Source organism: Catenulispora pinistramenti, from assembly GCF_018274385.1.
Classification (GTDB): Bacteria; Actinomycetota; Actinomycetes; order Streptomycetales; family Catenulisporaceae; genus Catenulispora; species Catenulispora pinistramenti.
The window spans coordinates 1-57671 of sequence record NZ_JAAFYZ010000019.1 but is presented as its reverse complement, the minus strand read 5'-3'; the positions used below and the strand labels follow the sequence as shown (position 1 = coordinate 57671).

Genomic DNA, 57671 nt, shown 5'->3' with positions numbered 1-57671 from the left:
GCGAACTGGTTGGCCAGGCCGATGTTGACGTCGCGGTAGGTGGTCTCGGCGAGCTTGGCCAGCTCGGCGGCCTCCGCGGAGCCCAGGTCCCACACGCCGTTGCCGCGCTTGAGGTCCGGGCGCTCGTCGAAGTCCAGGACCGCCTCGTAAAAGGCGACCGCGGCCTCGGCCGAGGCGGCGTCGATGCCGCCGACCAGCTTCGGGTACTTGCGCAGGTCGGAGAAGACCCGGCCGGTGTAGACCCGCTCGGGGCTGTGGCAGAGCAGGAAGTCACGGCCGGCGTTCAGGCCCGATGCGGACTCCAGGGCGGGCACGAAGCGCTCGCGGGTGGTGTGCACCGGCAGCGTGGTCTCGTAGCTCAGCAGGATGCCGGTGCGGCCGTTCGCGGCGGCCTGCTTCAGGCCGGCGGCGATGGTCTGGGTGGCGGCGTCCATGGCCCGGAAGTCCGGCACCGCGTCCTCGTCCACGACCACCGGGACGACGACCACGACCGCGTCGCTGTCGGCGACCGCGGCGACCCCGTCCAGGGTGGCGGTCAGGGTGCCCGCCTCGACCACTCGCGGCAGCCGCACGTCGAGCTCGGCCTCACCGGGGAACGGCTCCACGCCGGCGTTGATCTGGTCGACCACCCGCGGCACGACGTCGATACCGTGGACCTGGTGCCCCTTCGAGGCGAACTGGACGGCCAGCGGCAGGCCGATCTTGCCCATTCCAATGACGCTGATCTTCACAGTGCTCCGGACTCCAGGTTCGGGAACGTTTGTATTTTCAACTTGGACAGCCAAGCTTGAAGACGCCAGCGTACCCGGCCCGGTTCCTAATACCCTTATGCCGTCTACTTGCTGAGGAGCGCCGTGACCGACCCTGAACTCACTGTCATCGTCCCCACGCGGGAGCGGCCGGGGCTGTTGCGGGAGACGGTGCAGTCCATCGTCGCCTCGGCCCGCGCGGCCTCGGACAAACTCGGGGCCACGGTGCGGGTACTGGTGGTGGACGACGCGTCCCCGACCGACTCGACCCGGGAGGCGGTCGCCGAGATGACCGCCGCTGCCGCCGCGGCCGGCCCGGCGGTGAGCGTCGACTACGCGCGGGTGGAGGTGCACGACGGCCGCAAGGACCCGGGCGCCGCGATCGCCCTGGGAGTCTCGCTGGCCGCCTCGCGCTACCTGACCATCTTCGGCGACGACGACATCATGCTGCCGGAGCACATCACACTGCACCTGCGGAACATGCGGCATGGCGCGGACGTGTCGGCGGCGTCGTACTTCATCACCGACGGTGAGCTGAACCGGCAGTACGCGAAGCGGCGGCGGGCCGCGCACCTGGGCGACCTGCTGATCGGCCGGATCGACGTGAACGACGGGGCGTTCGTCCGGACCGAGCTGATCCAGGCGGTGGAGCTGGACCCGGCGCTGCTGGCGCAGATGCTGTACCCGGTGTGGGCGACGCTGCTGATCGACGGGCGCGAGTTCGTCTACTCGCGGACGCCGTCGTTCCTGTACCGGCGGCACGACGCGAACATCAGCAACGTCAACAAGGACGCCGAGGACTCCGCATTGCGGACGTCGCTCCAGGAGAAGTACCAGGCGCTGGCTTCGGAGAAGCTGGGCGCGGTGCCGGAGCCGCGGAAGGTGGACTGGGCCCGGCACAAGCGGGAGTGGCGGTACTCGAAGAAGGGCTACGTGCGCTGGCGGATGGCGGCGACGGAGCTGGCGGTGAAGCGGAATCCGGTGGTGCGCAAGGCTTTCCGGATGCCGCCGCTGCCGCCCAAGGAGTCGTGAGAGGGCGGTGCCGCTACACGGCGGCTTCGGCGGGCGCCTCGGACGAGGCTTCATCGGCTTTCTTCCCCCGGCTGCCCTCGCGGGCGGTGACCGCGGCGGCGACGAGGTCGGCGACGATGGTCACCAGCCGCGAGGCGAGCGCGACGACCGTCGCCTTGGCCGGGTCGAGCACCGGTTGCAGCGCGGCGACCAGGATCAGCTCGCGAACGCCGGCACCGGCCGGGGCGAAGACGATGAGAAAGCCGACGCTCCAGGCGAAGGCGTAGCCGCCGATGCCCAAGAGCAGCGCGCGCCACGGTGACGCGCCGAGCGCCATCGCCAGGATCCAGATGTGCGCACCGGCGAGGAGCCAGCCGACCACGCTGCGTCCGGCGGTCTCGGCGATGGTGCGCCCGGTCAGCGGCTCGATCGCGGGGCGCCGGGTGAGGCGGAAGAGCATCCGCAACGCGGGGTTCGCGATCCTGGGATGCAACCCGGCCAACAGCACCGGTACCACGATGAAGGCCCACCAGTAGCCCGCGGCCTTCGCCCCGCCGCCGAGCGGGAGCGCCACAGCGGCCAGCACCAGCGCGGACGCCAGCGAGACGAGCATCGCCAAGGCAGCGGCGGCAGCGCTGCGGGCCCGCGGGATGCGGTAGGCGCGGCCGAGCTGCATCTGGGCGACCACCGGCCAGACCGAGCCGGGCAGGTACTTGCCGAGCTGGCTGGTGAAGAAGATACGCGAGGCGGGGCGCAGGCGCAGCGGCGAACCGAGGGCGCCGAGCAGACCGCGCCAGGCCAGCATCATCGCGCCGACCGACGCCAGGGCCGGCAGGAGCGCGACGAGCAGGGGCACGGGGCCCAGGTCGGCGAAGCCGGTGCGGACGCGGGTCCACTGGTGGGCCACGGCGTAGGCGCCGGCGGCGAGGGTGAGCAGCAGGAAGGCCAGGCGGAACAGCTGGGAGCGGCGGTTGGGGGCGGGGCGCAGGGGTGCTTCGAGGTCGGCTTCGAGATCGGCTTCCGTGACGGTGACGGTGTCGGTGTCGGCTCCGGCGACGACGTTGGAGCCGCCGGCGGCGTTGGAACCGGCCGCGTTGGAACCGGCCGCGTTGGAGCCGGCCGCGTTGGAGCCGGCGGCGGCAGTGGCCTTGGCCGAAGCGCTGATCGCGACACCAGCCGGGGGTTCCGCCTTGGCCGGAGTACTGGTCATGACACCGGCCGAGCGCTCCGCGTTGGCCGGAGCACCGTCGGCGGAAGGCGTCGCTGGAGGCGCCTGTCTCTGAGCCGAGGCGCCTTCGGCGCCGCCCGGGTCGGCCGCGGGCGCACCGGTCGCGTCGGCCAGGCTTTCGGCGCCGGCTGACTCGCCGTCACCGGCCCTGCGGCCATAGGCGGAACCGCTACTGTGGCTGACCATGCGCGTCCTGATCTTCGGTACTTACGATGTGGCGGCGCACCCCCGGGTGGGAGTCATCGCCGAGGGGCTGCGTCGTGCGGGTCATGAGGTGCGCGAGTGTAACGCGCCCTTGGGGTTCGACACCGCCGCGCGGGTCAAGATGCTGGCACAACCGTGGCGCGTGCCCGCCCTGGGGACGCGGCTGGCGCGGTGCTGGGCGCGGCTGGCGTGGCGTTCGGTGCGCGGACCGCGGCCCGACGTCGTGGTGGTCGGGTACCTCGGGCACTTCGACGTGCTGCTGGCCAGGGTGCTGTTCGGCCGCCGGCGCGTGGTGCTGGACCATCTCATCGGTGCCGCCGACACCGGGCGGGACCGGCAGGTCGGCCACGGGGTGCGGCAGCCCCTGCTGCGGGCTGTCGATGCGGCCGCGCTCAGCTCCGCCCGCGTGGTCGTGGTCGACACCGAGGAACACCGGGAGACCCTGCCCGCCAAACACCGGGAGCATGCGGTGGTGGTGCCGGTCGGTGCTCCGGACGAGTGGTTCGCGCCCGAACCGGCGCCGGCCGAGAGCCCCCTGCGCGTGGTCTTCTACGGCCTGTTCACCCCGCTCCAGGGCGCCGCCACGATCGGCAGCGCCATCGCCCGCCTCACCGACCGGCCGATCCGGTTCACCATGATCGGCAGCGGCCAGGACAAACAGCAGGCCCTCGACTACGCGGGCAGCGCCGAGACGGTGACCTGGCACGACTGGATCGCCTCCGCGGACCTGCCCGCCCTGGTCGCCGCGCACGACGTGTGCCTCGGCATCTTCGGCACCGGCCCGAAGGCCCTGCGCGTGGTCCCGAACAAGGTCTACCAGGGCGCGGCGGCCGGCTGCGCGATCGTCACCTCGGACACTCCGCCGCAGCGCCGGGCCTTCGGCGACGCCGCCCGCTACGTCGCCCCCGGCGACCCGGCAGCGCTCGCCGCCGCCCTCGCCGCGCTGGCGGAGAACCCCGACGAACTGGCGAAGCTCAAGCACGCGTCGAGCACCGCCGCCCGCGAGAAGTTCACGCCCGCGCATGTGGTGGAGCCGCTGCTCGCGAAGCTGACGGAGCTTGGGTTCGGGCGCTGAGTCGGCGACCGGATGTAAGCCGGCGTAGCCGAACCGCGAGCCCGAATCGCGAATCGACGCCTCACGCACTCGCGTCCTCCGGCACGTCCGGCCCGGGCGCGTCGCCGTCTCCCGGCCCCGCACCCGGCGGTCCGCCGCCCACATCCGTCGCCGGCAGCGCGGCATCCACCGCGCCCGCACCGCCCGGCTGTACCACCGCGACGCGGCGGGCCCGGGCGCGCATCCACGCCAGCTCCCAGGGCGTCGAGCGGCCTCGGCGGGAGCACCAAGTCTCCGCCCCGACGCCGCCGGCCAGGGCGAAAGCGGTCGCGGCGCTGGCGTAGCCGCCGATGCCGTGGTCCGGGGACTTGTAGCGCAGCTTGACGGTGTGGCTGCCGGCCGGCACCGACACCGCTACCAGGCCCTGGTCGGCGGGGACCAGGCGGGCCGGTTTGCCGTCCACCGTCGCGGACCAGCCGACCTGGTCGGAGTCCGCCACCACGAGGTAGCCGGCGGTCGGGTTGTCCACCAGCGCGCCGACCGAGTCCATGCCGTCGGAGGTCACCGTGACCGCGCCGTCGACGGTTCCGGAGGCGGAACCGGCCACGGTGGCGGACGCCGCTGCCAAGTCCGCCGCCGCGGAGCCCGGAGCCGGCGTGCCGGATGAGGTCCCTGACGCCAGCAGCGTCGGCGCCGGCAGGGCCGTGCCGCTGTTCAGCACCACCGTGGAGGCGTCCAGCTGCCCGGAGGCCAGCAGGTTGACCCGGGACGCGGCGTTCGAGACCACCACCGAGGAGTCGGCCCAGCGGATCCGCGGCATCGCGTTCAGGCGCTGGTAGATCACCGAGGAGCCGGCGTAGACCAGTTTCAGGCCGTCGCCGGGGTCGGTGACGGTGGCCAGCGCCGGTGCCCCGGCGACGGCGGCGACCGCCAGCGGCGTCGTCTTGTTCGTGTGCAGCGTTATCGTCGCCGTGCGCGGGCCGTGCTGCGCCGGGGAGTCCAGCGCCAGCGGCACGTCGAACTCCACGCCGGTCTGGATGCCCTCGGTCAGCCGCTTCGACGTCGTCGTACCGGCCCCGTCCGAGACCGTGACCTCGATCCAGTCGTTGCTCGTGATCGGCGCGTAGGAGAACACGTCGGCGGCCGAGGTGGGGACCAGTCCCAGGGCCCGCACATCGTCCCCGACCGGCAGGGTCACCGTGATCGGCACGTTCGGCTGCAGATCCACCGAGGAACCGTCGCCAGCCGCCGGATGCACCGTCCCGAACACCGGCTCGCTGGGCGCGGCGGTGAAGTACGCCACCCCCAGCCGGTCCAGGATCGGGCTGGTGGCCTGCGCCTCGTCCGGGCTGAACGCCAACCGGGTCGGGGCCGGCACCGGATCCCCCGGCATCCCCTTCACCAGCGTCGCGAACGCGGAGTTCAGGAACGCGTGCCCGTTCAGCGCCCGCAGCCCGTACACCGAGTCGGTGCCGAGCACCGAGCCCTCGGAGGTGCTCGCGTAGCGGGAGTGGCCGAGGTTCGCGGCCAGGAACTCCTGGGTGTCCGTCACCGGATAGAAAGTCGACTTATCGGCGCTGGGGGTGAACCGGCCTATGAAGGACGTGCCCTCGGCGGCGACCATCGCCACCACCCCGCACGCCGCGAGCACCCGCACCAGGCCCAGCCGCCGCACCGAGCCGCCGAACCGGGACACCAGCCACAGCAGGCCGACCAGCAGCGCCGCGGCGCCGATCAGCAACAGGCCGCTGTGGATCTCCCGGTTGTAGGTGGCGACGGCGACCCGCGTGGCCGACGCGGCGTCAGAACCGTTGTACCCGTTGGCGCCCTCGGTGACCGCGAGCTTGCGCCCCTGCCCCACCAGGGCCCAGGCCTCCAGCCCGACCGCCAGCACCACCAGGGCCGCCCACGCCGGCGCGGCCGACCGGCCCGCCAGCGCCCACGCCCGGGGCCACCGCGCCGAGGCCGACTCGGCCCAGCGCGCGACCGGAGCGATCCGAAGCCGAACGGCGACCCACTGCCCGAACCGCCCACGTGAGGAAGCCACGGCCGCGGCCGAGGCCGGCGCCGCCACGAACTCCGACCGCTTCCGCAGCACCACCTCGAAACCGACCGCCGCCAGACAGGCCAGCAACAGCCCGGTCACACACCGCGCCCGCCCGATGAAGTTGGCCCCGAACAACGCTCTCAGTACCGGAACATGCTGCGTGGCCGCCAGCGCCCACCCACCGTGGTACACCAACAGCATCCACACCGCGGCGGAGGCGACGAAGAACACCCACACCCCGCGCGGCAACAGGATCCGGCCCCGCCGGACCGCCATCACCGCGACCACGACCAGCACCAGCACGGCCGCGCCGACATAGCCCAGCGCCTCGACCGCGTTCCGGTCCAGGTACCACAACTCCTGGCCGTTGGAGGCCACGCCGCCGAACGCCCACGGGGCGAACGACGTCAGGAACGTCACCGGATCCAGGTGGTCCGATCCGCTCTGCCCACGCCCCTCGATCAGCCACGACGAATAGAACTTCGCGAACGGCAGCAACTGGAACATCGCCAGCCCGGCCCCGGCCGCGACACCCACCCCGAGCCCGATCAACCGCCCGATCTTGCGGGTCCGCACCAGCGCGTAGACACCGGCGGTCAGCAGCGCATAGCCCTCCACCGCCGGGAATCCGCCGAGCATGAGGCACGCGACCGCCACGGCCAACACCGCGACGTCACGGAACCGCCGCTGTTGCAGGCACCGCTCGACCGCCCAGAACACCAGCGGCACAAAGGCCCCGACCCGGGTCTGCGGCCAGCCCTGCCAGGCCACCATGTAGGCGCCGGAGACGTACGCCATCCCGCCGACCAACGCGGCCGGCGGCGAAAGCTTCAGTCGGCGCAGGAACAGATACAGCCCGACCAAGCCCACCAGCACCTCGGCCAGCCGCTCATAAGCCGGCGCCAACCAAGACGGCAGCACGTAATAAGGCGCGGTCACCGGAGATGCCAGCGCGTTGTTGGGGTTGGTACCCAGCGGCGTCCCGCCGACGATGTAGGGGTCCCAAGCCGCGGCCTTCCCGGACTTGACCCCCTTGGCGAACAGGTCCTCGGCCGGGATCTCCGCGCTGTAGACGTCCGACTGCATCAGGTTCTTGCTCTGCGAGTCGGCGAAGCCCGCGTTGGCGTACGCCCCGTAGCGCACCATGTAGTCGGTGTCGGCGAGCACGCTGCGCCCCGCCAACTGCGAGGCGATGCCCCCGACCGCCAGATACAACGCGGCCAGCACGGCCACCGCGGTGACCAGATGTGTCCCCCGAAGACGTCGCCGGCTCACTCCGGCCGCGACCGCACGATGAGGTCGGCGAGCAGCGCCATGGAGGCGATGATCAGGCCGCTGAGAATGAGCAGCGCGGTGTTCTGGGCGAACCGGAACGGGTGCACCACCAGGTCGAACACCGCCTTCACCGCGCCGATCCCGACCAACCACAACGCCGGCGGCATCAGGACCTTCAGCGGATTGAAGTACATGACCATCCGAAGGACCTGCAGGATATAGCGGTAGGCGTCCTTCACGAACTTGAACTTGGACTTCCCGGCCCGCTTCGCGTAGTCGATCGGGACGTAGACCACGTTCTTCTGGTTGGACATGAACGCCAACGTGATCGTGGTGACGCACGAGAAACCGGGCGGCAGCAACCGCAGATACGGCTTCGCGACCTCACGCCGCATAGCGCGCAAACCCGAGTTCAAGTCCGGGATCTTCTGGTTGACCAGCTTCTCCGCGATCTTGCGGATGACCCACTTCGCCGGTATCCGCAGCAGCCGGTGCGAACCCATCTCCGCCTTGCGGGCACCCACGACCTGGTCTATGTCGGCGTCGAAATCAAGCATCTCCACCAGTTCGGGGATCCGCTCGTTCGGATACGACATGTCGGCGTCGGTCCACACCACGATGTCACCCCGGGCCATCGTCGACCCGATCCGGCGCACAGTCCCCGCCCCGCCGTTACGCGAGAACGCGACCACCTTCACGCTCGGGTACTCGATCTCGGCCTTGCGCAACACCTCCAAGGTCCCGTCCGTGGACGCGTCGTCGACGGCCAGCACCTCGTAGGGATAGTCAGTGGCGTCCAAAGCGGCGCAGATCCGTTGGATCTCCAGCAGAACGTGGGCTTCCTCGTTGTAACAAGGCAGAACCACACTGACATGGGGAGGAGGCGGCTCGTGCTCCAAGGATCCAGCCCCTTTCATCAGGCATGGTGCGGACTCGTCCCCAACGGGGAGATCAGTCTCCGTGAGGACCCTTAGAGTTTCGTGAAGGTCGTCAAACCCCGGTAAAGAGCCCGTCAAAGGGCCCCCGAAACCCGGATACCCGGTTTCGGGGGCCCTGATAACCCGACGTCCTCAGCTGGTCAGCGGCCTGTTCCGGCCATCGCCGAGAAGGTCACGGAACGCTGATCGGCGATCACGCTTCGAGCTCGACGGTGATGCCCTTGGCGGCCGAATCCAGCGCCGCCTCGGCGACCCGCACGACCTGCAGACCCTGCCGCATGCTCACCACACGGTCCCGGCCGCCGTCGACGTCCAGCACCGCGTCCCGGAACGCCTCGAGTTCGGTGCGCAGGGGTTCCGGCTTGGGGATGGCGAAGCGCACCATGTCGCCCTCCGATACTCCGCGGAAGGCTTGCATCGCCTCCCAGCTGGGAATCGTCGGCGCCGATGCGTTCGCGTAGAAGGTCAGATCGGCGGTCAGGGTGTCGGCGACGAAGCAGCCCTTCTCACCGGTCACGATGGTGACCCGCTCCTTCATCGGCGACAGCCAGTTCACCAGATGGTTGACCACGGTGCCGTCGGCCAGCCGGCCGGTCATCGCGATCAGGTCCTCATGCTCGCGACCCGACCGGTAGGCGGTGTGCGCCGAGACCGAGGTGTAGGGCTGGCGGGTCACCCAGGCCGTGGAATCGATGTCGTGCGTGGCCAGGTCCTTCACCACACCGACATCGGCGATCCGGTTCGGGAAGGGACCCTGACGCCGGGTGACAACCTGGAACACCTCGCCGAGCTCACCGTGCTCCAACCGCTTACGCAGATTCTGCAGCGAGGGGTTGAAACGCTCGATATGCCCGACCGCGCCGACCAGCCCGGCCCGCTCGAAGGTCTCGGCCAGCTGGGTCGCGGACTCCGCGTCAGGCGCTAAAGGCTTCTCGATCAGCGTGTGAACGCCAGCCTCGGCCAGCGCCAGACCGGTCTCGGTGTGGAACACCGTCGGCACCGCCACCACCGCGAAGTCGATCCCCGCGGCGATCAGCGACTGGACATCGGGCAGCACCGCGCGCCCGCCGGCCGCGCCGTGCGCGTCGCCACCGGGGTCGGCGACCGCGACCAGCTCCACACCCTCCATCGAACCCAGCACCCGCGCATGGTGCCGGCCCATCATGCCCAGACCGATCAGCCCGGCGCGCAGCTTCTTGCCGTCCGCCCCGCTCACAGCGCGTTCACCCCGGCCACGATCCGCTCCAAGCCGTCCTGGGACAGAGTCGGCATCACCGGCAGCGACAACGCCTCAGCCGCCGCCTTCTCCGTCTCGACCAGATCACCGACGACGCGCGAGACGACATCGGGACGCTGGAAGGACGGCAGCCGGTGGATCGGGATCGGGTAGTACATGCCGGTCCCGATACCGCGCTCCTTCAGACGCACAGCCAGACCGTCACGGCCGCCCTCGACCTCATCGGTGACCCGGATCGTGTACTGGTGATACACGTGCTCCGCCCCGGCAGCCACCGGCGGAACGCCGACACCCTGCAGGTGCGTGTCGAAGTACCGCGCATTCTCCTGGCGCTGCTTGGTCCACCCGGCCAGCTTCGCCAGCTGCACCCGGCCCACCGCGGCATGCACGCTGGAGATCCGGTTGTTCAGACCGATGACCTCGTTCTTGTACCGCTCCTCCATGCCCTGGTTGCGCAGCAGGCGGACCTGGCGCGAGACCTCAGCGTCCGGGGTGACCACGATGCCGCCCTCGATGGAGTGGATGTTCTTGGTCGGGTACAAGCTGATGCACGCGGCGTCGCCGAAGGTGCTGATCGCCTTGCCGTCCAGCGTGGCCCCGACAGCCTGCGCGGAGTCCTCGATGACCTTCAGACCGTGCTTGCGCGCGATCTCCATGATCGGACCCATCGCGGCCGGGTGCCCGTACAGGTGCACCGGCATGATCGCCACGGTCTTCGGGGTGATCGCGGCCTCGATCGCGGCCGGGTCGACGTTGAACGAACCCCGCTCGATGTCCACGAACACCGGCACCGCGCCGACGATCGCCACCGAGTTCGCGGTCGCGGCGAAGGAGAACGAGGGCATGATCACCTCGTCGCCCGGCTTGACGCCCAACGCCAGCACCGACAGGTGCAGCGCGGAAGTCCCGGAGTTCACGGCCACACAGTGCAGCCCGTCGACCAACTGCGAGAACTCGTTCTCGAACGCCTCGACCTCCGGGCCGGCGGCGACCTGACCGGTCCGCATGACGCGCACCACGGCCTCGATCTCATCCTCGCCGGTCACCGGACGGGCCGGGGGAATGAATGGCTGGGTCATGCCTTCTCCTTCAGAACACCGTCGATCTCTTGGTACTCGGATCCGTCCTTGGGACAGACGAACAGGCCCGCGCCGCGGTCCTCCAACGGCTCGCCGGCCTTGCCGACCCAGCGGATGCGCTTGGCGGGGACACCGGCGACCAGCGCGAAGTCCGGGACGTCCTTGGTCACCACGGAGCCCGCGGCGATCAGGGCCCAGCGGCCGACGGTCACCGGAGCGACGCACACCGAGCGGGCGCCGACCGAGGCACCCTGGCGCAGCGTGACGCCGACCGGGGTCCAGTCGTGCGCGGACTTGGGGGTGCCGTCGGCGTTGACCGCGCGCGGGAAGTGGTCGTTGGTCAGGACCACCGCCGGGCCGATGAACACGCCGGCCTCCAGCACCGCGGGCTCGTAGACCAGCGCGTGGTTCTGGATCTTGCAGTTGTCGCCGACCGGGACGTCCGGACCGATGTAGGCGCCGCGGCCGATGACCACGTCGCGCCCGATCCGCGCGCCCTCCCGCACCTGGGCCAGGTGCCAGACGCTGGTCCCGGCGCCGATCTCGGCACGGTCGTCGACGTCCGCGCTGGGCAGGATTCGCACGCCTTCCCGGCTACCCTGCTTCTGTTCAGTCACTCTCGGTCTCTCCGGGATCGTTCGCGCGGCGCCGGATCGCGGCCCGCTGGCGGCGTGGACCCTCCTCGCCCGCCCTCAGTGCTTGACCAGCCCGCGGATCTCCTCCGCCAGCTTGTCGTACGGCGAGGCACCGGTCAGGTGCTCCGCCGCCCACTTGCGGGCGTTGCGGCGCGCCCGCTCGAGCTCGCCGTAGTCCTCCGACCACCGCCGCAGCGTAGCCGACGCGGCGGCGGGGTCCGCCACCACCTCGCCCGCACCGGAGGCCTGGACCAGTTCGGCCATCCGCGGCAGCGGCGTCGCCACCACGGCCAGCCCGACGGCCAGGTACTCGTACAGCTTGCTCGGCACCGCCTCGCGGAAGGCCGGGGTGTCGTCCAGGAGCACGAGTCCGGCCCACGCCCCGTCGGCCAGCGCCCAGGCCTTCTGAGGATCCAGACGCCCGTGGAACCTGATCCGGTTCCTGACCTGTTCGCTCGAGGTGGCGTGCCACTGGTCCAGCCAGGCCTGGTCGCCGGGCTGCACCGGGCCGACCACGTCGAGCTCCCAGGTGTAGGTGCCCTCCACGGCCGCCAGCATCGCCTGCAGCCCGCGCGAGCGCCGCACGTCGCCGATGTAGATGGCCCGCGGGGCGACGCGGTCCGGCTCGCCGGGGGCCGGCAGGAAGGAGAAGTCCGGGAGGTTCTTCACCACCAGGCGCTTGCGGCCCTTCATCGGCGGCACGTGGTCGTCGGCCACCACGGTGATGTTCGCCCGCTTGGTCCAGAACGTGCAGAACCGCACCGCGAACGTGGCCGCGCTCTTCTTCCACGGGGCACGGGCCCAGGCGCGGTCCTTGAGCAGCTTCAGGTAGTCCTCGTGGACGTCGGCGATGAGCCGCTTGCCCTTGAACCAGCGGGCCAGCGTCGCCCCCGGCACCATGTCCGGGTCCACGGTCAGCAGGACCTTGCCGCGGGCCTTGAAGGGCAGCGTCAGGTCCGCCTTGAGCCGCTTCTTCGCCGAGCGGGACCCCAGGGTGCGCACCGCGCAGTCGGCCGGGCCGGCCTCGGGCACCCCGAGACCGACCACCTCGACGCCCAGACCTGCGCGGCGCAAAGCGGCGGCGAGCCGGTGCAGCCGCGCGTCCGCGACGTCGTGCCCGCCGGTGATGATCGACACGTCAATACTGCTGCGGTCAGGGGACATGCCTTGCTCAGACGTCCTCTCCGATGGCCTTCTGCAGCGCTTCCTTGGTCTTCTCGGCCTTGGCCGCGAGCGCCTCGTCCTCCTGGGCCTCCTTGGCCTCGGCGGCGGCCTTCTTGCGGTCGGCCTCTTCGCGGTCCTTGTGCTGCTTCTCGATGTAGTTGTCGATGACCTCGTCCGGGTCGCCGCTCTGCACCAGGTTGCCGTGGTCCATCCAGATGCAGTGGTTGGACATGTGCCGCACGGTCTCCAGACCGTGCGAGACCAGCACGATGGTGCGGGCGTTCTCACACAGCTCGAGCATCTTCTCGGTGGCCCGCTCCTTGAACCGCGCGTCACCGGCGGACAGGGCCTCGTCCACGAGCAGGATGTCCGGGTCCATGTGCACGCCGACCGCGAAGGCCACCCGCGCGTACATGCCCGAGGAGTACGTCTTCATCGGCCGGTCGATCGCGCCCTCCGAGAGCGTGTCGAGGTCGGCGAAGTCGATGATCGAGTTCTCCTTCTCCCGGATCTGGTCCTTCGACCAACCCTGCGCCAGACCGCCCAGGACGATGTTCTCCCGGCCGGTGAGGTTCTGGTTGAAGCCGACGCCCAGCGCCAGCAGCGTGGAGACCCGGCCGCGCACCTCGACCCGACCCTGCGTGGGGGGCAGGATCCCGGACAGCGCGCGCAGCAGCGTGGACTTCCCGGCCCCGTTGTGGCCGATGACGCCCAGCACGGTCCCGTGCGGCACCTCGAAGGAGACGCCCTGCACCGCCTTGATGACCTTCTGCTCGACCTTCTGCCGCTTCACCTTGCGGATCAGCGCGGCCTTCAGCGTCGGGTTGGCCTCGGCCTTGGTGCGGTAGTACAGGTGCAGGTCCTCGACCTTGATGGCCGGCCGGGGATCCAGCGGCTTCTCGGCGATCGCGGCCGTGGCCGGCGCCGGGGTCTGGACGGACTCCGCGGTCTCGACAGTCTCGACGGTTTCAGAGGCGGACAGCGAACTCACGCTCCCTCGACATGAAGTACCAGGCGCCGATGACCAGGGCGAGGACCGCGCATACAGCGCCGACCAGTATCTCCGACAACTGTGGAGCGTAGGACGCGTGTGGCCAGAACGGCCGCGGGCCGTTGCCGACCAGCACCGTGTTCCAGGAGTTGATGATCGGCGAGAACGGGTCCCAGTTGTAGACAGCCAGGATCGCGTGCGGCAGCTTGTTGCCCGCGACCTCGGACTTCACATAGCTCAAGGAGAACAGCACCGGGGTGATGTACATCCAGATGCGCAGCACATAGGGCAGCAGCGTCGACATGTCGCGGAAGTACAGCGTCACCGCCGCGAACAACAGCCCGAGACCGAAGCTGAAGACCGTCTGGATCAGGAAGATCGGGATGATCCAGAAGATGTTCCACGTCACGCTGTGGTGCACGCTTACGTAGAACACCGCGTAGACCAGCAGCGTCGGGAAGTACATCAGCATCGCCGTGAATGTCGTCGACAGCGGCAGCAGCACCTTCGGGAACGACATGTTAATGATCATCTTGCCGCCGCCGGTGATCGAGCTGGCAGCGAACTGGATGACGTTCCGCGTGTAGAAGAAGGCGAACAAACCGGTCAAAAGTCCGACGAAGTGGTTCATCGCGCTCGTGCCGGCGCCACTCTGCCCGCCCAGCACACTGGTCAGCAAGAAGTACACCAGCGCCAGCAGCATCGGGTTCAGCACCAGCCAGAACTGCCCGAAGAAGCTGTCGAAATGCTGGCCCTTCAGGGTCGAGGACGCCATGTGGGTGGCGAACTGGCGCCGCGACCACACGTCCCGGAAGTACGGCCCCAACTTGGGCAGCGCGTACCGGTAGGGCTCGAAGACGTGAACCTGCTCGGCCGGGCGCGGGGGTTCGGGGGTCTTCAGCCGGGCCTCCTCCACGGAGGCCGTCTCACTGGTGGCGGTCGCCACGCTCACACTCCACTACTTGCTAGGTTGCGCCTGAATGGGGGGTCAGGGTCGTGCTGTAGATCGGTCACACTATCGGGCAACGTTTCGCGGGCTGCCGAATGTCCCCGTGGTTACACCCTAAGCGGTCGGTTCACTCGTCTCGCCGAACGCTCGGACCCCCGTCCGCGGTTCCGGCTCCTGCCCGAGCAGCCGCGCGTACACCCCGCCCAGCACCTCGGCCTGACCTTCCCAGGAGTTGGCCGCCAGCAGGTCGTCAGTGTAGCGGGACGCGTAGGCCGCCCGGTCGGCGAGCACCTTGGCGACCGCCTGAGCGTACTCGTGGGCGTCCTCGGCGGTGAAGACCTCGCCGTTGCCCAGCTCCCGGGTGAAGTCGGCCATCGCCTGGACGTCGGAGACCACGATCGGCAGCTTGGCGTGCATGTACTCGTAGTACTTCGTGATCAGCGCCACCTCGTGGTTCGGGGTGTGCAGGATCGGAATCACGCCGATGTCCGCGGAGGCCAGGTACTGCGGGACCAGGTGCGGCGCTACGTAACCGACCATGTGCAGCCGGTCGGCCACTCCCAGTTCCTCGGCCTGCTTCTCCAGCGCCCGGGTGAACTCGGTGTCGGCGCCGCGGACCACGGCCATGTGCACGTCCGGCAGCTCCGGCAGGCCGGCGACCATGGTCGCGATGCCGCGCATCGGCGAGACCGCGCCGGAGTAGACCAGCAGCGGGACGTCGTCGGCCAGACCGCAGGCCTTGCGCAGGCTCGGCGCCTCGGACTGGTCGGCGTGGGCGCCCCGGTCGGCATCGGCCTCCGAGTCGGTACCGGCGTCCGGACCGCCGGGCTCGTGCTCCTCGCCGGGCAGGTGCAGCATCGGCGCGTTGGCCACGACGCCGGGCGTCTCGGTCAGGTGGTAGCGCTCCTGGAGCCACTGCGCGAGCAGCGGCGAGACCGTGATCACCGCGTCGGCCTTGCGGACGTACTCGCCCTCCAGCCCGACGTAGGCCAGCCGCCGCTGTTCCGGCATGGAGACCCCGGCCACGAACTCGTGCGCGTCGTAGAGCACCTTCGGCCGCTTGCCCTTGTGGGCCAGCCGGTCGGCCACCCGCACCGCGATGCCGGGCGTGTGCATGTCGTGAGCGTGGATGAGGTCCGGCTCGAACTCCTCGATCAGCGCCGACCAGCTGGACTCCAGCCACAGCAGGTGCCGGGCCGTGCGCCGCCAGTCACCGTCCCGGAAGTAGACCTTCCACAGCGCCTCCTTGGCGCGGTGCTTCACGCTGCCGTCGCCGGTCCCGGGCTCCTTGATCCGCTGCACGATCCGCCGCCGCGCCTTGTAGTCCAGCGAGGACGCGAACGACAGCGCCCGGAACGGCATCAGCCGCAGCCCGGGGGCCCCGCCGTCCTTCAGCGGCCACTGCGCGATCTGCCACTTGTTGTGCAGTCCGGTACGCACGACCTGCGCCGCGCCGATGTAGGCCGGATCCGATGGTCGCCCCTTGCGGTTCGGCTCGTAGCCGAGCAGGAGGACGTCGTATCCGGCCTCCGCGGCGCTGTAGGCGGCTTTCTGCACCCGCGAGTCCAGACGGACGTCGTTGGCGACGAGCATCGCCACGCGTGGGCGCCGAGCACTGAGACGGCGGTCGTTTGTCACATGGGAATGCTAGTGGGGCCGCGGCCCGGGGCGGGAAAGCCGCCGCCACGGCGGACGGGTGAGCAGGTCAGCGGCCCGCCGCGCGGCTCCCCGCCGGCGGCTCCCGCGGCACGAAGACCTCGATCCACGACCCGGCTGTGAATCTCGCTGCAAGTCTGTAACGACCCATGATCGCGCGGTAGACGGCGGCCTCGCGGGCGTGGTGCGCGGGATCGGCGAGGAAGCGGCCCGCGGCGTGCTCGGTGAGGATCAGCGCCCGGGCCTGGACGGCCGGCTTGTCGGCGGCGAAGGTGAACGAGACGAGGCGGTAGCGGTCGGGGTCGAGCCAGGGGCCGTAGCTCTCCACCGCGACCGGCTCGTGCCCGGGGACGTGCTTCGCGACCCACGCGGCGGCCTGGACCCGGGAGTGCTCGTCCAGGCGCGGATAGAGGCCGGCGGCCGAGACGACCGGGACGAACGCGGCTACGACGGTGAGGGCCGCGAGCGCGCGGCGTGACGTGTGGCGGCGGCCCGTGTCGGGCAACAGCGCGGGGACGGCCACCCCGGCGAGGACCGCGAGCGCCGGCGTCAACGGCACGAGATTGCGGTCGAAGCGCACCGTCATCACGGCCAGGAGGAGGAACTGTGGAATCACATAAGCGAAGACCACAATCAATGTTCTGCGAATGAGGCCGTCGGTACGGAACAGCGCGACGGCCGCCACTGCGGCCGCGCCCAATAGCAATGGCTGGTCGCGGAGGAGCGCGTTCAGGTAGTAGCCGGGCGCGCCGCCCTGTGCGCCGACGTGGCCGTCTTGATAATGGACGGCTTCCGCCCGCAGGCCGCTGATAACAGCGATGGGATGCGTGACGATCCCTGGTGTGGTCAGCACGAACACCGCCGCGGCGAGGGCGGCGACCTTAGCGAGTCTGATGATCCCCTTGCGATCTCTGGAACTCACCGCATAGGCGACGAGAACCGGAAGCGCTGCGGCGACCAAGTACTTGACCCCTAATGCGATCCCTACTCCGAGACCACACAGGAGATCCCCATAGCGCGCATCGCGGAGAACCCTAGTAGCGCCATACAAGCTGAGCGCTACGGCCAGTCCCCCGAATACGTCCGGCGTTGCGTAAGCACTATTGGCGGTCGCTAAAGGGGAGACCGCTAGAGTCGCCGCTGCGACGGCCGCCGCGACCCGTCCCCATCGCTCCGGCAGTCCCGCCGCCTTGTGTACTTCCCGGACTGCGGCCCACACCAATAGACAGGTGGCGACCGCGGCCAGAACCCCCACGCACCGGATCGCCACCACGAACGCGCGGGAGTCGGTGTGCGCCACACCCAGGTTCTCGATGCGCATCGCGCCGTGCGCCGGGACGCGGATCCCGACTCCGCGGAACGCGGCGGTCATCCCGGCGATCACCTCATAGAGCAGCCCCGGGTAGCGATAGGTGTGCGCGTCCAGCGTCCCGTCCGTCGCCATCCGCACGCCGACGGAGATGTTCAGCGGCTCGTCCGAGTTCCCGACTCCCGGCAACGCCGCGACCACCAACGGGGCTCGCAGCGCCAGGGCGAGCACGGCCACCGCCGCCGCCAACGGGTCGATCCTGCGCAACGCCTTTCGCATGTCGGGTCAACGACCGACCGATATGGTCGGAAACGCACTACTAGCCCGGCATCTACATGAAAACGCTATAGAGGTGTGGCTACCGGGGACCTCCGGCAGGACACACCTCTATAGCCGACTGCGACGCGCGGTTGCGGGTCGGGCGCCGCAGTCAGTTCCGGAGCGGGCTGTCCTCGAGCGTGTCGAGGCCGCCCAGCAACTCGTATCCATAGGGTCCTTCGACCCAATCGACACTCCAGTCCTCCAGCAGGGGCGAGGTGGTCAGGGCACGACGCACCAGCGCTGTGGCGGTGTCACGGATCGAATAGGGGACATCCGGGTCGGAGGCGAGGTAGAGGCCGGCCACGAGGCGGGCCGGGAAGACGCCGGCTTCGTCGACGACGACGTGAGCGTGCTCCAGGGCGCGGGGAGAGTCGCCAGAGACCGCCTGCAGAGCGTAACGGAGGGTCGCTGCCGCCAGGCCACGGTCACCGGCGAAGCCGGCCCGCTGCACTGCCACCATGATCAGATCCATGATTGTCCTATCTTCTCTAGGAGGGCCAGCACGTGGCGCACCACTGACCACCGCTGTCTGGTTGGACCATCACGGCCCCGACCTGGCTATGAGTGGTCTGGGTGGCCGGGACAAGCGGCACCGCGACAAGGGCGGCCGCCAGCGCGGAGCCAACGAGGACACGCTTGAAAAAAGACACGACGAATCCATTCATTGCGGCGGATTTTGTGGGCCTGGGAACACCGGGCCGGGCCCTGAACGCCCCGTACCGGGCGTCGGTCCGAGTCTGTCCCGCGACGGGTGGCGCACGGAATGGCGCAGGCCCGTCCGCCTTAGGCCAGGCCGGTCCCGGCCACGACCCCTATCCGGAATCGTGCGGTTTCCCCCTTGATCGCCAAGGCCCTGGCTGCGAGCATGGGTCCGGCACGGGAGGCCGGATACTGCAAAAGGGGGTGTGCCGTGCTTGGTTCGCTAGGTCTGGATCCGCTAGCGCAAGCGGTCTATAGCGCGATGCTCGCCGACCCCTCAGTGGGCGTCCACGAGCTGACAGAGCGCCTTGGCCAGGACGAGGACGACATCCGGGGCACCCTGAACAGCCTCGTGGAGCTGGCCTTGCTGCGGCCTTCGCGGGAACGCACCGGCGGGCTGTATCCGGTCCCCTTGGTAGCCGGGATGCAGTTGCTGGTGCGGCGGCAGGAAGAGGAATTGGCCGCCAGCCGGGACGCCGTGGCGGCGGGCCGGGCGGCCGAAGCCGACCGGGAGCCGGCCGAGCGGCTGATCGGCCTGGACGCGGTCCAGGTCGGGCTGGAGCAGTTGGCCTCCGGCGCCATGGTCGAGGTCCTGTCAATGGTGCCGGGCAGCACCATCCACCCGGCGGCGCTCAAGGCCTCGGAGTCCGCGGACGACGACCTGGCCAGCCGGGTCCGGGTCCGGGTGCTCTACCACTCCACGGTCCGCCAGGACGCCACCACCATCGCCTACGGCCGCTGGATGGCCGAGCGCGGCAGCGAGGTCCGGCTCTCCCCCTCCGTCACCCGCCGGCTGCTCATCGTGGACGGCAAGACGGCCGTGGTACCGATCAAGCCGAACGAGACCAGCGTCGGCGCCCTGTGCGTCCGCGAGCCCGGGCTGATCGACCAACTGACGGCCCTGTTCGAACTGATCTGGACGGACGCCGTCCCGCTCGGGATGCCCTCCGCCTCCGAATCCGGCGCCGGCCTGTCCCCCACCGACCGGCACCTGCTGCGGCTGCTCGCCGACGGCCTCACCGACGACGTGGCCGCCAAGCGCCTGGGCATCTCGGCCCGCACCGTGCGCCGCATCATGGCCGACCTGATGGACCGGCTGGGTGCCGAGAGCCGGTTCGAGGCCGGGGTCGAGGCGGCGCGGCGCGGCTGGCTTTAGGGCCGGCGTGGATTGATGGCCGGGCGGCCTCCACCCGCGGCGGTCACGAGGACAGCCGTGAGCTCAGTCCGCCGACGTCTCCACCGGCTCCGGCGTCAGCCCACTGACCTGTGCGTACAGCGCGAGCAGCGCCGGCACCTGGCCCTCCCAGCTATGCGCGGCCAGCATCTCGTCGGTGTACACCGCCGCGTACCGCTCGCGGTCCGAGGCCACCGCGCGCACCGCGCGCACCAGGGCGTCGACGTCGTCGACCTCGAACACCTCGCCGTTGCCGAGCTCGCGGGTCAGCGCCCCGGCCGCCTTGACGTCGCTGACCACGACCGGGAGCCGGGCGCCGATGTACGACCAGTACTTCGTCGTGATCGTCAGTTCCTGGGTGGGGATGCGGCGCAGGGTGTCGATGCCGATCGTGGCCGAGGCGATGAAGTCGGTGAGCTCCTCGACCGGTACGTAGTCCAGGACGTGGAAGCGGTCTGCGACGCCCAGCTCGCCCGCCAGGGTCACCAGTTCGGCGACGTAGCCGCCGCGCGAGGCCACCATGAGCACCAGGTGGGTGTCGGCCAGCTTCGGCAGCGCCCGGACCGCCGTGTCCAGGCCGCGGATCGGGGTGACGGCGCCCGGATACACCAGGATCGTCGCCTCGGGGCCCAGGCCCAGGTGGCCGCGGACGCCGGGTTCCTTGCCGCCGGCGACGGTGAACGTCGAGGCCTCCGGCATGTTGCGGACCACGGTCGGGCGCACGGTGAGCTTGTGGTGCTCGACCAGCTTGTCGGCGAAGTTGTCCACGGCGGCCACCACGCCGTCGGCGGCGGCGATGTACTTGCGTTCCTGGGCGAACATCACCGGGGCCCAGGTGACGTCCTCGGGACGGACGTCACCGGCGGTGTACTCGTGGGAGTCGTAGACCACCGCGACCTTGCGGCCCTTGGCCCGGGCCCGGGCCGCCGCGCGCACCGCCACGCCGAGCATCTCGGCGTCGTTGGCGTGGATCACGTCCGGCTCCAGCTGGTCGGCGACCCGGCCGAAGGAGTCCTCGAAGTCGATCAGGCGGGGCTGGACGTCCCAGGAGGACGTGTCGCCGCCGCGCTTGGCCAGCATCCGCTCGAACGCCGAGCTCGGGGCCTGCTGGGCGCTCTGGTAGTTGGTGTCGAAGGCGCGCTTGCGGGCCGCGACCCAGTAGCCGCGGGCCCGGACCAGGGTGCCGCTGGTCGTCAGCCCGGCCTTGCCGAACAGCGCGGCGAACGGGCCCGCGCCGGCGCTGATCCGGCGGGCCAGCAGCTCGCGCTCGGCGGCCAGGTCCATCTGCCGCAGCCGCTGCCGCTGGTGCTTGACCCGGCTCACGTCCTGCGAGGAGTAGGCGATCAGGCCTTTGACACCGCGCCGGTGCGGGTGCGAGGAGCGGTAGCGGGTGGCGGCCATGGTCTCGGCCGCGCGGACCACGGTCACCGCGCCGAGCTCGGACTCCTCGCGCTTGCCGGTGTAGGAGCGTCCGACCAGGTAGGTGTCCCAGCCGGCCGCGGCCGCCGAGCGCGCTTCCTTCTGCACCCGGGAGTCGCCGTCGATGAAGTTCCCGACCAGCATGACTACTCGAGGACGGCGCTGGTCGGACGTGGTCACTGTTCCTCCGGGGGCAGGTGTGGACTGGCTCGGATTCTAGCAACGGCGAATCCGAGCCCGAGCTTGGGTTAGGCTCCCCTGAGCCAGGGTCCGATGGCCTCGGCGGACTTGCGGCCGTCGTGGAACTCGCGGACGAACGCGCGGCCGGTGGCCGCCACCGCGCGCGCCTTGTCCCGGTCGGCGAGCACACCCTCGATCACCTCGCCGAGCGAGTCCGGGTCGGCCTGGATGGTCGGGATCTCGGCCGGCACCCGGTCCCGGACCCGCTGGTCGATGTTGGCGATGCTGACCCGGCCGGCGGCCATCGCCTGGCAGGTCATCACGCCGTAATTGCCGATCACGAAGTGATCCAGCACGATGTCCGCGTCCTGCACCACGCCGACCAGGTCGGCCTGCGGGATGTGCTCCAGCCGCCGGTACTCGATCAGGCCGCGGGACTCCAGGTCGCGCAGCGTCGGCTCGATCAGGTCCGAGCCCTTCATGAACGGGCGGGACGGCGCGTGCACGACCACCGGCACCTCGCGCTCCAGCGGCGCCCGGGTCCCCTCGGTCCACTGCTCCAGGTCCACGACCACCGGCAGCCAGGTGGCGTGCGGGACGTCGTCGATCAGGTCCGGGGTGGAGACGAAGACCGGGCCGTCGAACTCCGCGACCCACTTGGCCATCTCGTCGGTCTTGCCGCGCAGCACCTCGGTGAGCTTCTGGTCCTCCTCGCTCACCGGCGCGCGGAAGGGCGAGAACTTGTAGAGCTCGATGTGCCGGTCGGGCGACCGGATGTCGGAGCCGTGGAACAGCAGCCCGCTGCGGATCCCGGCCCGGCGCAGCTCGGGCAGGTCGTCGGCGAGCAGCCCGCCGTTGAGCCGGCCGAAGACCGCCAGCCCGCTCTCGGACAGCACGTGGGTGACGGTGTCCAGGGTGTCGGCGACGCGCGCCAGGCCCCACAGCGGGTCGACCCAGTCCTTGTCCTCGGCCTTGATGTCGGAGCCGTAGGCGAAGGCGTAGCTCTTCTTCTGGATGTTGCGGGCCGTGATCCCGGCGTGCTCCCGCACCGCGCGGGCCCACGCGTACCCCATACCGGCGTTGTTGTTGGACCCGATGAGCAGCGAAGGCTGTGCCGGGCTCTCCGCCTTCGACTGCGCCTTGCCGGGGGCGACCGCGGCCCGGCCGATCTTGGCCACCGCCTTCTCGGCGGTCTTGTCGCACGCCACGACCACATCCGGGGCGAAGGCGTCCAGGTAGGGACCGATCTCGGCGGCGATGTCGGCGGCGGACCAGGTGGCCGCGGGATTCCCCAGCGCCTTGCCGCGCGCGTTACGCGTGGTGAGCACGGCCTTACGCCCGATCTTGCCCAACGCCCCGGGCGCGGAGTCGAAGGACGTCCCGACCCGCACCTCGACGACGTGCACGCCGCCCCGCGACGGATCCGGCTTCCGCTTGCCGAAAGCGGGAGTCAGCAGCAGGACGCTGTACCCGTCGGCGAGCAGCCGCTCCGCCTCCGCCCGCGCGGCCTCGGCGGCGGCCGCGGGCGCCGCGGAGACGACGGCGGCCCGGCTGCGGGCGGCGGCGGGCTGATCCTGCTCAGGCATGGCTCGGCGGCTTTCTGGTGGCGCGTACCCGGTCGGTCGGCCGGTGCCGCCACGTTAGCCGATTCGGGTGAGGCGGGTGGGGTGTGGGCGACCGGTCCGAGGGCGGGGTAAGGGATGATGTGAGTACTCGTTCGAGCGGACCGGATGGGCTGAACGGGTGAATGAGAGGAAAAGAGAGGGGCTGATTCCCGATGAGTCCGGCGGATGATGGCAGGCGAATCGAAGGAGGTTTCGACTTGAACTCCATCATGCACGCCTCCGAACCGCTTACCACCAAAGAGTTCTTCGACCTCGACGTGGACGAGAAGCTCAAGGTGGAACTCATCGGAGGTGCACTGGCCGTGAGTCCGTCATCAGCGTTCTGGCACAACCGAGCAGCGAACCGCCTGTTTCGAATCCTCGAAGACAGCATGGGGAGCGCGTTTCCAGTTTTTACCGACATCGATGTCACCCTCGAAGAGACTACTGTCGTCCGCCCTGATGTCTTCGTCATCAATACGGCCGACTTCGCCCCTAACCGCACCGCGATGGCGAGCGACCTGGTGTTGGCCATCGAGATCATGTCGCCCGGTTCCAAAGTGAACGACCGCCGGGTAAAACCGGCGCTCTACCGCGATGCCGGCATTCCCTCGTGGCGCATCGAGTGCAGCGGCCGACGCCTCGCACTCTTCGAGATCCCGCTGCGCGGCGACGAAGTGACCCATCTCGGCCAGGTGACCCTCAAAGTCGCCGACATCGACGTCCCCCTCGACCTCGACGCCATCGCCCGCTACGCCCTCGGCGAGTAGCCCTACTTCAGCTTCTTCCGCAGCCCGCGATAAGCCCGATCGGCCTTGCGCACCGCCAGATGCAGCCCGGGCCGCTCCTCCAAGCGGTCCCGACGCGTCAGGCCGGGCAGCGGCTCGCCGTTCGGGCCCAGCTGGGCCCGCAGCCGCTCGATCTCGGCCTCCAGCTCCCGCACCCGCTTCTTGCCGGTCGACTCCGGCCACTCCGGGTAGGCGCTGACCACCCGGCCGCGCGGGCGGTTGTACGCCGCCAGCAGCTGCGCCGCCACCACCTTGCTGTCGTGGCGCTGCGTCACCCAGGTCAGGCCCTCGGCGCGCAGCCGCGTGCGTTCCGCCGGGTCGGCCGCCAGCTTGCGGACCACTTCGGCCAGCGATGCGCCGGTGGCCTCGACGATCGGGACCTGCGACACCGGGGCACCGGGCATCGCCTCGCGGGCGCGGACGCGCTCGTGGATGTGCGCGATCGCGATCGCGCCGGAGGCCATCGCCTCGCAGGAGACCACTCCGTGGTCGCCGATGGTCAGCGAGTCGACCACCAGGTCCGCCGTGGCGAACTCGGCCTTGACCTGGTCGCGGGTCAGGCCGGACAGCGGGCGGTAGCCGATCACGCCCTCGTCGTGGAGCGGCCGCAGGGCGGCGTCGACCAGGTCCGAGCCCTTGGTGGCGCGCCGGGACGGCATGTGCACCACGACCGGGACGGCCGGTTCGGCGCCGCGCGTGGTGCGCCAGGCCGCGACGTCCAGGGCCAGCGGGATCAGCTCGGCGTCCGGGACGTAGTCCGGCAGGCCCGCGGTGGAGACGAACATGGCGTCGCAGAAGCGGCGGGCCACCGAGACCCGCGCGCGGATGGCGTCCTCATCGACCGTCGCGCCGGCCAGGTACGAGTCCGGCTCGCGTTCGGCGTGGACCGAGGGCAGGCGGACGTCGGAGCCGTGCCAGTGCATGTAGACCCGCTTGCCGAGCGAGCGCAGCAGCGGCAGGTCCCACAGCTCGGGCAGCACCGGCTCCCTGGCGTCCAGCAGCCCGCGGCCGTACTGCAGGTGGAACACGTCGAACGAGCGCACCGCCTCGTCCAGCGCCTGCCAGCGATACATCGGGTCGGCCAGCAGCCGGTCCTGGTCCCACTCGCGGTCCGGGCGCAGCCCGAAGGCCGGTTCACCGAACGACCACACCTGCGCGTCCACGCCTTGCGCGCGCAGCGCCTTGGCCCACTCGGACGGCTGGCCGGCGATGTCCCGGGGGGCGTAGAGGACGCGGAGCTTCGACACGGACCGACCCTACTGCCCCGGCCCGGGCGCGAACCACTCGTCCTGAACCCGGCGGATCAATCGCCTCGCGGGGCGAGGCGCTCATAGATCCCGCGCAGGACCTCGGAATCGGCCTCCCAGCTCAGTGCCGGGGCGGCCGCGCGCACGTTGACCGCGTAGGTCGCGTAGTTGTCCGCGACCTCGCGCAGGGCCTCGGCCAGCGACTCGGCGTCGCCCGGCCGGTAGAGGGCCCCCAGCTTGTGCTCCTCGACCACGCGTCGCAGTTCCTGCACGTCGGTGCCGACCACCGGGACGCCGGCGCGGACCGCGTGGAAGAGCTTGTTCGGCATCGCCAGGCGGTGGTTCTGCCACTTGTCGGAGTGGGTGACCAGGGAGATGCCCAGCTCGCGCAGGAGCGCGTCCACCTCGTCCACCGGGCGGGCGCCGAGCACCTCGGCCGCCTTGGAGTCGTAGGAGCCCAGATACGTGTCGTCGGCCGGGCCGGCGATGACGATGCGCAGCGGCTTCACCAGTTCCGAGGCCCCGGCGATCGCCTCCAGCTCGCGGAACGGCGCGATGCGGCCCGCGTATACGGCCCCTGACACACCCTTGGGCGGATCGACCGGGCCGCCCTCGGGCAGCGGGAAGGTGTTGCGGACGACCTCGACGTGGCGCCAGCCGTAAGCCGTGCGCAGCGCCTCGGCCACGCCCTCGCCGACGGTGATGACGGCGGCTGCGCGGGCGCCCCAGGCCTGTTCCTGCTTGGCTTCCCGGCGCTTCTGGAACGGCGTCGGGCGGCCGACCCGCGGCCGGCCCTGCCAGAGCTCGTGGGTGTCGTAGACGAGCGGGACACGCTTGTCCTGCGCCAGTTCCACGCCCAGTGGCAGGGTGTTGAAATCGTGCGCGTGCACGATGTCGAACTCCTGCTTCCCGGCCAGCTGTTTGGCCTTGGCCCGCCACGAGGCGAACGCCGAGTTGCGGTGCTGTGGCAGCAGCAGCCAGCGCGCGGTGCGCAGGTGCGGCGGGAGTTTGCGCCGCGCGCCCAGCGATTCGGCGCCCTGCTTGCGGAACGCCGAGCCGGCGCCGACGCTGGACACCGTGACCCCGGCCGGCGGTTCGTAGCCGGTCGAGACGTCCTTGCCGACGACGTGGACCGCGTGGCCGGCGTCGGCCAGCGCCGCGGCCTCGCGCATCACCCGGGTGTCGGTGGCGACGTTGGAGATGACGAGCATCAGGATGCGCATGCGCGGCTACTTCTTCGGGGTCTTGCCGGTGGCCTTGGCCAGGCGCGCCGGGGAGGTGAGGAAACCGTAGGCCCAGGAACCGTGCATGGTGGCCAGCACCAGCGGGAGCCGGGCGCGGACGCCCGAGGGCAGGCCGCGCGACTCGTACAGCGCGCCGGCGGTCAGTGCGCCGAAGTAGCCGACGGGGATGATGAAACCGAGCACCGCTATGCCGGGGCCGCCGGTGAGGCCGGCCAGGCCGACGACGGTGCCGGTGGCGACGGCCAGCAGCGCTCCGGGCGGCGCGAGGTAGCGCGGGTTCGCGGTGCCGGCGTGGGTGCGCATCACGACTCGGCGCCAGCGGCCGTACTCCTTGTACTGCTTGGCCAGCGCCCGGAAGGTCGGGCGCGGCCGGTAGGTCACCGACAGGCCCGGGTCGAACCAGATCAGCCCGCCGGACTCGCGGATCCGGTAGTTCAGCTCCCAGTCCTGGGCCCGGGTGAAGTGCTCGTCGTAGCCGCCGAGTTCGTCGAGCACGTCGCGGCGGAACACCCCGAGGTAGACGGTGTCCGCCGGGCCGCCCTCGCCGCCGGTGTGGTTGGGCGCGTTGCCGACGCCCAGCTTGCTGGTCATGGCCCGGGCCACGGCCTGCTCGAAGCCGGTGACGCCCTCGGCCCGCATGACGCCGCCGACGTTGGCCGCGCCGGTCTGCTCCAGCAGCCGGACGGCGGTGGCGATGTAGCCGGGGACCAGTTCGCCGTGGCCGTCGACCCGGACCACGATGCCGTGTTTCACCTCGCCCAGCGCCGCGTTCAGGGCGGCCGGGGTGCGGCCGGTGGGGTTCGGCACACTGCGCACCCGCGGGTCGGCGGCCGACAGCTCGTCGGCGATCGCCTGGGTGCGGTCGGTGCTCGGGCCGATCGCCAGGATCAGCTCCAGCTCGCCGGGGTAGCCCTGGGCCAGGACGCCGTTGACCGCGAAGGCGAGGTGGCGCTCCTCGTTGAGGACCGGCATGATCACCGAGACCGGGGGCCAGGTGGTCTTGTGCTCCTCAAGCGATGCCGCGGAGGGTTCTGAGACGTTCATCGTCGGTCAGGTTACCGGCAGGATCTGTTGCCTTCCGGCGGATGCGCGGACCGCGATCAAACAGTGACCCGGCGGGGTCACCGATCGACGGTGTGCCCGGCCGCCCGCAGCGCCTCGACCGCGCGCTCGGCGGCGGGTTCGGGGACCAGGACCAGGTCGGCGTGATAGGTGGAGGCGACGAACACCGGGACCGCGGCGGCGGCCAGCGGTTCCAGCAGCGCGGCGAGCATGCCGGGCAGGTCAAGGCCGTGCGCGGAGTCGCCGCCGTAGAGCGCGCGCCACAGATCGACGCCGGCCGGCTCGGGCCCGACCACCTCGCGGACCACCGTCAGCCCCTCGGGCGCGCGGACCTGCGCGATCCAGCCGCTCGGCGGGGCGACCGCGGCCGGCAGGTGCTCGACCACGAAGCGCCCGGGGACCAGGCGCAGCCGCTGGGCCCGGGAGCCGCCGGCGGTCATTGCCCGGCCTCCGCCGGTACCGATACCTCGGCGCCCTCCACCGCCCCGGCCCGGGCCGCCTGGATGGCGCGCCGGCGGGCCAGCCGGTGGCTGCGGCGGATCTCGGCCTCGCCGTGCCGGCGGCGGTCCAGATCGGTCTCCAGCACCAGCGGCGGCACCGAACGCGGCTGGCCCTTGTCGTCGACGGCGACGAACACCAGGTAGGCGCTGGCCACGTGGCGCGGGGCGGTGCCGGCCTCGTTCCAGGGCTCGGCCATCACCCGCACGCCGACCTCCATCGAGGTGGCGCCCACCCAGTTCACCTGGGCGTAGGCGTGGACCAGGTCGCCGACCCGTACCGGGTTCAGGAACTGCATCTCGTCCATCGCGGCGGTGACCGCCGGGCCGCCGGAGTGCCGGCCGGCCACCGCCCCGGCGACGTCGTCGACGAACTTCATGACCACGCCGCCGTGCACGGTGCCGAGCAGGTTCACCTCGGTGGGGCCCATGATGTGGGACAGCATGGTGCGCGAGGCGGCGGTGGTGCGGGGCGCGGGGCCGCCGGCGGTACGGGGGGCGTCATCGGTCACCCCTTCAGCGTAGATCGTCCCGGGACGTGCCTCGATCCGGGCATCGATCCGATCCGCTGGAGACGATAGCGCCGGTCACGCCGGGGTAAGGGCTATCCTCGCCGCGCTCCCGGCGCCAAGATGTCAGGGAGCGGACACAGGACAGGGGGCGTCTGATGGCTCAAAACATCTCCGCGCGACGCGGGGCGGCTATAGCGGGGTTCGCGGCACTGGTGCTCTTGGCGCTGCTGGCCGCCTTCGACAACCAGTGGACCCAGCACTGGCGGAACGGCCGGTCCGCTGAGAACGGCAACGCGGCGCACAGCTGGATCGCCGGTCCCGTCAGGGGCCTGAGCGCGCTGGCGTGGCGGGCCACCAAGGAGAGCGGCGAGCCCAGCCGGCTCTTCTACGGCATGCTGGCCGAACCCGTGATCGCGGTGGTGCTCACCTTCCTGTTGCTGATGCTGGTCTGCCGGGGCGTGGGCGCCGAGCGCGGACGCTGGTCGCTGTTCCTCGGCAGCTGGTTCGTCACCGGGCTGGCCGCTTCGATCGCGCTGATCGCCGGGTCGGCCATCGCCGGACTCAGGGTCGCCGCCGGACTCGCCGACGATCCCGCGAACGCGCGGTTCGGGCGCGGCGACATCTACTACGCGCTGATCGCGCTGGGGCTGGCGTTCGGGCTGTTCGCCGGCTGGCTGGTCGGGTTCGTGGCGGTGCTGGTGTACGGGTCCACCGAGGGTGGTGCGCAGGAGGAGAGGGCGACGCGGGAGTACCCGTCCCCGGCGATGGACTACTCGGACTACTCGCCGTCCTCGGTGTCGTCGTCGTCCGCCTCGCCGGGCTCGCCGGACCCGGAGAGCGCGAGCGAGGACTACTCGTTCAGCCCGACGTCGCCGTACTCGTCGGGCGATCCCACCCCGGGCTACAGCGGCTACGAATCGGCGAACGCGGCGACGGAGACCAACGCGCCGCCGCAGGAGCGTGACCCCTACGGCGGCGCGCGGCCCTACTGATCGACACTGATCGCTACTGATCGGCCTACTGCTACGCGGCGTCCTCGGCCGGACCGTAGACGACGTGCAGCGTGCCGGTCTTGAACACGTCGCACTTGATCAGCCGCAGCTTGATCGGCTCGGCCAGGTCGTCCTGCCAGATCCGCAGGCCCTGGCCGAGGGCGATCGGGTGGACGAACAGGTGCAGCTCGTCCAGCAGGCCCGCGCGCAGCAGCTGCCGCACCACCGAGACCGAGCCGGACACCCCGATCGGGCCGCCGTCGCCGGCCTTGAGCTCGCGGACGAAGTCCAGCAGGTCGCCCTCCACCTGCTCGGAGTTGCGCCAGGTGAGGTCCAGCTTCTGGTGCGAGACGACGATCTTGCGCGCGTCGCCGAGGGCCTTGGCCATCTCCAGGTCCTGGCCGGCCGCCTCGCGGGCCGGCCAGGCGGCGGCGAAGCCCTCGTAGGTGGTGCGGCCGAACAGCACGGTCTTGGCGGCGCCGAGCTGCTCCATCACAGCCACGCCGAGCTCGTCGTTGAAGTAGGGAAAGTGCCAGTCCTGCGGTTCGGCCACGACGCCGTCGGCGGCGGAGAACAGGCCCGCGGTGATGGTGCGCATGATGGTGACTCCTCGGGGGATCGTCGGTCGCTTCACCGGGTCAGACGACGGCGCGGGGCGGAACTCATCGCTCCGGCTCGGAATTTCGCGCACGAACGATGAATCGGCGCCGCGGAGCCGGTCTTTAATGGCGTGAGGCGCATTGAGCGGTACGACGTGTCGTCGATCGAGCGGCCGACCAGGGCGGACCTGGAGCGGCTGGCGCGGCGGCGGCTCGACGCCCGGCGGCGGGGAAACGAGCTGGTGCTCACCGGGGTCGGGGAGCGGCTGCGGCTGCTGCTGGCGGTGACCGGGCTCGAGGAGGTGTTCCTGATGGACGGCGGGTCTTCGGAGGGCGGGCCCGACGACGCCCCGGAGCCGGAGGGGTTATCGGATCCGGGGGCGGAGGGGTTACCGGTGGAGCTACTGCCGAAGCCCGGGGGCTGAGGTCAGGCCGGGCTACCGTCGGCCCGGAGCCGCGCGGGCACCCCGAACAGCGGGAACAATCGGTCGGTGTCCAGGTAACTGCCGATCCCGGCCAGTCCGCCGTCCCGGATCTCCAGGACGATGATCGCCCACGGCGTGAAGCCGTCACCGTCCTCGGCCGGCCGGTACTGCGCGAACGCCGGCGTCCCGTTGGCCTCGACCGGCAGCAGCCGCGAACCGCGGCAGCCGCTGCCGGGGCCCGCCCACCAGGTGCGCAGCTCCTCGATGCCCTGCAGCCAGAGCTGGTAGGGCGGCATGTTCAAGGTGACGTCGGCCCGCAGCAGCTCGGTCAGACCGTCGATGTCGAAGGCCTCGAAGGCCTTCACGTACTTGGCCAGGAACTCGCGTTGCTCCTCGTCGAGCGGCTTGGCGGTGTCCCCGGCCGTGCCGCCGTCGGCCAGTGTGGCCCGGGCCCGCTGCAACGCGCTGTTGACCGAGGCCACCGAGGAGTCCAGCAGCTCGGCGGTCTCGGCGGCCGACCACGCCAGCACCTCGCGCAGGATCAGCACCGCCCGCTGCCGCGGCGCCAGCTGCTGCAACGCGGCGACGAACGCCAGCCGGATGCTCTCCCGCCCGACCGCGACCTCCGCCGGATCCCCGCTGAGCACCCGCTCGTCCGGGATCGGCCCCACCCAGACGTTCTCCTCCAGCTGCGCCATGTTCGGCGCGGTCGCCGATCCCGGTGAGAACAAGTCCATCGGCCGGGCCCGCCGCTGCGCCGCCGGCCCCATGTCCAGGCACACGTTGGTCGCGATCCGGTACAGCCAGGTCCGCAGCTGCGAGCGCCCCTGGAACCCGTCGAACTTCGACCAGGCCCGCAGCAGCGTCTCCTGCACCGCGTCCTCAGCCTCGAACGCGGAGCCCAGCATCCGGTAGCAGTAGGCGGTCAGCTCGCGGCGGAAGGGTTCGAGCTGCTCGGCGACGGCGTCGCGGTCTGTGGTCGTGGACACGTTTTTCACGATAGCCCGGCCTTCTGACAAACGGGGTGCGGGTGCGGGAAACCGGGACGGCGGAACCGGCTGATCACAGGCTTGCGGCGGACCTGTGACCGGCGTCCGGGGGCCGAGGGCACGCTCACGCCTGGTCGAGCAGCCCCGCATCGCGCCCCACCAACGCCGCCTGCACTCGGTTCGCCACGCCGAGCTTGGCCATCACCCGGGACACATGGGCCTTCACCGTCGCCTCGCTCAGATACAGGTTCTTGCCGATCTGCGCGTTCGACAGCCCCCGCGCCACCTCGGCGAGCACGTCCCGCTCGCGCGGGGTCAGGTCGGTCAGCAGCTTCGCCGCCTGCTCCGCGCGGTCCGCGACGCGCAGGCCGGTGTAGTGGTCCAGCAGGCGCTTGGTCACCGGCGGCGACAGCATCGCGTCGCCGCGGGCCACCACGCGCATCGCCGAGACCAGGTCGCGCGGCGGGGTGTCCTTCAGCAGGAAGCCGGTGGCGCCCAGGCGCAGCGCCTCGAAGATGTAGGCGTCCAGGTCGAAGGTGGTGAGCATGACCACCGGCGGCGGGTCGGGGGTGGCCTGGACCCGGCGCAGCGCCTCCAGGCCGTCCACGCGCGGCATCCGGACGTCCATCAGCACCACGTCCGGACGGTGCGCCGCGAGCGCGTCGATCACCTGGGAGCCGTCCTCGGCCTCGGCCACCACCCGCAGGTCCTCGGCGGACTCCAGGATGGTGCGCAGACCCGCGCGGACCAGGCTCTCGTCGTCGACGAGCAGAATGCGGATCATGCGGCGGGCTCCGGGGCGGGGATCAGGCGGCGGTCGGCGGGACCGGCGGTCGGGGCGGCGTGGTTCTTGTCATCGTCGGCGGCGCAGGCGGCGCCGACTGGATTCTCCGGACCCCTCTTGAGGTTCCCGGGGTGGGAACGGCTGCCGGCGGACGGGGTGACGATCACGCCGTAGTCCGCCTCCTCCTTGGTCCCGTTCTCCGGCCAGGGCAGCCAGGCCAGCACCAGGAAGCCGCCGCGCAGGGTCGGACCGGCCTCGAACGAGCCGCCGGCCACCTCGACCCGCTCACGCAGCCCGGCCAGGCCCGAGCCGGCGCCGGGCAGCGAGGTCCCCACGGCCCGCGGCGCCTGGTTCTCCACGCGCACCTCCAGGCCGATGCCCGGAGCGCCGGACAGCCGGACCGCACTGGCGGCCGAGGCGGCGTGCTTGTGGATGTTGGTCAGCGCCTCCTGGACCACCCGGTAGGCGGCGCGGCCGACCGCCTCCGGCACCTCGGCTTCCAGGCCCAGGCTGCTGTTCGGCACCAGCCGCACCGACACGCCGGCCGCGGCCGAGCGCTCGACCAGCTCGGCGATGTCGGCGAAGCGCGGCTGCGGGGCCAGCGGGGCCGAGGTGTCGCCGCTGGCCAGCACGCCGAGCACGTTGCGCAGGTCCTCCAGCGCCGAGCGCGCGGTCTCCCGGATCAGGCCGGCGGTCTGCCGGGCGGCGTCGGGCTCGGGGCGCTCGGTGATCTCCAAGCCGCCGGCGTGCAGCGCGATCAGCGAGATCCGGTGCGCCAGCACGTCGTGCATCTCGCGGGCGATCCGGGCCCGTTCGGCCAGCCGGGCGGCCTCGGCCCGCGCCTCCTGCTCGGCCTCGGCCCGCTCCGCGCGCTCCTGGAGGGCCACCAGGCGGTCGTGGCGGGCCCCGAAGTAGGCGCCGGACAGCGTCAGGACCAGGACCACCAGCAGGGTCGTCAGCAGGTCGCCGAAGGTCACGTCGTGGTTCTGGACCGCCGTCTCGGCCAGGAAGGCCACGTAGGCGACGGCGGTGAGGACCAACATCCAGCGGTCCCGGCGCTTCACCGCCAGGGCGAAGAGCATCATCGCCAGCGGGACCTGCACCTGGCCGGCGACGCACAGCACCATCGTCAGCACGGTCACGCGCTCGGTGTGCGACCGGCGCCACCACAGGGCGGCCGTCCCGACCACCGCCAGCGAGGTCTGCCAGAGCGCCATCGCCAGGTCGTGGTGCGCGTACTCGTCATCCAGCAGGTCCGCCAGCGCCTCCATCAGGGCCAGCGACATCACCGCGAGGTCGCGGGCGCGCGGGAGCCAGGACGGGGATTTCACCCCTTCAGCGTAGGTCGCCCACGGATCGGCGCACGTCCTCCTTTCGTAGGGGAACGATGGGATCATGACCAGCACGCGCAGTTCCGGCACCGCGGCGTGATCGACCTCACCTATCTGCTGATCGATTGGAAAGAGTTCATGGAGACCACACACGACCGGCAGTGGGCGGCCGACATCCAGACCAGGCTGGACATCCCGGGGTGCGCCGCAGATGGCGACTGAGGAGGGCGCGGCGGTCTCGGTGGACGACATCGCCTACGACGCGCTGCTGGAATGGGTCGCCGACGAGGTGGCGCCATACGTCGGCGAAGGACGCGTGGCGGACTACATACCGGCGCTGGCCAATGTGCCGCCGGACCGCTTCGGGATGGCCCTGGCCACCGTCGACGGCCACCTGTACGGCGTGGGCGACTTCCAGGAGCGCTTCTCGCTGCAGAGCATCTCGAAGGTGTTCACCCTGGCCCTGGTGATGGCCGGGGACGCCGGGGCGCTGCGCGGCCGGGTGGGCGTGGAGCCGTCCGGCAACGCCTTCAACTCGCTGATCCAGCTGGAGTACGAACGCGGCATCCCGCGCAACCCGTTCATCAACGCCGGGGCGCTGGTCGTCACCGACATCCTGCAGACCCAGACCGGCGACGCGGCGGGCGCCGTCCTGGACTTCCTGCGCGCCGAGTCCGGCGACCACACCGTCACCATCGACGGCGCGGTGGCCGCCTCCGAGGGCGAGCACGGCGACCTGAACCTGGCCCTGGCCCACTTCATGGCCGCCTACGGCAACATCGAGAACCCGGTGGACCTCACCGCCGAGCACTACTTCCGGCACTGCTCGATCGCCATGAGCTGCGCCGAGACCGCGATGGCGGCGCTGTTCCTGGCCCGGCACGGCGTGCGCACCGACGGCACCCGGCTGCTCCCGGTCCTGGGCGCCAAGCGGGTCAACGCCCTGATGATGACCTGCGGCGCCTACGACGCGGCCGGCGACTTCGCCTTCCGGGTGGGCCTGCCCGGCAAGAGCGGCGTGGGCGGCGGCATCGTCGCCGTGGTCCCGGGCCGCGCGGCGCTGTGCGTGTGGTCGCCGGCACTGGACCCGCACGGGAACTCGGTGGCCGGGGTGGAGGCCCTGGACCGGTTCAGCGCGGCCACCGGCTGGTCGGTGTTCTGATCCCGGCCGGCGGCGCACACAGCACGGCGCCGGCCGGGCCCTGAAGACCCGGCCGGCGCCGCACCGAAACCCGTTCCGGGCTAGCCGAACCGGCCGTTCACGTAGTCCGAGGTCCGCTCGTCCTGCGGGTCCTCGAACAGCTGCCGCGTCGGCCCGGCCTCCACGATCCGCCCCGGCGTGTCGTGCGTGGCCAGGAAGAACGCGCAGCTCTGCGAGACCCGCGCGGCCTGCTGCATGTTGTGGGTGACGATCACGATCGTCAGCCGGCCGCGCAGGTCGGCGATGGTCTCCTCGACCCGGCGGGTGGAGGTCGGGTCCAGGGCGGAGCAGGGCTCGTCCATCAGCAGCACGTCCGGCTCCACCGCCAGCGAGCGGGCGATGCACAGCCGCTGCTGCTGGCCGCCGGACAGCGCGCCGCCGGGCGCGCGGAGCCGGTTGCGGACCTCGATCCACAGACCGGCCTGGGTCAGGCTGGTCTCCACCAGCTCGTCACGCCGCGCCTTGTTGGCCCTGATCCCGGCCAGTTTCAGACCGCTGACCACGTTGTCGTAGATGGACATCGCCGGGAACGGGTTCGGGCGCTGGAACACCATGCCCACCCGGGCCCGGATGTCCGCCGGGCGCCGGCCCGGCGAGTAGATGTCGGCGCCGTCCAGCAGCACCTGCCCGGCCAGCTGCGCCGACTTCACCATCTCGTGCATGCGGTTCAGGATCCGCAGATACGTGGACTTCCCGCAGCCGGACGGCCCGATCAGGGCCGTCACCTCGCCGGGCGCCATGGTGAGCGACACCCGCTCCAGCACCTTGTGGTCGCCGAACCAGGCCGACAGGTCGCGGGTCTCCAGGCTGGACAGGCGGCCGACGGCCCCGTCCCCGTCCGGACCAGCGGCCGAGCCGGGGCCGGGCGGAACCGGCGGCAGCTGCTCGGTGGGGGCGTCCGCGGCCGAGGCCGTCGCCACCCCGCCGTGCTCTTCTATCTCGGTCATCGTGGTCCCAGGTTCAGTTGAGGTTCGGCAGCAAGATGGCGGCGTTCTCGTACACGCACCACAGCAGCGCGGCCAGCACCGGCGCCATGGACAGGTAGACGGCGCGCCGGTTCCACACCACGCTCAGCCCGACCGTCGCGGCCACCGCCAGGGCCAGGGCCAGCGCCCACAGCTGCAATGTGGGCCAGGCGTCGGTGTCGGAGGCCAGCGGCTTGTCCAGGTCGCTTTGCGTACCGCGCTGTCCGGAGCCGCCCGCGGGCTCGCCGTCCAGGTGCGCACCGACATAGACGGCGTGGGTCGGGATCCAGGTCGAGTCGCCGGTGGCCAGCACCAGCCGGTTCTTGAAGGGGTCGACGATCGGCTTGGACCCCTGGCCGAAGGCGTTCACGGTGTAGGTGAAGGTGCCCTCGCCGGTGGTGAAGTCGATCTTGTCGCCGACCTGGAGCCCGGTCAGCGCGGCGAACGGCGCGCCGAACGTCCCGCTCCGCCCCATCACCACGCTGACCCCGGGCTGGCCGGGCAGCACGGTGTCCCGGCGGTGCCCGGGCCCCTTGGCCAGGTCGGCGCCGGTCGTGCCCTCGACGATGACCGCCTGGTGCACCCCGATCGCCGGGATGTCCATGATGGCCAGCGGGACCCCGTCCGGCGACGGGCTGACCGGCGCCGTCGCCTGCGCGAGCTCAGCGGCCAGCACCCGGTAGAGGTTGGCCTGACTGTGCTGTTCCTGGAGCCGGGACAATCCGTAGGCGTAGCCGGCGAACCCGAGGATGAGCACGGACAGCAGGCTCGCCGCCGTGGCCACCGTCCGCACGATCCGCCGGCCCCGGCCGGCGCGCAGCGCGGCGCGCACAGCGGCGGCCGACTGCCGGGGCCGGGCCGGCTGAGCCTCCGACTCCGGCTCCGGAGACTCAAGCGTCACAGTGGCCTGCTTCTCCTCGGGATCCGCCTCCGCGGTGCCGACGGCCTCGGTCCCGGAGTCCAGCTCCGGGTCCAGCGACGTGGTGGGCGCGGTCACAGCTTCGGCTCCGATTCCCCCCGGTCCGCGGCATTGGCCGCGGCCAATCTCCGGCGGCGCACCAACATGTTGCCGAGCATCGGCGGGATGGTCACCACCGCCAGCAGTTCCAACGCCGTGAGACCGGCCATCAGCTTCGGATCACGGTGCTGTGGCACGTCGGCCACCACCTGCGTGGCTCCTCCGCTGGACCCGCCGCTGTCCCCGCCGCTGGAGTCGTCGAGGGTCTGCCCGGTGACCGGGTCGATCCCACCGGCACCACCGCCGGTGGTGCCGCCCGTGGTCCCGCCGACCGCGCCTCCGGTGGTCCCGCCGGTACCGCCGGCACCGCCGGTGTTCCCGCCGTTCGACCCCGAACCGCCGTTGGCTCCGCCAGAGGTCCCGCCAGACGTCGAGTGGCCGCCGGTGGTGCTGCCCTTCTTGCCGCCCGAGGAACCGCCGGAGGAGCCGCCGGCCGACCCGCCCGAGCCGCCGCCGGAAGTCCCGACCGTGCAGTTCAGCGGGGTGCCGGCCTTGTCACAGGGGCTCGGCTGCGGCGCGTCGGCGAGCACCGTCAGCTGGCCGGAGGCGTTGAAGGTCGGGTTCGGGCAGTTGGACAGGGTGTTGGGATCCACGCCGGACTGCTGCCCGGGGATGTGCGACACCTGGAGCATCCCGCCTTTCACCAGGTTCCGCGGGATCGGCGAGTACCCGAGTTGGTCGGCCTCGGCCTGCCCGCCGCACAGGATGTAGGCGGCGTACTTCGACAGCGCGGCGCCGTGGTCGTCGCTCGCCCTGGGCAGCGCCGGCAGCGTCCCGGTATCGCGGGGCACGATGATGTAGCTGTAGCTGGAGATCGGGTACGACCGGGGGTCCGTCATCGTGTAGACCGCGTCGAGGTTCTGCTGCAGATAGTTCGGGTCGCTCGGCGGGGTGTCGTCGTCCACGCCGCGGATCTTCGCGGCGGTGAGCGCGATCGCGACGTTCGACGCGGTCGGGATGGAGTAGTAGCCGGCGGGGTTCAGGACCTTGACGACCGGCCAGTTGTTGAGCTTGGCGTAGGCGTACTCGTCGTAGCCGATGGCGCCCTCGCCTTGCGGGGACATGATGAAACCGGCCACCACGTCCGAGCCGTTCTCGGAGTGCATGTTGCTGCTGGGCGGGGTCGGGAAGAACTCCGTGTAATCACCGCAGGAGACACCGTTGATCGCGTTGCAATACGCGTCCCACTGCGCCTTGTGCGTGTGCTCCATGTAGCGGGTCCACTGCGCGGTCGCACCGGAACCGTCGGAGCGCACCACCGGGGTGATCGGCTCGTGCGGCAGGTTCCCCGGGTAGTCGGCCTTGATCCGCGGGTCGTCCCACATGGTGATCTGGTTGGTGAAGATGTCGACCAGCACGTCGGGCGACAGGCGCAGGTCGGTGACCTGCTTGCCGCCGATCTTCAGGTTGTACATGAAGGTCGTGCCGCCGGCGGTCACCGGAACGTAGGAGTACCGCCAGGTCGGGTTCTCGATGTTCCCCGCGCCGGTGTTCGAACCGCTCACGCCCTGGTCTCTCGTGCTGCGGAACGGAACGTCGGAAGCCGTGAAGTCGTCCAGACCGCTTTCCCAGTCGGTCCGGCCGGCCGCCGAGCCGTTGGCCGAGAAGTTGATGTTGATGCCCTGCGGCAGGATGTCCCGGCGCCACTGGTCCAGCGCCGGACCGCTCCACGAGGAGCCGGACCCGCTCAACGCGGTGGCGGCGTGCGCCGGGGTGGCCGGAGTGAGCGCGGCGGCCAGGGCCGCGGTCACGGCCAGGCCGGCCGCCAGCCAGACCGGGATTCGGGGTCTGAGGATGCGGGCTGTTTTCACGAGGCTGGCTCCGGTTCCGGATGGATGATTGCCGCGGCGGTGGGCGCAGGAGTCACAGCCGGCGCCTGCGGCCTGGCGGGATGCGTCGCGGCGATGCGGACCCGGTCACGGGCCATCTGGCGACGGCGACGCCGCGACAACTCGCCGGGTCGACGGCCGCCGGCCATGCGCGCGGCGACGAACAGGATCATGACGATGGCCATCAGCACCAGCGCTCCGCCGAAGGCCCGGATCTTCATGTTCTCTTGCGGATAACGCACGTAGTTCCACACGTAGAGCGGCAGGCTGACCTGCTGCCCGCTGAACGGGTTCGAGTTCTTGCCGGAGGAGAACCCGGCCGTGAGCAGGACCGGCGAGGTCTCGCCCACCGCGCGGGCCATGCCCAACAGGACCGCAGTCGTCAGACCGGAGCGGGCGGTCGGCAGCACCACGTTCCACACCGTGCGCCACTGGCTCCCGCCCAGCGCGTAAGAGGCCTCTCGCAAGGTGTTGGGCACGATGCGGATCACCACTTCGGCGGCGCGGGTCACGATCGGCATCATCATCACGGTCAGCGCCAGCGACGCGGCGAAGCCGCTGCGGTCGTAGCCCAGGGTCAGGATCACCGAGCCGAGCACGAACAGCCCGGCCACGATCGAGGGCAGCGCGGTCATCGCCGTGACCACGGTGCGCACCGGTCGGGCCAGCCGCCCGCCGATCTCGGACATGAACACCGCGGCGGCGATGCCCAGCGGCACCGCGAACAAGGTCGCCAGACCCAGTTGCTCCAGCGAACCGATCATCGCGTGCAATATGCCGCCGCTGTTCAGACCGTCCAACGGCCCGGTCTTCTGCATGTCGGTGGTCAGGAAGTTGCCATGCCCGATGGCCTTCTCTCCCCGCCAGCCCACGTAGGCGATCAGGTCGACGAGTACCACCAGCACGAAGACCCCGGCGCCGGTGAACATGGCCGCGGCAAGCTTCTCCCGCACGTGACGCGCCTCCCACTGGGTGCGCGCGATGCCCCAGTAGAAGACCAGGAACATCACATACCAGCACAGCCAGAACCCGAGTGCGCCGGACCACGGCATGATCCGCTCGTACACCAGCCAGACCAGCCCGAGCGCGCCCACGGCGGCGCCGGCCAGAGTGCCGATGTCGGCGGTGGTGATCGCGCCGGGACGCACCCGGACCTGCCCGGTGGCCGCGTCGAGATACGCGGTGCCCTCACCGGTCGCGCCACTGCTCGTGGCGATATCGATAAGTGTCATGACGGCGTCAGACCCCTCACTCGTTGGTCGCGGCGCCGGAGCGCGATCTGGCGATGATCGCGGACGCGACCATGTTGACCAGCAGGGTGATCGTGAACAGCACGAGCCCGGCGGCCATCAGGGCCGACAGCGACAGCTTGTCGGACTCGCCGTATCGCAGCGCGATCAGCGAGGAGATGGAGTTGGAGTCGGCTTGCAGGGGATGCCAGGTGATCGCGAACACCGGCGAGATGATCAGCGCGACGGCGATGGTCTCACCCATGGCCCGGCCGAACCCCAGCATCACCGCGCCGATCATCCCGCCCTTACCGAACGGCAGCACGACGGTGCGCACCATCCCCCACCGCGTGGCGCCCAAGGCATAGGCGCCCTCCCGCTCTCCGGTCGGGGCCTGGGAGAACACCTCCCGGGACAGCGAGCAGACGATCGGGATGATCATCAGCGCCACCACCACCCCGGCGATGAACCCCGATTGCGAGTAGGAAGCGGAGACCTCGCCGTTGCGCACCTTGAGGAACGGCAGCACGCCACCGAGGTGGGTCGCCGCCCAGCGCTCGAACCCGATGATGCGCGGCGTGAGGAAGATCAGCCCCCACAGCCCGTAGACGATGCTCGGCACCGCCGCCATCAGGTCGATCAGCGAGATCAGAGTCCGGCGAAGGCCGGAAGGCGCGTACTCGGAGATCCACAGCGCCGCGGACAGCGCCACCGGCACCGCGATCACCAGCGCGATGACCGCGATGATGATCCCGTCCGGCAGCACGGCACCCACGCCGAACCGGTGCGTGGCCGTCTGCCACCGCTGCTCGGTCAGGAAGGACCAGCCCGTGGCGTGCAGCGCCTGCGCGCCGCGGGTGATGAGGAACAGGGCGATCAGCCCCATGATCGCGAACACCGACAGGCCGGCGCCCCGGAAGGCGATCCGGAAGACCCGGTCGCCGCGCGAGACGCCAGGGATGATCTTCATCGGGGTGTCGTCGGCGGGGGCGGGCGCCGCCCCGGGGCCGGAGCCCTGGGGCGGCGACCCGAACAGGTCGTCGGCCAGCTCGGTGCCGGCGTCGGCGGTGGTCACCGGCTCACCGCCCGAAACGCCGCTTGGCCTGCGGCCACAGCGCCCGAAGCTTGGTGCTCACGCCGCCGGAGGACAGGACCAGCGCCGCGGGACCGGCGGCCACCAGGACCAGGCCGATGATCAGCAGGATCGGCAGGATCAGCCGGCCGACCCCGGCCTTGTCAGCAGTGGCACTACCCACCGCCGCCGCCGTGGTGGAGCCGCTCAGGTTGCGGGTCGGGCCGCTGCTCCCGGAGGCTCCAGCCGCGCCCTTGGACGAACCGGACGCGCCGTCCGCCGCGTCGGCACCGCCGTTCGCCCCGCCGTTGCCGCCCAGCGTGCTGGTGCTGTAAGAGACCGAGGGCGTGCCGTTCTTCGTGACCGTCACCGGGGTGATCACCTCGTTGCCGGAGGTGGTGGGCTTGCCGGTGGCCGGGCCGGTGGCGGTCACCGTGGTCGGCCCGCCGTTCGGGCCGGCGCCGGCCCGAATCCTGCCGATCGCCGCGCCCGCCTGCGCCGCCTGCGCCGGGGTGTTCGCCGTGAAGCCGGGAGCGAGCTCGCCGGGCTGGGTGCCGGACAGCTGGCCGCTGCGGCTGTCCGTCACCGCGGACAGGAGATCGGCGATCGTGGTGGCCTTGGCCGCCGGGACCCCGGAGGTCGGAGCCATCGCGTATGTCGGGACGGTCAACGCGTAGGCGTTGGTGTCGCCCGAGTAGCCGGTGTGGGCGCTGCCCCACGGAAGCGACTGGGTCCCGGTCTTGGGATCGGTCACGTAGTCCAGGGCTGCCGACTTCATGCTGGAAGCGTTCGGAGGCACGTAGGCACCGGAACCATTGGCCAGGGCCGCGGTCGGCATGTTGAAGGCCGCGGCGCGGCCGGCGTCCATGACGGCGATCACGTCACGGCCGCCGACGAGTTGCGCCGTGCACTTGTCGTGGATGCCGTTGAACGCGTCGTACTGCCAGACGATGCATGTCGGGTTCGCCTGCAGCATGTGCCGGGCGACGTCGTCGAGCCCGGCCTGGAGCGGGTTCCACTCGTAGCCCTTCATATGCGCCCCGTCATGATCCGCCGCGTTGGGATCGGTGGGGAAGGGCAGGCCGGTCCCCAGTTCGCCCGCGGGGCCGCTGCCGTCCTGAGAGACGAAGCTGTTGATGGGGTAGGGATATTTGGAGGTCTGGTAGAAGGAATCGACGTGCATGCCCCATGGATCCGGAGTCCCGGCCAGGAACGCCTCGGCGTCGGGATCCGACATGATCCACGTCGTCAGCTCCGTCACCAGATCAGTCGTGCCGCCCGTCACGATCGGCAGACTGGAGATGGCGTTCCCCGCGCAGTTCGGCCAGGTGACACCGGTCTGGGCGTTCAGCGCCAGGAACTCCGGATCGCTGAACAGACACGTCGGGTTCCCCGCCACCGACGGGATGTCGATCTTCGAGGTCGAGATGTGTTCGACGTCATAGGACTGCGTCAACAGTTTGGCGATCAATCTCGCGTTCAGCTTCACGCCGGTGATGGGCAGGTGCGTGCGGGCGTCATCGATGAAGAACGCGATCACGATGCCGGTGTTGCCCAGTGGCACATAGGTGTACGGATGCGCGCTGCTGGCCGCCGGATCGGCGGGCAGCGAGGTGAAGGCCATGTCAGCCCCGGCCCGGCCCTGCAAGAAGTCGCTGCGCGACTCCGGCTCGGTGATATCGCTGCTGTACTGCAGGGTTACCGGATCGGCCGAGTTGAGGCAGGCACCGACCGTCCACTGCGCCAAGGCCCGGTCGAGCATCGGCATCCCCTCGGCGGACACGCCGGCCGCACTGGCCGGACAGGCGCCGGCGACGGGGGCGAAGGAGAGCGGAATGGTGACGTGGTTGTTCCAGGCACACATCTCGCCGGTGCCGTTCTGGTTCGGGTCGACCTGGAGAAAGCCATTGAACGTCGCCATATAGGGAGGGTGGCGGTCCACCCCGTGGTCGGCGCAGTTCGGTGCCGGGGGCGACGTCGTACTGTCGATCCCGGTCGAGTCGCCGCCGTAGTTCGGTTCGACGACGATCGAACACGGGTTGGCCGCGTCACAGCCCAAAGACGGGCTTTGGTTCGCCGTGTAGACCTCGATGTCAGCGCTTCCGGTGCCGTCGCTACGAGTCACCGCGGGCACCGCGTTGTTGGGGAAGTCAGGCGCTGCCAGGCCTGCCCCGTCGTTGGGCTGGGCGAAGCCGGCGGCGGCCTTCTGGCCGTAGTGGGTCGTGCCGTAGCAGTCGGTGATCTTGGGATTCGTGCCCCGGCATTCGTAGACCGCGACCGGGTACAGGACGTTGAGGTTGGTGAACGTCACGAACTGGCCGCTGCTGGGAGTGAAACCGGTCCAGGACACATGAACCATCTGGTCCACAAGGTTCGTTGTCTGGGAAACCGTCACAGCGCCGTTGGCGCCGTACGTCTGCGTGGACGGAATCCAGACCGCTGGTCCGGGGACGGTGACCGACGAGCTGTCAGCGTGGGCCGCGGCGATGGTGTGCGCACCCGGAGGCAGCAGAACCAGGGCCGCCATGAACGCGGCCGTCCAGGCGAGTACGGCCGCACAATAGGCGCGCACGCCTCTGCGGCGCCGGACGGCTCCCGCTTCACGGGGCGACATGGAGGAACCTCCGAGATCGAAAATCAGGGGACGCATACATTCGCCCGCTCGCGGGCGACGGGGAACCGACCGCGACGCGGCCAAGGCGAAAACGGTGGCCGACCGCGAAACGACGCCGGGACCGGCCCGGCGTCGCACTTTCGGTCGGCATGTCAATGAATTGATCAGGAGGCCGGCGTGTAGGTGGCGCTCAGGGAGCCGACAGCCTGGTTGGCGGTGAAGAACGTGGTGCCCAGCGCCTGGTCCAGATAGGCGGCGCCGTCGGCCGGGATGTCCGCGTCACCGGTCAGGGTCTCCGGCTTGACGCCGATGTTGCTGATCACGGTGTCGCCGCCGAACTCGAACAGGTTCACCGGCGTGGTGCCGCCGTCGGGCACCGCGGACAGCTCCTGGCTGCGGGCGCTGAGGGAGACCTGGTGGAAGCAGACGATCTTGCCGGTCAGCGCGTCCGCGAAGGCGATCCCGCCGCCGAGCGTCACGCTGCCGTAGTAGCGCGCCAGCACGGCGTTGCCACCGGTGACCGGGAAGGTCGCGGTCGCACCGGTGGCGCTGTTGTAGGACCCGGTCGCCGTCGGCAGCGGCACCGCCGCGATGCCGGAGCGGAGCGCCGAGGTGAGGAAGGCGTTGGAGGCGGTCAAGGCGACCGAACCGGAAGCCGGGGTGCCGGTCGCGCTGGCCGACGGCAGGGCGATGGCGGTCGCGGCGAGGGCGGCGGCGGCAGCCACCGTGCGCACAGCGGTGCGGTTCATGGGGACTCCTTGGAAGTCAGGGATAGAGGGCGGACATGGGGAAGGGAGGAAGAGCCGGGCCCGCCGAGTCGTCCATGGACGGCTCCGGCGGGCCCGGTCGTGAGGCCGGATCACCGCGACCGAGGGTCAGTGGTGCTCCGACCGGTGAGAGGTCACTGACCGGCGGTCAGGGTGCCGCAGGCGTTGCCCAGCGTCTGGAAGCCGTAGCTGGTGATCAGGCTGCTGGCGGCGGTGCCACACAGGTAGCCGCCGTTGGTGGAGCGGTCGAGCAGGGCCTTCAGGCGCGGGCCCTCGGTGGCGTCGGCCCAGTCGGACTGGCGCACGACGTGGTAGACCTCGCGGGTGTAAGTCAGCGGGAAGTTCGCGTTCCACACCTTGTTGGTCTGGTCGATCTGGGTGTTGCCGTCGATCGAGCGGAAGACGTCCAGGACGCCGATGTTGTCGGTGCCGCTGCCCTTGCCGTCGTAGAGCTGGCCGACCGCGTGGCTCAGCGAGTAGGGGAAGACGGCGTTCACGTCACCGGCGAAGACCGAGGCGGTGCCCTCGTTCTCCTCCGGCGTGGTGGCGTTCCAGCACGGCTCGCTGGCGGCCGTGATGTTCAGCGCGGACAGGAAGAACGAACGGGTGCCGGAACCGGACTGCGGGACGATCGGGTCGATCGTCGCGTTCGGGCCGGTGTAGCCGGGCTCGTCGGTGATCTGGTTCCAGTTGGTGATGCTGCAGGTGTAGATGCCCTGCAGGTCGGCCGAGGTCAGGTCGGTCGGCGCGTTGCCGCCGGTGAAGCCGGCCCAGCCCACCGCGTCCTGGGCGAACGGGATGAACCAGTCCGCGGTGCCCGTGTTCGGACCGCGCGAGGAGCGGGCGATGTCGAGCGTGGCGTTGGTGTTGTTGTTCAGCGCCGTGATGCCCTGGCCGGAACCGTTCGGCCGGGGAATCGAGGTGGCGCCGGTCTTCGGGGTGATCGGCGAGGTGCCGGTCGCGTCCCAGGTGTAGAACTTCGAGGCCGGGCTGGTCGCGTTGTACTGGGTCGACAGACCGTTGTCGAACGCCTGGATGGTGTCCGAACCGGCGGCGACGATGTCGGTCGCGGCCGGGGTGGTGCCCGCCGGCGGGTCGGCCAGCGCGGCGCCGTTCGACGCCACCGTGGCGCCGAGGACGGCCGCGGCGACCGCCGAGGTGATGGCGAGCTTGCGGGTGACAGAGCGCATTGCGTTTCCTCCTGCAAGGGGGACTGGTCCTTGCGGGAATGAGACTCGCCGACCGGCGAGCGGACGACCAGAGGGCACTCTGTGTGCGGTCCGCGGCCGAATCGGCCTCGGACCGCACAGATGTGCTGCTTGAGGGGTGTGTGAGTGCCCTGAAACAAAGTCCGGCATAACCCGGTGTGCTTCCGGCAGTGGCGCTTCGGTGCCGTCTTCGGAGCCTCGCGTTCACCCGCGGCAGCGGAGGGCCGGTTGCCGGCGGTAAGGGTGCGGCGGTAGCCGCCCCGGGACTCCGAAGCGGTAGCCGGTTCGAACTACTCAGCACTCACCTTCGCCGAGGACCACACATCGTCACAACGTCCTCACCAACCGTCGCCGCGTCGATCGGCGGCCACGGCCCGCCGCACAAGCAGGCCACGCGCCCGGCGATGAGCGCCGGTACCACCGGCGTGCGCCAGAAGTGCTTCCGTCGGTACCGTCCCGGCGCCATCCCGGACACGCCTCGTTCACCTACCGCGCCGGGCGTAGCCCGACAAGGCGTTCCGGAACCCGATGGCGCCTCCGCGGCACTGGTCCGGTCGCAGGTACCCGCGCGCGCTGCGGGCCACCACCCGCCCCGCGCTCATGCCCGCGCCCACGACGCGGACCGGGAGCGTGGCCGTCCACCACCAGTCCGGCCCGTCGCGGCCGAGGCGGATGCTGAGGGCGTCGCGGTCGGCGACCAGTTCGCGCCAGGCCGCGTCCAGGGCCTCGTCGCTGCGGTAGACGTTGGCCGAACGCGCCAGCGGACGGCCGTTGGCCGCGAGCAGGACCCAGGTCAGCTCGCCGTCGTCGGCGGAGCTGACCACCAGCGAGGCCGCCATCTCAGCCTTCTGCGGCGAGCAGCGCCAGGAACTTGGCGACCGCTATCTGACAGGTCGCGTACCGTTCATAGGAGCGGACCGACCGGGCCAGCGCCGTCCCGCTCGGCGACTGGAGCACCCAGGTCCAGCCGGCTCCGTCCTTCACATGGCTGATACGTGCCGACAGGGTCGGCGCGTCCCGGCGTAAGCGTGAGTAGGCGCGGCGGGCTTCGTCTATCCCCGAGTAGGCCGCGGCCGAGACGGCCACTATGCGACCGTTGCTCGCCTTGGCCCGCCACCGGTATCGCCCGTTGTCGGCCCGGTCCACCAGCACGCGTCCGCTTTCGTCCCGCACAGTGTCCACGGCCATTCCGCCCAACACTCGAGCTCCAGTTTGAAGCTGTCTCGAGCGATCAATCTAGGCGCGCGGAAGCTACCCCGAGTTGGGAAACGTCCGACCAGGGACATTTGTTCGCCTACCCGTTGCGCCTTAGTCGCCTACGAGGCGTGATCACCTGTCAGAGCACTGAGTTTCCTGTGAGGGGCGCCGGAGCCGGACGCCCCTGTCAACCGGTTCAGCAAACCCGGCGCCACCGGCTGTTCCTCCGTGCTCCACCGACGGCGTCGCCGACACCGAGCGAAGCCGGGCCGGTGCGGTGCGCGACCGGTCTGGGGGTCCCGTTCGGGAGCCGCGTCATGGGTGGGCGGAGCTGGTTCTCACGCCTTTCGGTTCCGCTTAACATCGACATCTAGTCTGGGTTGCTTCGACCGACAGCCCCCCTCAGATCGGAGACACAAGTGCGGATCACGGTGATCGGCACCGGGTATCTCGGTGTCACCCACGCCGCCTGCATGGCCGAACTCGGATTCGAGGTCATGGGCCTGGATGTGGACGTGGAGAAGGTCGCCGCGCTGGCCGACGGCCGCGTCCCCTTCTACGAGCCCGGGCTGCAGGAGCTGATGCGCGAGCAGATCGCGGCCGGCCGGCTGTCCTTCACCTCCGACTACGCCGAGCTGGCCGCGTGGGCCGGCGACGGCGCGGTGCACTTCGTCTCGGTGGGCACGCCGCAGAAGAAGGGCGAGTACGCCGCCGACATGACCTATGTCGACGCCGCCTTCGACAGCATCGCCCGGGCCATCGCGCACCAGGGCCGCTCGCTGGTGGTCGGCAAGTCGACGGTCCCGGTCGGCACCGCCGCCCGGATCGCCGACCGGCTCGCGGAGCTGGCGCCGAACGCCGAGGTGGCGTGGAACCCCGAGTTCCTGCGCGAGGGCTACGCGGTGCAGGACACGCTGCACCCGGACCGGCTGGTGATCGGCGTGCGGTCCGAGCAGGCCGAGGCGGATCTGCGCCACTTGTACGCCCAGCTGCTGGCCGAGAAGGTGCCGCTGGTCGTCACCGACTTCTCGACCGCCGAGCTGGTCAAGGTCTCCGCGAACTCCTTCCTCGCGGTCAAGATCTCCTTCATCAACGCCATGGCCGAGGTGTGCGAGGCGGCCGGCGCCGACGTCATGCAGCTGTCCCAGGCGCTGTCCTACGACCCGCGGATCGGCGGCCGCTTCCTGGTACCCGGGCTCGGCTTCGGCGGCGGCTGCCTGCCCAAGGACATCCGGGCGTTCATGGCCCGGGCCGGGGAGCTGGGCGTGGACCAGGCGCTGGCCTTCCTGAAGGAGGTCGACGCCATCAACATGCGGCGCCGGGCCCGGACGGTGGACCTGGCCCGGGAGCAGTGCGACGGCTCGCTGCTCGGCAAGCGGGTCGCGGTGTGGGGCGCGGCGTTCAAGCCGGAATCCGACGACATCCGCGACTCCCCCGCGCTGAACGTCGCGGCGTCGATACACCTGCAGGGCGCGCAGGTCACGGTCTACGACCCGAAGGCCACCGACAACGCCCGCAAGATGTTCCCGACCCTGTCCTACGCCGATACGGCGATGGAGGCCGCGGAGCAGGCGGACGTGATCCTGCACCTGACGGAGTGGAAGGAATTCCGCGAGCTGGACCCGGCGGTGGTCGGCGGCCAGGTGCGGAGCACCCGCATCATCGACGGCCGCAACGCGCTGGACGCGGCGGCCTGGCGGGCCGCGGGCTGGACCTACCGGGCCCTGGGGCGGCCCTGACCAGCTGCGGGATCCCCGTTAGCCGAACCCGGGCGGGCGCCGCCAGGCGACCCGCCCATCTTTACAGCTCTTTCACCGTCATCCCGCCAGACAAGACATCCGGGCATTCCCACTACCGCTCGGGGAAACTTACCCGCCGTAACATTGGAGTACGGGTAACGACACTTCTCACTACAGGGCGGGTTTCCCATGACCAAGCAGGTTGAGAAGGTAGACCGGGTCATCATCCGTTTCGCCGGGGACTCCGGCGACGGCATGCAGCTGACCGGTGACCGGTTCACCTCCGAGACCGCGGCGTTCGGCAACGACCTGTCGACGCTGCCCGACTTCCCCGCGGAGATCCGCGCCCCCGCCGGGACCCTGCCCGGCGTGTCCGCGTTCCAACTGCACTTCGCCGACCACGACATCCTCACCCCCGGCGACGCGCCGGACGTGCTGGTGGCGATGAACCCGGCGGCGCTGAAAGCAAACCTCAAGGACGTCCCGCGCGGCGGCACGGTCATCGTCAACACCGACGAGTTCACCCCGCGCGCCCTGACCAAGGTCGGCTACGCCGCCGACCCGCTGGAGGACGGTTCACTGGACGGCTACAAGGTGCACAGGGTCGCGCTGACCACGCAGACGGTGAAGGTGTTGGAGGGTTTCGACATCTCCCGCAAGGACGCCGAGCGCGCGAAGAACATGTACTCGCTCGGTCTGCTGTCCTGGCTCTACCACCGGCCGACCGATGCCACGGTGGCGTTCCTGGAGAAGAAGTTCGCCAAGAAGCCGACGATAGCGGCCGCGAACGTGGCGGCCTTCCGGGCCGGGTGGAACTACGGGGAGACCACCGAGGACTTCGTCGTCTCCTACGAGGTCGCGCCGGCCCCGATGCCCAAGGGCACCTACCGGAACATCCACGGCAACCTCGCACTGGCGTACGGCCTGATCGCCGCCGGCCACCAGAGCGGGCTGCCGCTGTTCCTCGGCGCGTACCCGATCACCCCGGCCTCGGACATCCTGCACGAGCTGAGCAAGCACAAGAACCACGGCGTGCGGACCTTCCAGGCCGAGGACGAGATCGCCGGCATCGGCGCGGCCCTGGGCGCCAGCTTCGGCGGCGCGCTCGGGGTGACCACCACCTCCGGCCCCGGCATCGCCCTCAAGGGCGAGACCATCGGCCTGGCCGTGAGCCTGGAGCTGCCGCTGGTGATCTGCGACATCCAGCGCGGCGGCCCGAGCACCGGTCTGCCGACCAAGACCGAGCAGTCCGACCTGCTGCTGGCCATGTTCGGGCGCAACGGCGAGGCACCGGTGCCGATCGTGGCCCCGCGCTCCCCCGCCGACTGCTTCGACGCCGCCCTGGAGGCGGTCCGGATCGCCGTCACCTACCGCACCCCGGTGTTCCTGCTGTCCGACGGCTACCTGGCCAACGGCTCCGAGCCCTGGCACATCCCGGACGTCGCCGACCTGCCGGAGATCGCCCCGAACTTCGCCGCCGGCCCGAACAAGGTGCTCGAGGACGGCAGCGAGGAGTTCTGGCCGTTCCTGCGCGACCCGGAGACGCTGGCCCGGCCCTGGGCCATCCCCGGCACCGCGGGCCTGGAGCACCGGATCGGCGGCATCGAGAAGCAGGACGGGACCGGCAACATCTCCTACGACCCGGCGAACCACGACCTGATGGTCCGCACCCGCGCGGCCAAGGTCGCCGGGATCGACATCCCCGACCTGGAAGTCGACGACCCCTCGGGCGAGGCGAAGATCCTGGTCCTGGGCTGGGGCTCGACCTACGGCCCGATCCAGGCGGCCTGCCGCCAGGTCCGCCGGGGCGGGCAACGGGTCGCGCACGCCCACTTGCGGCACTTGAACCCCTTCCCGGCCAATCTCGGGCGCATACTGAAGGAGTACGACAGAGTGCTCATCCCCGAGATGAACCTCGGGCAGCTCTCCATGCTCATCCGCGCCCGCTACCTCGTGGACGCGGTCGGCTACAACCAGGTGCGCGGCCTGCCGTTCAAGGCGGCCGAGCTGGCCGAAGTGATCAAGAACCTGATCGCGTCGGACGCGGTTGGCGATTCAGCAAGGGCGGGGGTCTAAGACATGCCGGAGCTCCTCAAGCTCACGACCAAGGATTTCAAGACCGACCAGGAAGTCCGCTGGTGCCCCGGCTGCGGGGACTACGCGGTCCTGGCGGCGGTCCAGGGCTTCATGCCCTCCCTGGGCATCGCCCGGGAGGACATCGTCTTCGTCTCCGGGATCGGCTGCTCCTCCCGCTTCCCGTACTACATGAACACCTACGGGATGCACTCCATCCACGGCCGCGCCCCGGCGATCGCCACCGGCCTGGCCGCCTCCCGGCCGGACCTGTCGGTCTGGGTGGTCACCGGCGACGGCGACGCGCTGTCGATCGGCGGCAACCACCTGATCCACGCCCTGCGCCGGAACGTCAACCTGAAGATCCTGCTGTTCAACAACCGGATCTACGGGCTGACCAAGGGCCAGTACTCGCCGACCTCCGAACAGGGCAAGATCACCAAGAGCACCCCCTACGGGTCGCTGGACGCCCCGTTCAACCCGGTCTCGCTGGCCCTGGGCGCCGAGGCGACGTTCGTGGCCCGGAGCATCGACTCCGACCGCAAGCACCTGACCTCGGTGCTCCAGGCCGCGGCCGAGCACCAGGGCACCGCGCTGATCGAGATCTACCAGAACTGCAACATCTTCAACGACGGCGCCTTCGAGAAACTGAAGGACAACGGCGTCCGGGACCGGCACCTGATCCGCCTGGAGCACGGCCAGCCGATCTCCTTCGGCGCCGAGGACGAGCGGTACGGGATCGTGCGGATGCCCGACGCCACCTTGAAGGCGGTGCCGCTGGAGCAGGCCGGGGACTCGGTGCTGATCCACGACGCCCACGCCCCGGAGCCGGACCTGGCCTTCGCCCTGTCCCGGCTGCCCGACCCGGCCACGCTCTCCCCGACCCCGATCGGCGTCTTCCGGGACGTCACCCGGCCGACCTACGACCGGCTGATGGCCGACCAGTTGGACGACGCGGCCCGCAAGCTCGGCTCGGGCAAGCTGGCCGAACTGTTGACCGGGTCCGACACGTGGACGATCTCGTGAGAGGTCGAACACTCCCCCGTTCGGCCCCGGCCCGGCGATGAGTTCGACGGCCATGCGACAGTCCTGGTCGCAAACGCACAGCTCATGATCGAGAACGCCCCTCCCGCTCGCGGGCAGGGGCGTTCTCGCACGTGCAAACGAAATGCAAACGCCCTCGGGTTGGATGATCTGATCTCCAGGGTGATAGGACAGACCTTCGGCATGGGCATAGGGACCATGTTGGACCTTTGGATCCCGCCGAAACGAGGCAGCAAGCGATGAGCAGTACCAGCACGGCCGGGCCGAAACCGGCCGGCGCGGGGGCGAAGTCGGTACCGGTCGCCGCGCCCGGGGCTCTGGCCCCGGACGTCAACCTCCCGGAGAGCCTCAGCTACCGGGTCAAGAAGCGGCTGCTCGGCCAGCCGCTGGTGAACGACCAGTTGCACGGCGAGAAGCTGTCGAACCCGGTCGCGCTCGGCGTCCTGGCGCCGGACTGCGTGTCCTCCTCGGCGTACGGCACCGAGCAGATGCTGACCCAGCTCGTGCCGTACTTCGGCACCGTGGGCTTCATGCTGGTCATGCCGGTCACCGGGGTGATCCTGGGCCTGCTGCTCCTGCTGACCCTGTGCTATCGGGACGTCGTCCGGCACTACACCAAGGCCGGCGGCGCGTACGTGGTGGCGCGCGAGAACTTCGGGCAGAAGGTCGCCCAGATCGCCGCGGTCGCCCTGCTCATCGACTACATCGTGACGGTGGCGGTGCAGATCGCCGCCGGCACGGACGCGATCGCGTCCTGGATGACCTTCACCTTCCACGTCAACATCGACAGCTGGAAGATCTACATCTCGGTCTTCGTGATCATCCTGCTGTGCTTCGGCAACCTGCGCGGCATCCGCGAGGCCGGGCGCTCGTTCGCGGTCCCGGCCTACTTCTACATCCTGATGGCCGGCACGACCGTGCTCCTGGGCCTGATCAAGCTGGCCACCACCGGCCTGCCGCAGGCGGTCAGCCTGCACGACCAGGCCGGCGGCGCGCTGCGGCTCGGCGGCTACACCGGCACCCTGTTCCAGTTCACCGCGATCCTGTGGATCCTGAAGGGCTTCGCGAACGGCGGCTCCTCGCTGACCGGCCTGGAGGCCATCTCCAACGGCGTGTCGGTGTTCAAGAAGCCGGCCGGCAAGAACGCCGCCAAGACGATGATCTTCATGTCGACGGCGCTGGGCTCGCTGGTGCTGGGCATCTCGATCCTGGCCTGGCAGCTGAAGACCAACCCGTACGGCAGCGGCAACCCGACCGTGCTGGCCCAGATCACCAAGATCACCTGGGGCGGCCACGGCTTCGGCACGGTGATGCTGACCCTGGTGCAGCTGTCCACCGCGCTGATCCTCTATACCGGCGGCAACACCTCGTTCAACGGGTTCCCCTTCCTGACCTCGTTCGTCGCCGAGGACAACTTCCTGCCCCGGCAGTTCCTGGTCCGCGGGCACCGATTGTCCTTCTCCAACGGCATCATCGTGCTCACGATCCTGTCGCTGGCGCTGCTCATCGGCACCGGCGGCGACCTGACGTCGCTGGTGGCCCTGTACGCGATCGGCGTGTTCACCGGCTTCGTGATGGCCTCGGCGGGCCTGTTCAAGTACCACTGGTCGCGCAACGAGCCGTACCGCTGGTGGAAGCTGTTCGTGGCCGGGTCGGCCTGTGTGATGTCGTTCGCGGTCGTGGTGATCTTCGCGACGGTGAAGTTCACCGAGGGCGCCTGGATGGTCGTCATCGTCTTTCCGCCGGCCGTGTTCGGCCTGATCCAGCTGAACAAGCGCTACCGCCGCGAGGCCGAGGCGCTGGCCAAGGCGCCGGCCTCGGCGGACCTGCCGATGCGGACCCAGACCTCGATCCTGGTCCTGGTGGACTCGGTCGACCTCGCGGTGATCAAGACACTGCGCTACGCCCGCTCGCTGCGGCCGACCGAGGTCCGCGCGGTGCACCTGATGGTCGACAACCTGTACGCCGAGCAGCTGCGCGGCCAATGGGACGCCTCGCAGGCCGCGGACATCCCGCTGGAGATCATCGAGGTGCCGGACCGGCGCATCCGCCGCGCGGCGATGGAGCTGGCGGCCCGCGAGACCTCGGACGGCTACGAGGTGACGGTGCTGCTCCCGCGGCGCACGTACTCCCCGGTGGTCGGCCGCCTGCTGCACGACCGCACGGCCGACCGCCTGGCCGAGGTGCTCTCGACGCTGCCGCACGTGGTGGCCACGATCGTGCCGTTCGACGTGGTCGAGGCGATCGAGGAGCTGGAGCTGGCGGAGAAGGGCCGCAAGTCCAAGGTCCGCGAGAGCGAGGCCGGCAGCGGCGCGGGCAAGCCCCGCTCCACCAAGAAGATGCTGCTCGACGCCGAGTGCGGCGCCGTCCCGGACCCCGGCCGCGGCGTCCCGGTCTCGGTCAGCCCGATCTCCACGGTCCAGTGGCGCCAGCGCGCCGCGGTCCAGGGCCGGGTCCGCTCGGTCGCCGTGTCCCCGGTGAAGGGCTCCCCCGCCCTGGAGGCCGAGCTCTACGACGCCTCCGGCGGCATCACCCTGGTCTTCTACGGCCGCCGCTCCATCCCCGGCATCGAGCCCGGAGCGCTGATGCGCGTCGAGGGCATGGTCGGCGAGATGGAGGGGCACCTGGCGATGGCGAACCCGACCTACAAGCTGCTGCCCCGCGAGCACGGGGACGACGAGTAGCGACAGCTGAACACTGCGGTGAGGCGCCTTCGGACCGATGGGTCCGGGGGCGCTTCGCTTTGGCCGCCGCGACCTGGCGGAGCACCGCTCGCCGCGGCCTCGCATCGGTAACAGTCCAACCACCGGTCCACCTGTGACAGAAGCAGGTCGCCGCCCTATCCTGTGCCTCATGGGAGAAAGCGGGAGCGCCGCTGAGCGGCGGCTCGGGGTGGGGTTCGGGATCGCGGCGTACGGGGCCTGGGGGTTGTTCCCGCTGTACTGGCCGCTGCTGGAGCCCGCGGGGGCCGGGGAGATCCTGGCGCACCGGATGGCGTGGTCGCTGCTGGCCGTGCTCGTGCTGCTGGCGCTGCGGCGGGTGCCGGACGGGACGACGCGGTGGGGGTGGGTGCGCCAGATCGTGCGGGCGCCGCGCAAGCTCGCGCTGCTCGCCGGGGCCGCGGTGGCCATCTCCGTGAACTGGTTCGTCTACATCTGGTCGGTGAACCACGGGCACACCGTCGACACCGCGTTCGGGTACTTCATCAACCCGCTGGTGACCGTGCTGTTCGGGGTGTTCCTGCTGCGGGAGCGGCTGCGGCGGCTGCAGTGGGCCGCGGTCGGGGTCGGGGCGGTCGCGGTCGTGGTGCTGGCCTTGGGGTACGGGAAGGCGCCGTGGATCGCGCTGGTGCTGGCCGGGAGTTTCGGGACGTACGGGCTGCTCAAGAAGCTCGTGGCGGTACCCGCCGCCGAAGCGATGGCGGTCGAGAGTTCGCTGCAGTTCGTGCCGGCCGTCGGGTATCTGGTGTGGCTCGGCACGCACGGGACCCTCGTTTTCGGGCAGCACGCCGGCAACACCGCGCTGCTGATGCTCGCCGGGCCGGTGACGGTGCTGCCGCTGATCGCGTTCGGGGCGGCGGCCAACCGGCTGCCGCTGTCGATGGTCGGGCTGTTGCAGTTCCTGGCACCGATCCTGCAGTTCCTGTGCGGGGTGCTGGTGCAGCACGAGGCGGTGCCGCCGGCCCGGCTGGCCGGGTTCCTGATCGTCTGGGCCGCGCTGGTACTGCTGACCGTGGACGCACTGCGCGCGGCCCGGCGCTCCGGTCGCGGCGACCTGCCCGGTCAGTCCACGTCCACATCCGACAGCTCGTCCAGCATGCACGACAGCACCTTGACGCAGGCGTCCACGTCGGCCTGAGTCAGGTCACCGCCGACCTGGCCGAGCAGCCCGCGCTCGCGGGCGATCACCGCCTCGATGGCGGTGCGGCCGGCGTCGGTGAGCCGGATCAGCGAGGACCGCCGGTGCGCCGGGTTCGGGACCGCCTCGGCGAACCCGCGCTCGGCCGCGTCGTTCACCATCCGCTGCACGAACTGCCGGCTCAACGCCTGCGCCCGGCCCATCTGCGGCACGGTCATCGGCCCGCCCTGGCGCAGCAGGTCCAGCACCATGCGCACGCCGGCGCCGACGCCGTCGATCTCCTCGCCCGTCTCGACCTTCCGCAGTACTCGCCGATACAACGGCCCGACCAGCAGATAGACGTCAGCGAGCCGCAAGGCCAGGTCCTCGGGAGAGAGCGGTTCATCAGCCACACCTCATTATGACACCTGAGTTGCCAACCCACGGCGAGAATGGCACCTTAGGTGTCATGAACGAGCTCCAGTACGCGACCCTCGCCGACGGCGGCCGGCTGGCCTACCGCGACGCGGGCACCGGTCCCCTCGTAGTCCTCCTGCACGGCGGCTTCCTCGACCACCGCCAGTGGAACGCGCAGCTGGCGACCCTGCCCGCGCGCTACCGCGTGATCGCCCCGGACGCGCGCGGCCACGGCGACAGCAGCAACGCCGCGGCCGCCTTCCGGCACACCGACGACATCGCGGCCCTGATCCGCCACCTCGACGCCGGCCCCGCGGTGCTGATCGGCGTCTCGATGGGCGCCGCGACCGCCACCGACACCGCCCTGGAACACCCGGAGCTGGTCCGCGCGCTGGTGGTCAGCGGAGCCGGCACCAGCGAGCCGGAGTTCGTGGACGGCTGGACCCGCCCGACGCTGGAGAAGGTCTGGCCGGCGCTGTTCTCCGGCGACCTCAAAGGCGCCCTGACGATCTGGAACGAGTTCACCAGCGGTCCGGACCGTGCCCTGGCCGACCTCGACCCCGCCGTCCCGGCGCTGATCGATGAGATGACCACGAAGACCTGGCTGAAGCACACCGCCGACGAGCAGGACTGGTCGGTGCACGCCGAGGACACCTGGGCCCGGGCGGCCAAGCTGACCATCCCGGTGCTGGCGGTGATCGGCGGCTCCGACTCCGACGACCACCGGCACAACGCCGAGCGGCTGGCCGACAGCGTCGCCGGCGGCCGCAAGGCCACCGTCGAGGACGCGGCGCACTACCCGAACATGGAACACCCGGGCGAGTTCGACGCGATCGTCACCGAGTTCATCGACGCGCTGGCCTGAAGAACGGCCGGCAGAAGCCCGGGGAAAGACAAAGCGCGCCGACGACATAAGCGTCGTCGGCGCGCTTTCGGTCTTCCCCGACCTGATATCAGGTGGTCCGGGAGATCACCACGTCGCACAGCGCGCGCAGCGCCTCCTTGGCCGGGATCTCCGCCAGCGGGTCCAGCACCGCCTTCGCCTTCTGCGCGTAGCCGCGCACGACGTCCCGTGCCTGCTCCATGCTCGGGTGCGCGCGCAGCAGTTCCAGCGCCTCGGCGAAGGCCTCGTCGTCGGCCGCCAGATCGGTCCGCAGCAGTTCCTGCAGCCGCTCGGTGTCCGGGTCGGCCGAGCCGTCCATCGCCAGCGCGATCAGCATCGGCAGGGTGTGCACGCCCTCGCGCAGGTCCGTGCCCGGCGTCTTGCCGGACTGCTCGGACTCCGAGGCGATGTCCAGCAGGTCGTCGGAGAGCTGGAAGGCCACCCCGAACAGTTCGCCGAACTCGGCCAGTATCCGCTCCTGGTCGCTGGTGCAGCCGGCGAAGATCGCGCCGAACCGGCCGGAGGTGGCGATCAGCGAGCCGGTCTTGCCGGCCAGCACCTCCAGATGGTGCTCCACCGGGTTCTGACCGTTCTTCGGGCCCACCGACTCCGAGATCTGCCCGCTCACCAGCCGTTCGAAGGTCTCGGCCTGTATCCGCACGGCGTCCGGGCCCAGCTCCGAGAGCAGGGTCGAGGCCCGGGCGAACAGGAAGTCGCCGGACAGGATGGCCAGCGAGTTGTCCCAGCGCTGGTTGGCCGAGGCCACCCCGCGGCGCAGCGCCGCCTCGTCCATCACGTCGTCGTGGTACAGGGTGGCCAGGTGGGTCAGCTCCACCACCACTGCGGCCTCCACGATGCCGGCCCGGGCCGGGTCGCCGAACTGCGCGGCCAGCAGGACCAGCAGCGGCCGGGTGCGCTTGCCGCCGGCCTGCGCCAGGTGCGAGGTGATCTCGCTGATGTAGGCGTGGTCGCTGCGGGTGTAGTTCAGCAGCACCTCCTCCACCCGGAGCAGGCCGTCCTTCAAGGCCACGGACAGGGCTTCGTCCTGCTGCAGGGCGATTGCGTACGGACCCCAGCCCTGCGTCGTCTCTTGAAGCGGCGGGGTCAGCGTGCCGGGAGTACTCACTGCGGCGGCCTTCCAGGTCGGGGCGGTGGTGGGCGGGTGCTGTCTCTTATACACAACTG

General features: G+C 70.6%; 50 protein-coding genes (1 of these 50 running past the window's edge). 14 read left to right on the top strand and 36 right to left on the bottom strand.

The annotated features are described in order from the left end of the window. On the bottom strand, window positions 1-731 hold the 5' portion of the coding sequence (locus tag KGQ19_RS08330) for a nucleotide sugar dehydrogenase (RefSeq protein WP_212008513.1). The gene continues 601 nt to the left of window position 1, outside the view; 731 of the gene's 1332 nt are visible here — the first part of the coding sequence; the start codon lies at window positions 729-731; the stop codon falls past the left edge of the window. A 123-nt stretch (window positions 732-854) separates the two neighbouring features. On the opposite strand from KGQ19_RS08330, the gene KGQ19_RS50935 reads away from it, so the two are divergent. Next, entirely contained in the window at window positions 855-1781 is a 927-nt protein-coding gene (locus tag KGQ19_RS50935) for a glycosyltransferase family 2 protein (RefSeq protein WP_212008512.1), read from the top strand. Between the two features lie 13 nt (window positions 1782-1794). Here the strand turns inward: KGQ19_RS50935 and KGQ19_RS08320 are convergent, their stop codons facing one another. Further along, window positions 1795-3174 carry a lysylphosphatidylglycerol synthase domain-containing protein gene (locus KGQ19_RS08320; protein ID WP_212008511.1) on the bottom strand — a complete coding sequence of 460 codons (1380 nt, stop codon included), beginning with the start codon at window positions 3172-3174 and terminating at the stop codon, window positions 1795-1797. Between KGQ19_RS08320 and KGQ19_RS08315 the strand changes: the two genes are divergently transcribed. Further along, window positions 3173-4267 (top strand): glycosyltransferase, encoded by a 1095-nt coding sequence (locus tag KGQ19_RS08315; protein WP_230418347.1) that lies wholly within the window; start codon window positions 3173-3175, stop codon window positions 4265-4267. The genes KGQ19_RS08320 and KGQ19_RS08315 overlap by 2 nt on opposite strands. Before the next feature lie 61 nt (window positions 4268-4328). Here KGQ19_RS08315 and KGQ19_RS08310 read toward each other — a convergent pair whose 3' ends face one another. The 11 genes from KGQ19_RS08310 to KGQ19_RS08260 all read right to left on the bottom strand — a co-directional run bounded on the left by KGQ19_RS08310 (window position 4329) and on the right by KGQ19_RS08260 (window position 18319). After that, complete coding sequence (locus tag KGQ19_RS08310) at window positions 4329-7526, bottom strand: glycosyltransferase family protein (RefSeq protein ID WP_212008510.1); 3198 nt, start codon at window positions 7524-7526, stop codon at window positions 4329-4331. A gap of 38 nt (window positions 7527-7564) precedes the next feature. Then, entirely contained in the window at window positions 7565-8485 is a 921-nt protein-coding gene (locus tag KGQ19_RS08305; RefSeq protein WP_212008509.1) for a glycosyltransferase family 2 protein, read from the bottom strand. Between the two features lie 214 nt (window positions 8486-8699). Next, window positions 8700-9722 (bottom strand): Gfo/Idh/MocA family protein, encoded by a 1023-nt coding sequence (locus tag KGQ19_RS08300; protein ID WP_212008508.1) that lies wholly within the window; start codon window positions 9720-9722, stop codon window positions 8700-8702. After that, the gene (locus KGQ19_RS08295) at window positions 9719-10822 is read right to left on the bottom strand and encodes a DegT/DnrJ/EryC1/StrS family aminotransferase (protein WP_212008507.1); all 1104 of its coding nucleotides are present in this window, start codon (window positions 10820-10822) and stop codon (window positions 9719-9721) included. The genes KGQ19_RS08300 and KGQ19_RS08295 overlap by 4 nt, the downstream gene beginning before the upstream one ends. Next, window positions 10819-11406: an acyltransferase gene (locus KGQ19_RS08290; RefSeq protein ID WP_307856367.1), complete on the bottom strand. Its 588-nt coding sequence runs from the start codon at window positions 11404-11406 to the stop codon at window positions 10819-10821. Before KGQ19_RS08290 ends, KGQ19_RS08295 begins: the two co-directional genes overlap by 4 nt. 108 nt (window positions 11407-11514) lie before the next feature. Further along, window positions 11515-12621, bottom strand: a complete 1107-nt coding sequence (locus tag KGQ19_RS08285) for a glycosyltransferase (protein ID WP_212008505.1) — start codon at window positions 12619-12621, stop codon at window positions 11515-11517. Window positions 12622-12628: 7 nt separating this feature from the next. Beyond that, window positions 12629-13612, bottom strand: coding sequence for an ABC transporter ATP-binding protein (locus KGQ19_RS08280; protein WP_212008504.1), 984 nt, complete (start codon window positions 13610-13612; stop codon window positions 12629-12631). Then, window positions 13590-14558 (bottom strand): ABC transporter permease, encoded by a 969-nt coding sequence (locus KGQ19_RS08275; RefSeq protein ID WP_212008503.1) that lies wholly within the window; start codon window positions 14556-14558, stop codon window positions 13590-13592. The genes KGQ19_RS08280 and KGQ19_RS08275 overlap by 23 nt, the downstream gene beginning before the upstream one ends. A gap of 117 nt (window positions 14559-14675) precedes the next feature. Beyond that, window positions 14676-16199, bottom strand: coding sequence for a glycosyltransferase family 4 protein (locus KGQ19_RS08270; RefSeq protein WP_212008502.1), 1524 nt, complete (start codon window positions 16197-16199; stop codon window positions 14676-14678). A 67-nt stretch (window positions 16200-16266) separates the two neighbouring features. Next, entirely contained in the window at window positions 16267-17805 is a 1539-nt protein-coding gene (locus tag KGQ19_RS08265; protein WP_212008501.1) for an ArnT family glycosyltransferase, read from the bottom strand. A gap of 151 nt (window positions 17806-17956) precedes the next feature. Then, window positions 17957-18319, bottom strand: a complete 363-nt coding sequence (locus KGQ19_RS08260) for a hypothetical protein (protein ID WP_212008500.1) — start codon at window positions 18317-18319, stop codon at window positions 17957-17959. Window positions 18320-18757: 438 nt separating this feature from the next. Between KGQ19_RS08260 and KGQ19_RS51785 the strand changes: the two genes are divergently transcribed. Further along, entirely contained in the window at window positions 18758-19702 is a 945-nt protein-coding gene (locus KGQ19_RS51785) for a helix-turn-helix domain-containing protein (protein ID WP_212008499.1), read from the top strand. Between the two features lie 63 nt (window positions 19703-19765). On the opposite strand, the gene KGQ19_RS08250 is transcribed toward KGQ19_RS51785, so the two are convergent. After that, complete coding sequence (locus KGQ19_RS08250) at window positions 19766-21319, bottom strand: glycosyltransferase family 4 protein (RefSeq protein ID WP_307856366.1); 1554 nt, start codon at window positions 21317-21319, stop codon at window positions 19766-19768. 68 nt (window positions 21320-21387) lie between these two features. Next, window positions 21388-22905 carry a glycosyltransferase gene (locus KGQ19_RS08245; RefSeq protein WP_212008498.1) on the bottom strand — a complete coding sequence of 506 codons (1518 nt, stop codon included), beginning with the start codon at window positions 22903-22905 and terminating at the stop codon, window positions 21388-21390. A 236-nt stretch (window positions 22906-23141) separates the two neighbouring features. On the opposite strand from KGQ19_RS08245, the gene KGQ19_RS08240 reads away from it, so the two are divergent. Then, window positions 23142-23693: a Uma2 family endonuclease gene (locus tag KGQ19_RS08240; protein ID WP_212008497.1), complete on the top strand. Its 552-nt coding sequence runs from the start codon at window positions 23142-23144 to the stop codon at window positions 23691-23693. 2 nt (window positions 23694-23695) lie between these two features. On the opposite strand, the gene KGQ19_RS51780 is transcribed toward KGQ19_RS08240, so the two are convergent. The 5 genes from KGQ19_RS51780 to KGQ19_RS08215 all read right to left on the bottom strand — a co-directional run bounded on the left by KGQ19_RS51780 (window position 23696) and on the right by KGQ19_RS08215 (window position 28273). Beyond that, window positions 23696-24958 carry a glycosyltransferase family protein gene (locus KGQ19_RS51780; RefSeq protein WP_212008496.1) on the bottom strand — a complete coding sequence of 421 codons (1263 nt, stop codon included), beginning with the start codon at window positions 24956-24958 and terminating at the stop codon, window positions 23696-23698. 56 nt (window positions 24959-25014) lie between these two features. Continuing rightward, window positions 25015-26181 (bottom strand): glycosyltransferase family 4 protein, encoded by a 1167-nt coding sequence (locus tag KGQ19_RS08230; protein WP_212008495.1) that lies wholly within the window; start codon window positions 26179-26181, stop codon window positions 25015-25017. A 6-nt stretch (window positions 26182-26187) separates the two neighbouring features. Further along, the gene (locus KGQ19_RS08225; protein ID WP_212008494.1) at window positions 26188-27246 is read right to left on the bottom strand and encodes a glycosyltransferase family 2 protein; all 1059 of its coding nucleotides are present in this window, start codon (window positions 27244-27246) and stop codon (window positions 26188-26190) included. 77 nt (window positions 27247-27323) lie between these two features. After that, window positions 27324-27704 (bottom strand): ACT domain-containing protein, encoded by a 381-nt coding sequence (locus tag KGQ19_RS08220; RefSeq protein WP_212008493.1) that lies wholly within the window; start codon window positions 27702-27704, stop codon window positions 27324-27326. Beyond that, a complete protein-coding gene (locus KGQ19_RS08215) occupies window positions 27701-28273 on the bottom strand; it encodes an acyl-CoA thioesterase (RefSeq protein ID WP_212008492.1) in 573 nt (190 codons plus the stop codon). Before KGQ19_RS08215 ends, KGQ19_RS08220 begins: the two co-directional genes overlap by 4 nt. A 155-nt stretch (window positions 28274-28428) precedes the next feature. Between KGQ19_RS08215 and KGQ19_RS08210 the strand changes: the two genes are divergently transcribed. Beyond that, complete coding sequence (locus KGQ19_RS08210) at window positions 28429-29265, top strand: hypothetical protein (RefSeq protein WP_212008491.1); 837 nt, start codon at window positions 28429-28431, stop codon at window positions 29263-29265. Window positions 29266-29296: 31 nt separating this feature from the next. Here the strand turns inward: KGQ19_RS08210 and KGQ19_RS08205 are convergent, their stop codons facing one another. After that, on the bottom strand, window positions 29297-29863 hold the full coding sequence (locus KGQ19_RS08205) for a dihydrofolate reductase family protein (protein WP_212008490.1): 567 nt from the start codon (window positions 29861-29863) through the stop codon (window positions 29297-29299). Between the two features lie 132 nt (window positions 29864-29995). Here KGQ19_RS08205 and KGQ19_RS08200 point away from each other — a divergent pair, with 132 nt between their 5' ends. After that, a complete protein-coding gene (locus KGQ19_RS08200; protein ID WP_212008489.1) occupies window positions 29996-30289 on the top strand; it encodes a hypothetical protein in 294 nt (97 codons plus the stop codon). A gap of 2 nt (window positions 30290-30291) precedes the next feature. On the opposite strand, the gene KGQ19_RS08195 is transcribed toward KGQ19_RS08200, so the two are convergent. The 3 genes from KGQ19_RS08195 to KGQ19_RS49385 all read right to left on the bottom strand — a co-directional run bounded on the left by KGQ19_RS08195 (window position 30292) and on the right by KGQ19_RS49385 (window position 33393). Further along, on the bottom strand, window positions 30292-31278 hold the full coding sequence (locus KGQ19_RS08195; protein WP_307856365.1) for a sigma-70 family RNA polymerase sigma factor: 987 nt from the start codon (window positions 31276-31278) through the stop codon (window positions 30292-30294). A 124-nt stretch (window positions 31279-31402) separates the two neighbouring features. Next, window positions 31403-32062, bottom strand: a complete 660-nt coding sequence (locus KGQ19_RS08190; RefSeq protein WP_212008488.1) for a response regulator — start codon at window positions 32060-32062, stop codon at window positions 31403-31405. Next, window positions 32059-33393, bottom strand: a complete 1335-nt coding sequence (locus KGQ19_RS49385; protein ID WP_212008487.1) for a sensor histidine kinase — start codon at window positions 33391-33393, stop codon at window positions 32059-32061. The genes KGQ19_RS08190 and KGQ19_RS49385 overlap by 4 nt, the downstream gene beginning before the upstream one ends. A gap of 96 nt (window positions 33394-33489) precedes the next feature. Here KGQ19_RS49385 and KGQ19_RS50930 point away from each other — a divergent pair, with 96 nt between their 5' ends. Continuing rightward, entirely contained in the window at window positions 33490-33615 is a 126-nt protein-coding gene (locus KGQ19_RS50930; protein ID WP_268907750.1) for a hypothetical protein, read from the top strand. Beyond that, complete coding sequence (locus tag KGQ19_RS08180; protein WP_212008486.1) at window positions 33605-34555, top strand: glutaminase; 951 nt, start codon at window positions 33605-33607, stop codon at window positions 34553-34555. The genes KGQ19_RS50930 and KGQ19_RS08180 overlap by 11 nt, the downstream gene beginning before the upstream one ends. An 80-nt stretch (window positions 34556-34635) precedes the next feature. On the opposite strand, the gene KGQ19_RS08175 is transcribed toward KGQ19_RS08180, so the two are convergent. The 10 genes from KGQ19_RS08175 to KGQ19_RS08130 all read right to left on the bottom strand — a co-directional run bounded on the left by KGQ19_RS08175 (window position 34636) and on the right by KGQ19_RS08130 (window position 46484). Beyond that, a complete protein-coding gene (locus KGQ19_RS08175) occupies window positions 34636-35541 on the bottom strand; it encodes a phosphate ABC transporter ATP-binding protein (RefSeq protein WP_212008485.1) in 906 nt (301 codons plus the stop codon). A gap of 13 nt (window positions 35542-35554) precedes the next feature. After that, window positions 35555-36556, bottom strand: a complete 1002-nt coding sequence (locus tag KGQ19_RS51775; RefSeq protein WP_307856364.1) for a sortase — start codon at window positions 36554-36556, stop codon at window positions 35555-35557. Beyond that, on the bottom strand, window positions 36553-38388 hold the full coding sequence (locus KGQ19_RS08165; protein WP_212008484.1) for a substrate-binding domain-containing protein: 1836 nt from the start codon (window positions 38386-38388) through the stop codon (window positions 36553-36555). Before KGQ19_RS08165 ends, KGQ19_RS51775 begins: the two co-directional genes overlap by 4 nt. Next, entirely contained in the window at window positions 38385-39638 is a 1254-nt protein-coding gene (pstA, locus tag KGQ19_RS08160; protein ID WP_212008483.1) for a phosphate ABC transporter permease PstA, read from the bottom strand. The genes KGQ19_RS08165 and pstA overlap by 4 nt, the downstream gene beginning before the upstream one ends. 16 nt (window positions 39639-39654) lie before the next feature. Beyond that, complete coding sequence (gene pstC, locus KGQ19_RS08155; RefSeq protein WP_212008482.1) at window positions 39655-40710, bottom strand: phosphate ABC transporter permease subunit PstC; 1056 nt, start codon at window positions 40708-40710, stop codon at window positions 39655-39657. A 4-nt stretch (window positions 40711-40714) separates the two neighbouring features. After that, a complete protein-coding gene (locus KGQ19_RS08150) occupies window positions 40715-43321 on the bottom strand; it encodes a hypothetical protein (protein WP_212008481.1) in 2607 nt (868 codons plus the stop codon). A 164-nt stretch (window positions 43322-43485) separates the two neighbouring features. Beyond that, window positions 43486-44070, bottom strand: a complete 585-nt coding sequence (locus KGQ19_RS08145) for a hypothetical protein (protein WP_212008480.1) — start codon at window positions 44068-44070, stop codon at window positions 43486-43488. A gap of 152 nt (window positions 44071-44222) precedes the next feature. Beyond that, window positions 44223-45278 (bottom strand): substrate-binding domain-containing protein, encoded by a 1056-nt coding sequence (locus KGQ19_RS08140; RefSeq protein WP_212008479.1) that lies wholly within the window; start codon window positions 45276-45278, stop codon window positions 44223-44225. Between the two features lie 500 nt (window positions 45279-45778). Then, complete coding sequence (locus KGQ19_RS08135; RefSeq protein ID WP_212008478.1) at window positions 45779-46135, bottom strand: hypothetical protein; 357 nt, start codon at window positions 46133-46135, stop codon at window positions 45779-45781. A gap of 1 nt (window position 46136) precedes the next feature. Then, window positions 46137-46484: a YegP family protein gene (locus KGQ19_RS08130; protein WP_212008477.1), complete on the bottom strand. Its 348-nt coding sequence runs from the start codon at window positions 46482-46484 to the stop codon at window positions 46137-46139. Between the two features lie 428 nt (window positions 46485-46912). Here KGQ19_RS08130 and KGQ19_RS08125 point away from each other — a divergent pair, with 428 nt between their 5' ends. The 5 genes from KGQ19_RS08125 (at window position 46913) to rarD (ending at window position 55207) form a co-directional block, all read left to right on the top strand. Then, on the top strand, window positions 46913-48232 hold the full coding sequence (locus KGQ19_RS08125) for a UDP-glucose dehydrogenase family protein (RefSeq protein WP_212008476.1): 1320 nt from the start codon (window positions 46913-46915) through the stop codon (window positions 48230-48232). Between the two features lie 189 nt (window positions 48233-48421). After that, window positions 48422-50308 (top strand): 2-oxoacid:acceptor oxidoreductase subunit alpha, encoded by a 1887-nt coding sequence (locus tag KGQ19_RS08120; RefSeq protein ID WP_212008475.1) that lies wholly within the window; start codon window positions 48422-48424, stop codon window positions 50306-50308. Window positions 50309-50311: 3 nt separating this feature from the next. Further along, complete coding sequence (locus KGQ19_RS08115) at window positions 50312-51331, top strand: 2-oxoacid:ferredoxin oxidoreductase subunit beta (RefSeq protein WP_212008474.1); 1020 nt, start codon at window positions 50312-50314, stop codon at window positions 51329-51331. 257 nt (window positions 51332-51588) lie between these two features. Continuing rightward, a complete protein-coding gene (locus KGQ19_RS08110; RefSeq protein WP_212008473.1) occupies window positions 51589-54033 on the top strand; it encodes an amino acid permease in 2445 nt (814 codons plus the stop codon). 169 nt (window positions 54034-54202) lie between these two features. Beyond that, window positions 54203-55207, top strand: a complete 1005-nt coding sequence (rarD, locus tag KGQ19_RS08105) for an EamA family transporter RarD (RefSeq protein ID WP_212008472.1) — start codon at window positions 54203-54205, stop codon at window positions 55205-55207. Here rarD and KGQ19_RS08100 read toward each other — a convergent pair. Further along, window positions 55132-55599, bottom strand: coding sequence for a MarR family winged helix-turn-helix transcriptional regulator (locus KGQ19_RS08100; RefSeq protein WP_212008471.1), 468 nt, complete (start codon window positions 55597-55599; stop codon window positions 55132-55134). The genes rarD and KGQ19_RS08100 overlap by 76 nt on opposite strands. A 56-nt stretch (window positions 55600-55655) precedes the next feature. On the opposite strand from KGQ19_RS08100, the gene KGQ19_RS08095 reads away from it, so the two are divergent. After that, a complete protein-coding gene (locus tag KGQ19_RS08095; protein WP_212008470.1) occupies window positions 55656-56468 on the top strand; it encodes an alpha/beta hydrolase in 813 nt (270 codons plus the stop codon). Window positions 56469-56556: 88 nt separating this feature from the next. On the opposite strand, the gene KGQ19_RS08090 is transcribed toward KGQ19_RS08095, so the two are convergent. After that, window positions 56557-57594, bottom strand: a complete 1038-nt coding sequence (locus KGQ19_RS08090; protein WP_368862073.1) for a polyprenyl synthetase family protein — start codon at window positions 57592-57594, stop codon at window positions 56557-56559. Window positions 57595-57671: the final 77 nt, after the last annotated feature.

What these genes read in the sequence shown, in the direction of transcription:
- KGQ19_RS08315 (WP_230418347.1), top strand. Translation starts at nt 3,173, where the DNA reads ATGCGCGTCCTGATCTTCGGTACTTACGATGTGGCGGCGCACCCCCGG.
- KGQ19_RS08320 (WP_212008511.1), bottom strand. Translation starts at nt 3,174, where the DNA reads ATGGTCAGCCACAGTAGCGGTTCCGCCTATGGCCGCAGGGCCGGTGAC.
- KGQ19_RS08305 (WP_212008509.1), bottom strand. Translation starts at nt 8,485, where the DNA reads ATGAAAGGGGCTGGATCCTTGGAGCACGAGCCGCCTCCTCCCCATGTC.
- KGQ19_RS08295 (WP_212008507.1), bottom strand. Translation starts at nt 10,822, where the DNA reads ATGACCCAGCCATTCATTCCCCCGGCCCGTCCGGTGACCGGCGAGGAT.
- KGQ19_RS08285 (WP_212008505.1), bottom strand. Translation starts at nt 12,621, where the DNA reads ATGTCCCCTGACCGCAGCAGTATTGACGTGTCGATCATCACCGGCGGG.
- KGQ19_RS08265 (WP_212008501.1), bottom strand. Translation starts at nt 17,805, where the DNA reads ATGCGAAAGGCGTTGCGCAGGATCGACCCGTTGGCGGCGGCGGTGGCC.
- KGQ19_RS08260 (WP_212008500.1), bottom strand. Translation starts at nt 18,319, where the DNA reads ATGGATCTGATCATGGTGGCAGTGCAGCGGGCCGGCTTCGCCGGTGAC.
- KGQ19_RS08245 (WP_212008498.1), bottom strand. Translation starts at nt 22,905, where the DNA reads ATGCCTGAGCAGGATCAGCCCGCCGCCGCCCGCAGCCGGGCCGCCGTC.
- KGQ19_RS08230 (WP_212008495.1), bottom strand. Translation starts at nt 26,181, where the DNA reads ATGCGCATCCTGATGCTCGTCATCTCCAACGTCGCCACCGACACCCGG.
- KGQ19_RS08225 (WP_212008494.1), bottom strand. Translation starts at nt 27,246, where the DNA reads ATGAACGTCTCAGAACCCTCCGCGGCATCGCTTGAGGAGCACAAGACC.
- KGQ19_RS08220 (WP_212008493.1), bottom strand. Translation starts at nt 27,704, where the DNA reads ATGACCGCCGGCGGCTCCCGGGCCCAGCGGCTGCGCCTGGTCCCCGGG.
- KGQ19_RS08210 (WP_212008491.1), top strand. Translation starts at nt 28,429, where the DNA reads ATGGCTCAAAACATCTCCGCGCGACGCGGGGCGGCTATAGCGGGGTTC.
- KGQ19_RS08205 (WP_212008490.1), bottom strand. Translation starts at nt 29,863, where the DNA reads ATGCGCACCATCACCGCGGGCCTGTTCTCCGCCGCCGACGGCGTCGTG.
- KGQ19_RS08190 (WP_212008488.1), bottom strand. Translation starts at nt 32,062, where the DNA reads ATGATCCGCATTCTGCTCGTCGACGACGAGAGCCTGGTCCGCGCGGGT.
- KGQ19_RS08180 (WP_212008486.1), top strand. Translation starts at nt 33,605, where the DNA reads ATGGCGACTGAGGAGGGCGCGGCGGTCTCGGTGGACGACATCGCCTAC.
- KGQ19_RS08175 (WP_212008485.1), bottom strand. Translation starts at nt 35,541, where the DNA reads ATGACCGAGATAGAAGAGCACGGCGGGGTGGCGACGGCCTCGGCCGCG.
- pstA (WP_212008483.1), bottom strand. Translation starts at nt 39,638, where the DNA reads ATGACACTTATCGATATCGCCACGAGCAGTGGCGCGACCGGTGAGGGC.
- KGQ19_RS08150 (WP_212008481.1), bottom strand. Translation starts at nt 43,321, where the DNA reads ATGTCGCCCCGTGAAGCGGGAGCCGTCCGGCGCCGCAGAGGCGTGCGC.
- KGQ19_RS08145 (WP_212008480.1), bottom strand. Translation starts at nt 44,070, where the DNA reads ATGAACCGCACCGCTGTGCGCACGGTGGCTGCCGCCGCCGCCCTCGCC.
- KGQ19_RS08140 (WP_212008479.1), bottom strand. Translation starts at nt 45,278, where the DNA reads ATGCGCTCTGTCACCCGCAAGCTCGCCATCACCTCGGCGGTCGCCGCG.
- KGQ19_RS08135 (WP_212008478.1), bottom strand. Translation starts at nt 46,135, where the DNA reads ATGGCGGCCTCGCTGGTGGTCAGCTCCGCCGACGACGGCGAGCTGACC.
- KGQ19_RS08130 (WP_212008477.1), bottom strand. Translation starts at nt 46,484, where the DNA reads ATGGCCGTGGACACTGTGCGGGACGAAAGCGGACGCGTGCTGGTGGAC.
- KGQ19_RS08120 (WP_212008475.1), top strand. Translation starts at nt 48,422, where the DNA reads ATGACCAAGCAGGTTGAGAAGGTAGACCGGGTCATCATCCGTTTCGCC.
- KGQ19_RS08115 (WP_212008474.1), top strand. Translation starts at nt 50,312, where the DNA reads ATGCCGGAGCTCCTCAAGCTCACGACCAAGGATTTCAAGACCGACCAG.
- KGQ19_RS08110 (WP_212008473.1), top strand. Translation starts at nt 51,589, where the DNA reads ATGAGCAGTACCAGCACGGCCGGGCCGAAACCGGCCGGCGCGGGGGCG.
- rarD (WP_212008472.1), top strand. Translation starts at nt 54,203, where the DNA reads ATGGGAGAAAGCGGGAGCGCCGCTGAGCGGCGGCTCGGGGTGGGGTTC.
- KGQ19_RS08095 (WP_212008470.1), top strand. Translation starts at nt 55,656, where the DNA reads ATGAACGAGCTCCAGTACGCGACCCTCGCCGACGGCGGCCGGCTGGCC.